This is a genomic window from Sphingobium sp. PAMC28499 (genome assembly GCF_004795815.1).
Taxonomy (GTDB): Bacteria; Pseudomonadota; Alphaproteobacteria; order Sphingomonadales; family Sphingomonadaceae; genus Sphingobium; species Sphingobium yanoikuyae.
Genome location: NZ_CP039248.1, coordinates 334,847 through 392,517 on the forward strand (window position 1 = coordinate 334,847; position 57,671 = coordinate 392,517).

Sequence of the window (57,671 nt, forward strand, 5' to 3'; positions counted from 1 at the left end):
GCGCATCAAAACGGCGCTCGAGACGCTGCCGGAAGGTGCGAGAAGGGCATTCGAACTGCACAAGCTTCGAGGGCTGACACATGGCGAGGTGGCCGCGCAGTTGGGCATCAGCAAGAGCGGGGTCGAGAAACATATGGCCGTCGCCATGAAATATCTTCGCCGCGCGCTCACGGACTGAGGTAATGCCGTCACGATATCGTCACACAGTGATCAAACAGGTGGAAGGGCAATCGCCATGACGGCGCGTGCGGATTTTGACGAAGCGATGCTTGACCAGGCGATTGCCTGGCAGGCGGCGCTCGAGCACGACGATGCGGATTGGGACGGCTATCTCGCGTGGCTGGAGGCAAACCCCCGCCACCGGGAAGCCTTTGATTCGATTGCCCTGGTCGATGCTGTCGTCCGCGAACATCGGGACGTTCTGATCCATGAGCCTTCTCCTCCTGTCGCCGAAATCGATCCAAGACACCGTTGGAAGCCGCGACTGGTGATGGGCGGTGCTCTTGCCGCGTGCCTGACGCTTGCCGTTGCGCTCCCGACATTCTGGCAGACATCCAGACCCATTGCCTACAACAACGAAGGCTCGGCGCCGCGCATGATCACTCTGGCCAGCGGCACCAGCGTCACACTGTCGCCGGGAAGCGCCATTCTGGTATCGGCAAAGAATGACGGGCAAATCGAGCTTGCGAAGGGGGAGGCCTATTTTGACGTCCGCCACGATCCCTCGCGCGTCCTGACCGTATCGGCCGGCAACTATCGCGTTACCGATATTGGCACCCGCTTTTCGGTCAATCTTGCAAACTCTGCCTTGCGGGTCGGTGTCGCACAGGGAGCGGTTTCCGTCGCCGGCGCGCAGACCGCTTCGGCAGTCAGGGTCGATGCCGGCCATCAGTTGGTCGGCAAGGATGGTCTATTGACACTCAGCACGGTAGAGCCCTCCCAAGTGGGAAGCTGGCGCAGTGGCCGGCTGACCTATACGAATGCGCCGCTTGCAATGGTGGCTGGCGACATCGAACGATATTCGGGCAAGAAGATTTCTGTCGATTCCGCGCTGGAGAACAAGCATTTTTCGGGCATTCTTGTCATCGGTGACGGATCGAAACTCGCCAGCGACCTGGCGGCCGTCATGGGGCTCGAAGTGCGTCAGCAAGGCGATCTTGTGCATATTGCTGCTGGCCGGTGAGATTGGCCCGGAAACGGTTCTTGCGCGCACACCGTTAGTCAGTCTCGATATCGCACCCGGGCCGCTCATGGCCGCGATGGACAAATTTTCCGCCTCGACGGGTATCTCCATCGGCTTCAAGGGCAATGTCGCACAACTGAAAACGCGTGGTGTGAAAGGGCGCTTGTCGCCCGAGGAAGCCCTGGCGCGGTTGCTCGAAGGAACCGGACTTCAAGCGCTCAGGATCGGCGATCGCCTCTATCGTATCGAGCCCAAGCCGGCGGTAATCGCAGTCCGGCAATCCCCCCGCGCGCCTGCCCCCACAGTGGCGCCTGCGGCAAGTGAAATCATCGTGACCGCGCAGAAGCGGCCACAGCCGCTCGCGAATATCCCCTTATCAGTATCCGTTCTGTCGCTTGATCCGCTGGGGGGAGCGAGAAGTCCGACGTCCCGCGACATCAGCCTCGACATGGAAGGTCTGGCCATGACCAACATGGGACCAGGGCGTAACCGACAGTTTATCCGCGGGGTTGCCGACAGCCCATTCAACGGCCTGAGCCAATCGACGGTTGCAGTCCAGGTCGATGAGGCAAGGGTGACATTCAATGCGCCGGACCCCGATCTCCGGCTCATCGATGTCGATCGGATCGAAGTCCTCAAAGGGCCGCAAGGGCCGCTCTATGGTTCGGGCGCGCTAGGTGGCATCTATCACATCGTCACCAGGAAGGCCGAACTGGATGACAGCTATGCCCTGGCGCGACTGTCAGCTCAGGCCGTTCAGCATGGCGAATTGGGTACGGGTGCCGAGGGCATCATGAACCTGCCGATCGTCGATGGCCGCCTGGCACTACGCGCCGTGGGCTATCGTCTTCTGGAAGGCGGCTGGATATCCAATAATGGTTCCGACAAGGCGACCAATTCAACGGAGACCGTCGGCGCGCGGATAGCGCTGCGATGGCAGCCCTCAGAGCGATGGACGGTCGATGCAGGCTTCATGCTGCAGGACATCAATGCGCGCGACAGCCAATATGTGCTTCAGTCCGACGAAATGCTGTCGCGTGATCATCCCATTGCCGAGCCCACCGACAATGATTTCAAGCTGTGGCATGGCACCGTCAAAGGCAATATCGGTACGCTGGAGCTGACGTCTGCGACCAGCTATGTCGAGCATGGTTTCGACTATGTTCTCGATGCCAGCAGCGCTGCCGACCAGTTCGGATTGACGGGCCAGGTCCGGTTCGACGATGATCGTCGATATACGGTGCTGAACCAGGAACTGCGCATTGCACCTCAAGGCGAGCAGCATTGGCTCGCCGGCCTTTCCTACCTTCGGGCGACCACGCGAGGGGAGGCTTCCGTCACCCCGGAAGGGGGCGATTCCGCCATAGTGGAAATCTATGATCGGCAGGTTGTCGAATATGCGATATTCGGTGAAGCGACCTTGCCGCTCTTCAATCGTCTGGATGCGACGATCGGCGCGCGCCTGTTTCAGAGCATCACACGCGACGGAACCGGTGATGAACCCAAAATCACACCCGTTCGTGCGCGCAAGACCATCCTGTCTCCCAGCGCCGCAATCTCCTATCGATTGAACGGATCGGGTATTGTCTATCTCCGCTATGCAAGGGCGATGCGCCCTGGAGGTCTGGCGCCGGCGGAAACCACGTCGGCGCGCCAATTCGATGCGGACGAATTGAGCACCTTCGATCTTGGCTTTCGCAAGGCTGCTCTCGACGGTCGCTGGTCCCTTTCGGCTAGCGCCTATTACACGCTCTGGAACGACATCCAGTCGGACTATCTGCTCGAAGATGGGCTGGTCTCTACCCGCAATGCAGGCAAGGGACGGATCATAGGAGCCGAGATCGCTCTGGATTGGAATCTGGGCAATGGCTTTACCATTTCCGCCGGTGGCAGTGCGCAATCTGCGTTGCTCACGCGTGCGGCCGATGGCGTCAAGCTGGATGATCGCAGCCTTCCCATAGCACCGGCCTTCGCTGGCCGTGCATCTCTTGGCAAGTCCTTCGCCTTGGCCGGTGGCTGGCAGGCCAGGACCGGGCTGCAGGCCAATTATATCGGCAAAGCAAGATTGTCCTTCGACGATGATCTGGACAGAAGCATGGGCAATTATGCGACCGCGTCGGCCCATGCAGAGGCCATGCGAGGCCATTGGACCCTCAGCATCAATATGGACAATCTGTTCGATATTCGGGGTGACAGCTTCTCCTTCGGCAATCCTTTCGCGATTCGAAAGGAAGCGCAATATACGCCAATCCGTCCTCGCACCCTTACACTCGCCCTGGCGCGATCCTGGTAAGAGGCTGGCGATTGCGCAACTGATAGGTCGCAGAATAGCCCACATGGTCAGACAGCATGGTTCCGTCCGGTTCATGGCCGAACGGGACATCGATGCTGCTCAGTTCGAGGTCGGTACGTCGGCCGGGTGTGAAAAACTGCCAGTCGCGGGCGCGCTTCTTTGAAAAACGCGCATCGGCCGAAAGAGCAATGCCACGACGGGCCGCTTCTCCATAGGCGTCGTCAATATCGCCGTCCTGACACCATCTGGCCTGAGCATTTGAGATCAGGGCCTGCTTGCGCGCTGCAACGCTGCCGACATTGAAGTCCCCTGCAACGATCAGGGGCCGCGATGGATCATGCGCGCTCGTAATGAAGTTGGTGAGATAATCGACCTGCAATCGGTAGGCGGCCAGCGATCGGTCGTCCTGGACCCGTGACGCACGCCTGCTGTTCAGATGCGTCGTGACGATATCGACCCTGTCCCATTGCCCGGGAAGCGCGACGCTGACGAGCAGCGCCCCCTTATTTGCGAGGCAGTCAAATCCTGCACAGGCAAAAGCCGGGAAGGCCATTTTCCGGACGCCCGCGATCGGATAGTCAGACAGGATCTGAAGCCCGCTTCCGACATATTTGCCGAGCGTTTCGCCATGATACCATGCGGCGCCGTCTGCCAGAGCATGCGAGCCGCGCGGAAGATTTCCCTGTCCTGGCATCTGCGCGGCCGGACCTTCCACGGCGTATCGATAGCCCGCTGCCCGGCCGATCGCCTGAGCGTCAGCTGTAAAGGCTTCCTGCAGGACGATGATGTGGGGTTGCGTTCCATCCTCGCGCATGGTCCGCAAATGCTGCACAATTTGCGCGAATGCCTGTGCCCGACCTCTTGCGACGGGCCAGGGCAGACCATGGATATTATAGGTCAGCACGGACAGATGCCCGTCGAAAGGCAGTGGGAGCCTGGGCGTCAGATCCGGCGATGACGGGGTCGGTGCCGCAGCGCCGAGCATGCCCAGGAGCGAAGCTGCGATCAGAACTGCCTTTGAGGTACGCAAATTGTGTCTCCCGTATTCGCCGCCTGCGACGGTGCGAAGGCACGGGCACCTCAGTTTCCATCACGGAAAAAATTGCTGGGCTTGAAGCTGAGGTCTCCATCTCACCACGCCGTCGAGGCACGGAACGGGGAGATGTGAGCCGATGATTATATCTGCGCATCATGCGTTCGGGATCGTAATGCTGGTCTTATTTGGAGCTTTGGAAGCCATGCCGGCGCGGGCCGCCAATGAAGATCCACGCTATGCTCCCCTTCTGGTAGCGAGCAATGCCCGGCTCTTGCACGGGGTACCGGTTGCGCATGCCCCCAAGACCTACGCGCTCGCCGTCGCGACGCCCACCGATCATTTCGATCTGGCACGGGTCAGATCTCGTTCGCTCAATCTGCTGCTTGGCACTTCCAGTCTTCGCCTGTCCGCCAACCGTGCCGCATCCTTTGTCCATCAGGATGGAAGCGCTGATCAGGATCGCTGGTCCTTGAGAAGCATATCCTTCACTGCGGCCATACCGTTGATGGATATGCTGAACCTGTCTCTGAACGGGGATTACGCGCATATGGGGCGACGCCTCCATGTCGTGGAGATCAATCCCCGCCGGTTATCGACCAATATTGCCAGTATCGGGCTTGCCGTCGACGATGCGCAGGGCTCTCGCCTTTCCTTGGACTATCGGTCCATTTCTCGCCCGTCACGGCATGATGCCCTCACTCGCCTGGCGGAGACGCTGGGGGGCGCCCCATTGACCGGTTCTGGCCCTGAGCTTGCCCTTGCCAGTCCGGCACCGGGCGTCTCCGGATCGATCGATTGGCGCCTTTGCGTCAGCGACATGCGTCGCCCCGCAATGGACCTTACCGGCCTGGAGGGATCAGCCATTGTCAACGATGCGCGCGCCCTAGCCAGCTTTCGCTATCATCTATGAGAGAGAAGCGGCTCCTATTCTCGATCCACGATGTCGGCCCCGCCTCTGAGGGGCCGGTAGATCGCCTCATCGATCATGTCGCCCCCTATGTGCGGCTTGATCGAACCGCGATGCTGGTGGTCCCCAACCATTGGGGCGATCATCCTATTTCGGCGGGTTCGCCATTTGCTGGCCGGGTTCGCCGATGGGCGGAAAGCGGCGCGGAGATTTTTCTCCATGGCTGGTTCCATCGTGACGGAGCCAGCCACGGCGGCCCTGGCGCCCGGTTCAAGGCTCGGCACATGACGGCTGGCGAGGGAGAATTTCTCGGACTGGATCTCGCCACGGCCCGTCAGAGGCTTGCAGACGGGCGGGCCCTGATCGAGGAGATTACCGGTCAACCGATTGCCGGCTTTGTTGCGCCGGCCTGGCTGTATGGAGAACCCGCCCTGACAGCGCTTGAGGAACTCGGATTCCCAATTGCGGAAGATCATATGAAGATCTGGTCACCCATGACTGGGCAAATTCTGGCGCGTGGACCGGTCATGACATGGGCCAGCCGGAGCAAACTCCGCATGGCATCATCCCTGGCGGTCGCACATATTCTGCCGCCGCTATTGCATCGAGCAGAGAATTTCAGGGTCGCCGTCCATCCCGGTGACACGACCCAGCCGGCTATCATGCTCAGCATCAATGATGTTCTGCAGCGGGCGGTCCTGACCCGCCGGCCGAGCCGCTATGGGCATTTGCTGGACGATTGAACCGAATATGCGCGTGCTGACATTTCTTCACAGCTTCGAAGCCGGCGGCGTGGAACGTGTAGCGCTGCGTCTTGTCCGCGCCTGGCGGGGCGCCGGTATTGAAGCCCCTCTCTTCATGGGCCGGTCCGATGGCCCGATGCAGAATGAACTCGCACGCGCGCTCGAATTCCATCAGCCACGCCAACCGCCCTTTTCCACCAGGCGCTTCGAGACGTTGTGGATGATGATGACCCTGCCGGCCGTCATTCGGCGGCTCCAGCCTGATCTGCTATTTTGTGCTGGCAACAGCTACACTGTCGTTGCACTCGCGATGAAATTGCTGCTGGGCAGGCGCTGTCCCCCTATTGTCGCCAAGATCAGCAATGATCTCGAGCGCAAGGATCTGCCCGGGCCGATCCGCACGCTGTATCGGCTATGGGTGCGCCTCCATGCCCGTTTCATCGATCATTTCGTGGGTATGGAACATGCGATGGAAAGGGAGATATCCTCCGCCATCCACATCCCATCGAGATGCATCTCCATCATAGCCGACCCTGCGATCGACCAGCGCCAACTCGAGACTTTACGAGCCGGTGCCATTGGCCGTCGACGGCAGGAAAATGAGGGGCTTCAATTCGTGGCGGTGGGAAGGCTGGTCCCGCAGAAGAATTTCGGGCTCATGCTTCGCGCCTTCGCCGTCGCTGCAACAATGCGCGATTGCCTGACGATATATGGAGACGGGCCGGAGCGCGCACGCCTTGCTGCGCTGGCCCTGCAACTGAACATAGGAGATCGGGTTCGGTTCAAGGGCCATGTGCCCGATCCGGCAAGCCACCTCACGGGATTCGATATTTTCCTGCTATCGTCCAATTATGAGGGCGTACCGGCGGTGATCATCGAAGCGCTCGCCGCAGGACTTCCGATCATCGCGACCAATTGCAGTTCCGCCATGTCCGAACTCACGCGACATGGACGTCTGGCGACGCTCGTGCCTGTCGGCAATCTCTATGATCTGGCTGCTGCGATCGCTGCAGCCCGTCGCATGCACCAGTGTAAGGATGCCAGTTTTTCCCAGGCGAGACGTTTCACGATCGAACAGGCATGCGGCGATTATATCGCTTGTTTTAAACATGTTACATACCGCTCCATCCCGAAAAATAATTGCCATCCGCAAGCTGAGGTTCGGTCCTGAGTGCGCCGTCCCATGGATGACGCAACTATCAAGAGACGATCATGACGGACCCGAATTCAGGTGGTTCAGTCCTTTCCTCAAATCTCGTTTTCCAGCCCACGGTGCCAGCCATTGGCGCCATGATTGCACCAGAGCCGCTGATACGGACAGGACGCAACTGGACGATATGGGCAGGGCCGATCATCTCGCTGCTCATCCTGCTGGCGGTCCTGCAGCAGTTCAGGGGCCTGGACACGGCGCACCTCCTGCAACTTCTGCCGACGACACCCTTATTCTGGACCGCGTTCGCCGCCTATTATCTTGCCGGCCCGATCTCGGAATGGGTCATTTTTCGGCGACTCTGGCATATCCCGGCGGCGGGCTTCGGCGCGCTTCTGCGCAAGCTGGTGAGCAACGAGATCCTGCTCGGATATCTTGGCGAGGTCTATTTCTACGCATGGGCCAGGCGTAGCGCCAACATCAGGTCCGCCCCCTTTGCGGCGCTCAAGGACGTCACCATCCTGTCTGCGCTCGCCGGCAACGTCGTGACGCTGATCATGATGATCTTCGCCTTCCCGCTTCTGGGCAGCGGCGTCGCGGGGATTGGCAGATGGGAGATATCGGGATCCATCTTCTTCGTCCTGCTGACGTCCATGCTTGCCATGCTTTTGCGCAATCGGCTGTTCGCGCTGCCTCGGCACGAACTGTGGCTGATTTCCGCCATTCACGTGCTGCGTATCCTGGCCACGACATTGCTGGCCGCCATGATGTGGCATCTGCTGCTCCCCTCGGTGGATCTGAGCATGTGGATCATCCTTGGAACGATCAGGCAGTTGCTCTCCAGGCTGCCCCTGCTTCCCAACAAGGATGTCGTCTTTGCGGGCGTGGCCGCTTTCTTGATCGGACGGGACAGCGACATTGTTTCGGCGATGGCTTTGATGGCCACGCTGATCCTTGCCGCACATCTTGTCGTCGGTCTGCTTCTGGGAATGAACGGTCTGATCAAGGATCGGACATGATCCTGTTTGTCATGATGTCCGCTGCGCCGATCCCTTCATCGCCAGATCTGGGCAAGGCCGAGGGGCTCTGTCGTCCAAATGAAAGCGGACCAGCCTTTCTCGTGTCGGTCGAGGGACTGAAGGACCGCAGGGGACGCCTCAAGCTTGAGCTCTACCCAGCAAATGACGCCGATTTTCTCGCCGACGACAATATCCTGATCTCTCAAGGTAAGGTGTTTCGGCGGGTCGAGGAAACCGTCCCTTCCCAGGGGGCAGTGACGCTGTGCATCCGGGCACCAGGCCCCGGCGTCTACGCGATCAGCTTGATGCATGATCGCGACGCCAACCGGAAATTCTCGCTCTCGATCGACGGCGTGGGTTTTGCAGGCAATCCCAAACTCGGATTGTCGAAACCGTCAGCGGCAACGGCGTCGGCGCGCGTAGGAGCCGCTCCGGCCCATATTCCCATCAGGCTCAACTATCGGCGCGGCCTGTTTTCCTTCGGACCTTTGGAGCGCTAGCCCATGCGAATTGTCGACGTTTGCGCTTTTTATGCGCCGCAGGGCGGCGGGGTTAAGACCTATGTAGAGCGGAAACTGCATGCCGGCGCAGCGGCGGGGCATGACATAATCATCCTTGCGCCGGGCGAGAAACTGGCGCGGCGGCCTGCGCGCGGCGGGAGCGTCGTGACCATTCCAGCCAAGCGTTTTCCGCTGGATCGGCGCTATCATTATTTCGATGATGAGGCGGCGCTGCACCACATGCTGGACGGGCTTGCCCCCGACCTGGTCGAAGCATCGTCGCCATGGTCGAGTGCCTCCATGGTTGCACGCTGGCGCGGCGATGTCCCGCGCGCGCTGGTCATGCATGCAGATCCTCTGTCGGCCTATGCCTATCGCTGGTTCGGCAATGTTGCGCCGCGGGCAGCCATAGACCGGGGCTTTGACTGGTACTGGCGGCATTTGCGAAGGCTCGGACAGGCTTTCGACATAGTCGTGAGCGCAAATGACAGTCTTTCCGCGCGCCTGCGCGCCGGGGGCGTCGGTTCAGTCTGCACCGTTCCCATGGGGGTAGAGCCCCATATCTTTTCCCCATTCCATCGCGACGCAACTTTGAGACGGCATCTTCTCGCGCGATGCGGCCTGGATGAGAATGGTCTGCTGCTAATGGGGGTCGGCCGACATGCACCCGAGAAGCGATGGCCCATGGTCATACAGGCTGCGACGCTCGCCGGTTACCGTCGGCCCGTCGGCCTGGTGCTCCTGGGTGATGGCCGGGACAGCGCGCGGGTGCGCCGTGCAGCCGCACACAACCCGCATATCCATTTGCTGGCGCCGACGACCGACCGGCAGCGGCTCGCGAGCCTGCTGGCGAGCGCCGATGCCCTCGTCCACGGGTGCGAGGCAGAGACCTTCTGCATGACCGCCGCAGAAGCGCGCGCCAGCGGAGTCCCCGTGATCGTGCCCGATGAAGGAGGCGCTGCAGATCACGCGCGTTCAGGAATCGGTCTCCGCTTCCGCGCAGGTGACACGGCAAGTCTGGTCGAAGCGATAGAAAATTTCGCAGCTACCGACCCGGACATATGGCGCAGCCGGGCTGCAATTGCGGCACCTTCAGTCACCACGATGGACGAGCATTTTTTCCGACTGTTCGAGGCCTATTCGTCACTGCGAGGGGCTGTGCGCCATGCGGCCTGAAACCGCTGCATCGCAAATGGCGCACTTATCCGGCCAGCCGCCCGCACATCGCGGTCGCCCCCGCCGCAGACATCTTGTGAGGTTCGACGTGGAACCCGAAAAGAAGCATCCCGTCCCATCTTCCCTCGAACCCGCCTTCCAGCGCCAATGCACCTGCCGCTGCTGGCCCCTCATGGTCCGGATCATATGGTGGGCGCTCAGAAACGATCGTTGATAGCGGAAGCCAAGGGAGAAGAACGGCGCGATCCAGATCGTTATCGGGCCAATCGATTCAAAGAGCACAACAACATTTCCAATAATTTTTCCTGCAAGGGATTTTCTCGACTGAGGCCCCCCTTGGATGACGCCGTCCTGCCGGCACGGGCATCCAGCCTGGCAGGGGATTTTCATGCGGCTTTTCATCGTGGTTGCAGTATTTTGCTGTGTCCTGTTCACCCCGCGATATGCTCAGGCGTCCGACCGGACGTGGCGCGATACCAGTAACATCGGGCGAGATGCGCTGGTACTTGCGGCGCTCGGCACGCCCCTCGTTCAGGAGGATTGGCAAGGCGCGCTTCAGGCAGGTGGAAGTGTCGGTGCCGCCACGCTGGTGTCTCTTGGACTGAAGGATATCTTCCCTGAAACCCGCCCGGATGGCAGCGACCGGCGGAGCTTTCCCTCCACCCATACCGCCACTTCCTTTGCGGCAGCTGCAACGCTCCAGAACCGCTACGGCTGGAAGGTCGGGCTTCCGGCCCATCTGGTTGCGACCATCGTCGGAATCTCTCGTGTCCAGGGCACCAAGCATCACTGGTATGATGTCGCTGCCGGCGCCCTTCTGGGCGAAGCATCAGGTCTGCTTCTCACGACCAGGCGCAACAACAATGTTCGTATGCTTCCCTGGAGCGACGGGCAGGGCGGCGGGATTGCAATGGCTTTGCGATTTTGAGGGCTGTGGCCACTTTTCCAGCAAAGATGGACAAATGGTATAGTTGGCGAGATTTGGACGCCAGACAAGTTCGATAGGGCTCGAACCGATCCATTTATCGGTGAGCAGCATGATCCGAACGACCTCTCTCCTATTCCTGCCATTGAGTGCGCTCGTTGTGCTCGGCGCCTGCAGTCAGCAGGGCAAGCAATCCTCCCCCCCTCCATCCCATGGTGAGGTTGTCGCGCATGAGACCGAACTGGTCAGGCTGACGCTGAAGCCCGAAGCTGTAAAAAGGCTCGGCATCGAGACGGCGAGGGTTGGTGCGGGAACGGCTGCGCTGGCGCGAGAAACGAGCGGCGAAATCGTCGTTCCCAATGGCACCGGTGGGGTACCCACCGGTGCTCTCAGCAATCTGGCACAAATTGGTGCCAGCCAGGCAAGCGCTGACGGCGAGGTCGAGCGGACGCGCGCGCAGGTCCGGCTCGCGCGCATTGCGCTGGAACGCGCCAGCAGGCTCGTTGCAGAAGAAGCTGGAAGCGTCAGGGCTCGGGACGAGGCTGCGGCAGCGCTCGCAACAGCCCAGGCCCAGGCCCAGGTTGCGATCGAGCAACGACGGTTGCTCGGGCCCGCAGTTGCGTCCCTGGGCAACCAGTCACGTCTCTGGGTCCGCGTTTCCGTGGCCGGTACCGATGTTGCTGCCATCAACCGCAATGCTTCCATCATCGTCGTGCCTCTGGGAGCCTCGCAGGGAGGACGCAGAGGGACACCGGTTCAAGCCCCGCCGTCGGCCAATGCAGTAGCTGGTACGGTCGACCTTTATTATGCGCTCGATAATAGCGACCAATTCTGGCGCGTGGGACAGCGCGTCGGCATTCAACTTCCCCTCGGCAAGACCCAGGAAGGGCTTTCCGTCCCAGCCAGTGCGATCGTACGGGACATTTACGGCGGAGAATGGGTCTATCTCCAGACGGCTCCGGGCAATTTCATACGGCAGCGCATCGAAGCCCTGTCGAGCGGACAGGACGGCGCTGTCGTCATCCGTGGCCTGGCGCCTGAAGCACAGGTCGTTTCGGTCGGCGCCATGGAACTGTTCGGCACCGAATTCGGAGTGGCGCACTGATGCTCGCCTGGCTCGTCCGCAGCGCACTTCAGCAGCGCGTCATCGTTCTTGTTCTTGCCGCCATCCTCGTCGTGCTCGGACTGCGTGCATCGACCGATGTACCGCTGGATGTCTTTCCAGAATTTGCGCCACCGATCGTGGAGATCCAGACCGAAGCGCCAGGGCTCTCGACGGAAGAAGTCGAAAGCCTCATTACCGTTCCGATCGAAACCAAGGTGAATGGCGTGCCTGGCATAGCCACGCTGAGGTCCAAGTCTGTCCTGGGTCTTTCGTCCGTGGTCATCCTCCTGGAGCGCGGCGCGGATGTCTTCCGCGCAAGGCAGATGGTGCAGGAGCGGGTCACCCAGGCACAGGCTCGACTGCCTGCTGCCGCACGCCCTCCGATCATGCTGGCCCCGCTCTCGTCGACCAGCCGCGCCATGAAGATCGGCATCTCCTCGAAAAAGCTCGACCAGATGAAACTGTCCGAACTGGTTCGCTGGACTATTCGACCCAGGCTCATGTCTGTGCCTGGCGTCGCCAATGTCGCCATGTGGGGCATGCGCGATCGTCAGCTTCAGGTTCTCGTCGATCCTGACAAGCTACGTGCGGCTGGGGTCACCCTCAATGAACTGCGCCTGGCAACCGGTGATGCCGTTCTGGTCGGAGGCGGCGGCTTTGTCGACAATGCCAATCAGCGCCTCGCGGTGCAGCAGCCAAGCGCAGTTCAGACAGCCGATGACCTTGCTCGAACTGTCGTCAAATTGACCGGCGATGCACCGATCCGCGTAGGCGATGTTGCCCGGGTGACCGAGAGCTATGCCGCGCCGATCGGGAACGCGATCATTGATGATGGGCCAGGCATCATGCTCATCGTCGAGAAGCAGCCGACAGGCAACACTCTCGAACTCACGCGCTCGGTCGAAGCTGCCCTGGAGGAGCTCAAGCCCGGTTTGCAGGACGTCAAGGTCGACAGCAGCATCTTCCGACTTGCGACCTTCATCGAACGCTCGATCGACAATCTCACCCGCGCACTCGCGATTGGTTGCTTCCTCGTGGCGGTCGTACTGTTTCTTTTTACCCGGGACTGGCGGCAGGCGATTATCAGTCTGGTCGCCATTCCCCTGTCGTTGCTCGGTGCCGGGCTCGTCCTGCTCTGGAGCGGGGCGACCATCAATACGATGGTCATTGCCGGTCTGGTGATCGCGCTTGGAGAAGTCGTCGATGATGCCATCATCGACGTCGAGAATATTGCCCGGCGGCTCCGCCTTAATCGCGCGGCCGATAATCCCAGGACACCATTCGACGTCGTACTGGCGGCATCGCTCGAGGTGCGCTCTGCGGTGGTTTTCGCGTCGCTGATCGTGATGTTGGTCTTTCTTCCCATCTTCTTTCTGGGCGGGGTCGCCGGCACATTCTTCCAGCCGCTCGCCATTGCCTATGTCCTGGCTATCGCAGCATCGCTGCTGGTTGCGCTCGTCGTAACCCCTGCCCTTTGCCTGTTTCTGCTGCCCAATGCTCCGGTCAAACATGAAGGTGACACGCGTTTCGTAAGAGCGCTCAAGGGGCGTTATGCAGCAATGCTGCCGCATATCATTGCCGCACCGCGTGCTGTTATGATCGTGATCGGAGCGGGCCTGCTTCTGGCGGGTGTCGGCTATGCGACTTTCAAGGATCAGTTCCTGCCGGAATTCCGCGAAACCGACTTCCTCATGCACTGGCTCGAAAAACCCGGAGCCTCCATCGAAGCCATGGATCGGATCACCATCCGGGTTTCCAAGGAGCTTCGTGCGATCCCGGGCGTCCGCAATTTCGGCGCACATATCGGGCGGGCGGAAGCGGCCGACGAGGTGGTCGGCCCGAACTTCACCGAGTTGTGGATAAGTCTGGACGAGAAGGCAGACTATGAGGGCAGCGTGGCCAGGATCAAGGAGGTGATCGAAGGCTATCCAGGGCTCTTCCGGGATGTGCTCACCTATCTGCGCGAGCGGATCAAGGAAGTTCTTTCCGGTGCAAGTGCGACGGTTGTGGTGCGGATCTTTGGTCCCGATCAGAATGAGCTTCGTGCTGCAGCGGACCGGATCAAGCAACAGGTAGCCGGAGTGGAAGGCGTAGCAGACCTCAAGGTCGAGCAGCAGGTCCTGGTCCCGCAGATCCGCATCCGTCCCCGCAGCGGTGATCTGGCGACCTTTGGCCTGACGCCGGGCGAGGTGCGTCGCCAGGCGCAATCCCTCGTTGCCGGACAGAAGCTCGGCGAGATTTACCGCGATCAGAAGGCCTTTGACGTGGCGCTCTGGGGAGAGGCAGCGACCAGAGGCGACATGCATGCCCTCGCAGATCTGATGATCCAGACACCCAACGGCGGCGCGGTACGCCTTCGTGATGTGGCGGACGTGGCAGTGGTGCCTGCTCCCAATGAGATCAAGCGCGAGGACGGGCAGCGACGCCTCGATGTGACGCTCAACGTCAGTGGCGCGGACCTGGGCACAGTCGCCCAGGCAGTAGAGTCCATCGTGGCCAGGACCCGCTTTGCTCAAGGCTATCATGCCAAGATCCTTGGCGAATATGCAGCGCTCAAGGAGTCGCGCCAGCGACTTTGGACGACCGGCCTATTCTGTCTTGTCGGGATATTGGTGCTGGTGTGGATGGAGTTCCGCTCTCACCGGATCACTGCGCTGGTTGCGGTCAGCCTTCCTTTCGCGCTGGTCGGGGGCGTTGTGGCTGTAGCGTTCACCGGCAGCCTCTTGTCGCTGGGATCACTCGTCGGGTTCGTCACCGTCATCGGCATCGCGGCACGCAACGGCATCATGCTCCTGTCGCATTATCACCATTTGCGTGTTCATGAGGGAGAGGCTTTTGGTCCATCGCTGGTTCTGCGTGGAGCAGAAGAGCGGCTGGTTCCCATCCTCATGACTGCAGCCTGCGCGGGCCTTGCGCTTGTACCGCTGATCGTGGCGGGGAACGCGCCGGGCCATGAAATCGAACATCCCATGGCGATCGTCATTCTTGGTGGACTTGTATCCTCCACGCTCCTCAATCTTTTCCTGATGCCTGCCCTCTACGCTCGGTACGGCGAGGATGCGGCTGGGCCGGCCGAGCCCTCGCCCGAAGATGCTCGCATGAAGGGAGCAGCAATATGAAAACGGCCATCCTTCACGCGTGCCTGATGACTACCGGACTCCTGGCAAGCGGCTGTGTCTCCCAGCAAGGCGCGCCACCGGCATCGGGCCTTACCCAGGCTCCGCCTCCCTTTTCGCGTGGCGAACATGTGATCGACCGACCTTTGCCGGACAATTGGTGGCAGCTTTTCAATGACAGCCAACTCGATGCGCTTGTTGCAGCGAGCCTCGCGGCTAATGCGGATCTTCGCGTAGCCTTCGCCAATCTCGAAGCAGCGCGCGCTGCGACCCGGCAGGCGGACGCAGCGCGACTTCCGCAACCGATCCTCGAAAGCAGCGCAGCGATCGACAATCCCGCGGGGCAGCCAAGCGCAGCCAATGTGTCGAGCACTGATTATGATGCCGCAGCAACCATAAGCTGGGATATCGATCTGTTCGGTCGGCTACGTGCAGGAGCGCTGGCCGCCCGCGCTGACGCGCAGGCGCAAGCGGCCGCGCTGGATGGTGTGCGCGTGGCCGTGGCGGCAGATACCGTGCTCGCTTACATCGATCTATGTGCGGCGCGTCAGAATGGAGCGGTGGCCGACAAGATTGTCGCTGCGCAGGAGCGCAACCTCAAGGCCGTTCGCGAGCAATTGTCGGCAGGGGAAGTGTCTCCCCTTGAGGTGGCGCAAGCCGCCAGCCTGCTGGAAGCATCGAGAGCTACGATCCCGGCTTTCGATGCCGCTGCCGCCAGCGCAAGATTCCGGCTCGCAACGCTTCAGGGCTTGCCGCCTACCGCGCCCCAGATGGCCAAGGTCGATTGCACGCTGCTGCCCAGAGCGAGTAGCGAAGTGCCAATCGGCGACGGTGCCGCACTGCTGGCGCGTCGGCCCGATATTCGCGAAGCAGAGCGCAAGCTTGCTTCGGCAACGGCCAAGATCGACATCGCGCGGGCCGAACTCTATCCCAGGATCACTCTGGGCGGCGCATTGGGACTTCTGTCCGGCGCTTTTTCCGCTAGTGCCTCCCCCCTTATTTCCTGGTCCTTCCCCAACCAGGCGCCGGCGCGGGCCAAGATCGCGCAGGCGCAGGCAGACGAACGCGCTGCGCTGGCTTCGTTCGACAACGCCGTTCTGCGCGCACTCAGGGAAGTCGAAACCGGACTTGCGGGCCTGCAAAGCGAAGCCATCCGGAACCAGGCGCTTGACCGGGCAAGAGAGGCAGCAGGACTTTACGCCCGTCGAACCAGTGCCCGGGCCAGGATTGGTGACGCGTCGCCATTGTTGGCGATCGATGCCGAACGAACCCTTGCAATGGCTGCTCTTCAAAAGGGACAGTCGGATCATCTGCTGGCACAATCCTATATCTCCCTGTTCCGTGCGCTGGGCGGTGGATGGCAGCGAGCACCTGAGCCGCTCGATCCGGTCAGGGTGATGGAGTAGAAGAACGCATGCATATCCTGATTATCGAAGACGATGGGGAAACACGCGAATTCCTCAGCCGGGGCCTCAAGGAAGTGGGGCATGCCGTGACCCTTGTGGAAGAAGGACGAGAGGGTCTGTTCCAGGCAACGGACGGCAATTATGACGCGATCATCGTTGATCGCATGCTGCCAGGACTGGACGGTCTATCCCTGCTCAAGATGCTGCGCGCGACCGGCGACCTCACGCCCGTTCTCATGTTGACCGCAATTGGTCGAATAGCGGATCGGGTAGAGGGGCTCGAGGCAGGCGCTGACGACTATCTGGTCAAGCCCTTCGCCTTTTCCGAGCTCCTCGCTCGCTTGAATGCCCTTGGTCGACGGCAGGCACCGCAAGTCGAACAGTCCCGGCTGACCGTCGGCGACATCGATATCGACTTTCACAGGCGCACAGTGCATCGCGGAGGCAAGAAGGTCATTTTGCAGCCGCGGGAATTCTCGCTGCTCGCCGAACTCATGCGCAATTCCCATCGCGTGGTCACCCGGACCATGCTGCTCGAACGCGTGTGGGACTTCGACTTCGAGCCCAAGACCAATATCGTGGAGACCCATCTCAGTCGGCTTCGCTCGAAGCTGAATGCGGGCTTCGATGTCGATGCGATCGAGACGGTTCGCGGCGCGGGTTACATGATCAGGAGCAATTAATGCCCCGCCCATGGAAAACGACCTTCGGCCTTACGGCGCTGGTCAGCCTGGCCTTCGTGCTGGCGACGCTTGTGATCGGGCTCTTGGCCTATGCGCTCACCCATGAGGCGATGGAGGTGCAGCTGGATCATCGAACCGCCACCGAAACAAACGCCTTGCTGGAGCGGGCGGATGCTGGCGGAACCCAGGCACTGGCCGAACTCATTCACCAGCGCGATGCCGGACACAGCACGGCAAGCCTTGGATATATTCTGGTCGATCCCCAAGGCCGACGACTGGCCGGCGCACTGGATGCGCAAATCCCGGCAAAGGCAGGATATTTCGAATTGCTGCACTATGGGAAGGAGGGCGCCATAGCGCAGGCTCTCATCACCGATCTGCCCGACGGCAGCCGCCTTCTGGTGGCGGCAGATCGCACGGTGATCGACGAGATGGACATCACGATCCTGAAGCTGTTTTCGGCTTCATTTGCCGCCATGCTTCTTCTGGCTGTCGGGGGCGCCTGGACCGTTGGCGCTGTAACGCGCAGTCGATTACGCCGATTCGACGATGCGGCTCAGGCCATTATCGGAGGCGACCTGACCCAGCGCATGCCGCTGGACGGATCTGACAACGAGTTCGACGGCGTCGCCAAATCGCTCAACCATATGCTGGACCGCAATGCTGCCCTGGTCGAGAATCTTCGACAGGTATCGAGCGATGTTGCACATGACCTTCGAACGCCATTGACGCGCCTGAACAATCGTCTGGATGAGGCACTCGCCTTCAGCGGAGACAAGCGCACGCGCGCGATCGAGGCGGCAATAGCAGAATCCCATGAACTGCTTGAGCTCTTCTCGGCCATCCTTCGCATATCCGAAATTGAGGCGGGCACGCTCAAGCGAGATTTCCAGGAACTGGCGCTTGGAGATCTGGTCGAGGATGTGGTCGAAACCTATGCGCCCGATTTCGAGCTTTCAGGTCATGCGCTGCATTCCACCATCCATATGGGACTTCGTATCCGGGGCGATGCCCGATTGTTGTCCCAACTTATCACCAACCTTCTGGATAACGCACTGCGGCATACGCCGGCTGGCACGACGGTCACGCTCAATCTGAGTGCCACCGAGGCTTTCGTTATTCTTGAAGTCTGCGATGATGGCCCTGGTGTTCCGGCAACCGAACGTGATCGGCTGTTCAGCCGTTTTACGCGGACCGAAGCCAGCCGCACCACCGACGGACATGGCCTGGGTCTGGCACTTGTCTCTGCCGTTGCGCAAATCCATGGAGGCTGTGCTACCGTTCTGGACAAGCCCGGTTTTGCTGTAGAGGTTCGTCTCGCGCGATAAGTTACCGGAACATTGGGGCGCGTATACAACATCCCAACCTTATCCCTGGGCCAGTTGCGCGTCCCGACCGAAGCGCTAATCCCCCTCGCGAATGATAACTATTCGCATTAAATGAAGGGGATCTAACCTTGCAATATTCAGCGATTTTCCGATCGGCGCTGCTTGCGTCGACTGCGCCCAGCATCCTCTTTTCGCTGGCCTCTCCTTCGCTCGCGATGGCCCAGGAACAGGTTCTTGGGTCCGTAACGGTGACAGACACCGCGATCGATGATCGGGAAGCCGAAAGCTCCTACAAGGTCAGCCGCAGCATCAGCGCGACGCGCACGGACACGCAGCTGATCGATGTACCCCAGTCGGTCAATGTGGTGTCAGTCAAGCAGATCGAGGATCAGGCGGCCAACAGCATCGGTGACGCCATACGCTATGTCCCGGGCGTGTTCTCGGCCCAAGGCGAGGGCAATCGCGAGACGCTGGTGATCCGCGGCAATTCGACCACCGGCGACTTCTTCGTTGATGGCATGCGCGACGATATCCAGACCTATCGCGACCTCTATAACATCGAGAAACTGGAAATCTTCAAAGGACCGAACGCGATGATCTTCGGCCGCGGCGGCGTAGGCGGCGTGGTCAATCGCGTTACCAAGGTTGCGGACTGGAATCTTCATCGTGCCTTCCGACTGGAAGGCGGCAGCTTCGAGCATAAGCGCGCCCAGTTTGATCTCGGCACGCCGATCACCGATTTCGCAACTGTCCGACTGACTGGTGTCTATCAGGACAGCGACAGCTATCGCGATGGCGTCAACTATAATCGCTGGGGCTTCAACCCGACCGGCTCATTCAAAATTGGTCCCGATACGACCATTTCGCTTGGATATGAGCATTTCGAGGATGAGCGCGTCGCCGACCGTGGCGTTCCCGCCCGGTTCGGCGCTTCGGCGACCAATATCGTTGGCCCGCTTCGTACGCCGCGCGGTCAGTTCTTCGGCGATCCGACCCAAAGCCCCACCGGTACGAATACGGACGCCGGTTCGCTGTTCATCGAACACAAGTTCAGCGATACGGTCTCGATCCGCAACCGCACCCGCTATGCCGATTATGACAAATATTATTCCAACGTCTTCCCCGGCGCGGTCAACGCAGCTGAAACAAGCGTGAGCATCTCGGCCTATCGTGCCACCACGCAGCGCAAGAATTTCATCAACCAGACCGATTTCAATGCGATCTTCAATACCGGCTCCATTGAGCATACCCTGCTCGTGGGCGCTGAATATGGTCACCAGAAATCCGACAATATTCGGGAAGAAGGGCGTTTTGCAGGCAATGCAAGCTCGGTGACCGTGCCGATCTCGGCGTCTAATGTTCGTTTGCCCATCAGCTGGACCATGATTTCGAGCAGCACGAACAGCAACGGCGTGGCGGAGGTCGCGGCCGGCTATGTCCAGGACCAGATCGCCATCTCGCCCATGTTCGATATCGTCGTGGGCGTGCGCTACGAGCATTTCAAGACCACGCTGCACGATCGGCGCAGCCTCGCCTTCCGGACGAGCGGCAGCACCATATCTCCCGAATATTATGACGTGACCGACAATCTCTGGTCTCCGCGCGCCGGCCTCATCTTCAAGCCGGCCGAGAATGCCTCCATCTATGCAAGCTACTCGCGCACCTACCAGCCGCGTGGTGGCGATCAGTTGACCGGCCTTTCGCTCTCCAACGCGAGCCTGGCGCCGGAGAAGTTCCAGAACTACGAAATCGGTGCAAAGTGGGACATTCTCCCCACTTTCAACCTTGCCGCCGCCATCTATCAGCTGGATCGCGACAATGTGCTTGCGCTGAGCGATCCTAATGATGCGGCTTCGCCGACGGTGCCGATCGGACGGCAGCGCACCAAGGGGATCGAACTCAGTGCCGCAGGCAGCATTACCAAGCAACTCAGCATGGTCGGCGCCTACACCTATTCCGACGGGACCTTCCTCGACAATGTCTCGGGCACTGTCCAGGCAGGGAACATCCTGCCCAACATGCCCAAGCACAGCGCCTCGCTCTGGACCCGCTTCGATCCGATCGAACAGCTGGGTGCGGCGCTGGGCGTGATCTACCAGGGCAAGCGCTACGCCTCGACCGACAATTTCGTCGCGATGCCCGGCTATACGCGGCTCGATGGCGCCGTCTATTTCGACATCGCGCCAGAGCTGAGCCTGCAGGTGAATGTCGAGAATATCCTTGGCAAGCGTTACTATCTCTATGCCCATAGCAACAACAACATCACGCCGGGTTCACCGACTGCGGTGAAGGTCGGCCTCAGCGCGAAGTTCTGACCATGTCCAGCCGCTTCCTTCCTTTGAAGCGCTTCACAAGGGAGGAGCGGCTGGCAATTTGCCTTCTGCGTGGCGGCAGCAGTGCCAAAGTCGGAGAGGCCGCTATCCGGGCATTCGCAGCACTGGGTGAACACGCCACCGAGCGAGGCTTCGTGATAGCGACATTGTCCAGCCCATTTGTGAACCAGGATGAGATCCGGCTTCTTGGGGGCATAGCAGCATTCCAGCGCCAGATACCGCCGATGGACATCGGGCTGCCGGCGCACCTGCACGCATTGCTGGACGCGTGCGCCGCAGGCCTGACCCGGCGTGGCGGCAAGCTTGATTTTCGTAATGTCGCCCGGTGCCCAGGTCCTCCTGAACATCGGGCAAAAAAGCGACAGGATCGTTCGATCCGCCTCATAAATCGCACATATGGCGCCCCCAAACAGGCAGTTGTCTTTGCGGTTCTGCGCGATCGTGACACGGCAACAATCGCCGATCTCGGCCGATTGGGCGTGTCTCGCTCGGTCGTCAGCAAGATGACCAAACGTGGCTTGATAGAGAGGGTGGGCTACGGCGTTTACGCCTCGCCGGCCTCGAAGCGCCGAGGATAGTGCATATGTCGCGCCTAGAGGAACATGCGGCCAGACATTCGTCCGACCTCACACATCAGTCTGAATAAGTGACATAATCAGGGCCAAGTTCGTCCAGCGATTTCACGCCGATTTGCGCCATGGCGAGTTCGAACTCTGCCCGGATCATGTGAAGCATATGGGCAACGCCGGCCATGCCCGCCACCGCGAGGGCATGAAGTTGCGGTCTCCCAATCATGACCGCGCTGGCACCAAGAGCAATCGCCTTCAGGGCATCCGTGCCGGTACGCACACCGCTATCGAGAAGGATCGGGCATTTTCCATCGATTATACGCGCGATCGGAGCGAGCGCTTTCATGGGCGTTATGAGGCCGTCGGTGACGCGTCCGCCGTGGTTCGACACGACAATGGCATCAACGCCATGATCGAGTGCCTTCCGAGCGTCAGCAGGAGAAAGGATGCCCTTCAATATGATCGGCAAACTGGTCTGCTTGCGCAGCCACGCGATATCGTCCCAGGTTGGTGCGGCGTCGGCAAGCGCCGTTCCAAAGACGATCTGTCCGCCCGAAGCTGCGCTGTTCTGAACGCATCGGGGCATTCCACGAAGATTGGCGGCCTCCCCCCCTTCCGGCAGCGCGAATTCGGATCGCTTTATGGCCGCATCGATCGTGACCATGAGGACGCAATAGCCAGCAGCCTCGGCGCGTCGCACCAGTTCAAGCGAATGCCCTCGGTCAGCCTGGAAATAGAGCTGGAACCAGAGCGGTGGCGTCCGGTCACGCTCCATAGCCTGGCTCGCGGCATGCGCAGCCCGAGCAATGTCCTCGAGAGGAATGCTGGAGAGCGTGCTCACCACCATGGTCGTTTCAAGGGCCGTCGCCGCTTGCATCGTCGCGATCTCGCCCTCGCGATGCGCGAGTTGATGATATGCAACCGGTGCCAGCAAAATGGGGGCAGCATGATGGTAGCCGAATAATGTTGTCGCCGCGCTACCACCGGCAAGCGACTGGAGCCGCCGGGGGACCAGCAACTGGCAATCAAACTGCTCCCGATTCTGCCGCAACGACAGTTCGGCGCCTGCGCCAGACCGGATATGCTCCCATGCGGACGGCGTCATATGTGCTGGCGCGCGACGCGCATAATCCTCGAGCGACCGGATGTCGGGCGGGATCAGCTTGAGAGGCGCAGCAGCTTCTGCCGGGTCATTGATACTATGATGCGATTCACTCATGTGACGGACCATTGGCGCAGCAGATTATGATAGACGCCAGTCAGCATCCCGACCGAGTCATGATCGGGATGATCCGCAGCCAGCCTCTGAATGGCTTCATCCATTTCAAACAAAGTTCGACGATTTAGCTGACAAGGCACGAGGCTCTGTGTCCAGAAGAATGCGGCCAGACGCACGCCTCTGGTGACCGGTTCGACTCGGTGATGGCTGGTTCCAGGATAGAGGATCATATCGCCTGCCGCGAGCTTCACCCTTTGCGTCCCGTAGCTATCCTCGATCGTGAGTTCGCCTCCATCATATTCCTCTGGGCCGCTCAGGAACAGGGTGCAGGAAATATCGCTGCGGACATAGGGGCCATTATTCGGCATGCGAAAGAGCGCATTATCGATGTGAGAGCCATAGGTGCCGCCGCCCTCATAGCGATTGAAACGAGGAGGAAGGACACGCAGCGGGAGTGCTGCGGCAATGAATGTCGGGCAGGTACCAAGCCGATCGAGCACAAGATCGCCCAGTGCCCGAGCGGTTTCGGCGGCCAGCGGAAGCTGAAGATTGGCTTTGACCTTGACCGCCAGATGGCCAGCGGTCGATCGCCCATCCTCCCAGTCCGCCCGAGCAAGCTTTTCCCTGACTGCAAGCAGATCTTCGGCAGAAAGAAGGCCGGGAATGGAGAGCATCATGATTGGCTTGTTCCTTGGGCCTGGCCGTCAGGCGAAGATAACCGGGACAGCCTTGGCAGCCCTGATCCAACGCGCTCGCAGAGATTCAGCTTTTGAGAATGAAGGGAATTTCAACGACACCCCGGATCATGACGGCTTCGCCGGAGCGCCTTGTTGGTGACCATTTCCATCGGCGAACCGCAGAGAGGGCAGCGCGATCCAGTCGGTCGAACCCACTGCTCCTGGCCACCGATATATCAGCAACGCTCCCGTCAATCGCGACCAATACGGTCAGCAGAACGGTGCCTTCCTCGTGCTTGCGACGCGACTCGTTGGGATAGCGAGGTGGATCGGCTGCAATCATCTTTGATGAAAGATCGCCAACCGATTCGATGGCGGGCGAAGGCGCCACCACGGGTGATGACGACGGCGGGCCGGGCACCGTTATCATTGGCGGCGGCGGCACGGATGTGGTCGCAATAGGCGCAGGATTGGGTGGGGTCTGTACGATAGGGACTGGCGCTACGACAGGCGTAGCGACCTTGGTTTCCTTGACGGGTTCCGCAGCTTGCTTTGCAGGAGGCGGTGGCGGCTTTGGCTGCTCCAGCATCGAAACGATGGTAGGCGCATGCAGTTGCTTGTGGACCGTCACCATGTTGAGCGCCAGAAAGGAGGAAAGCAGACCTCCGACGAGCAAGCCCGACATTAGCAACGCCCCGATATTGGGACGGCCGGAGTTGCCATATCTCGACGCATCCTCGTTCATCGCCGTTATTGCAGCGAGTGCCGGACGCGCCGACTGCACGGACACCTGTTCCCATGTTTGCACACGGCTTGTGATTGGACCGGTCAATGTGAAAACCCCTGACGGGATCCCCGAAGGGCATATTAATGCGAAGCATTTTCATAGCCAATCGGCATCGCTGCGTCGAGCCAAACTGACAGAAATACGCGGCTTTTCCTGGCTTTTTACGTCGAAATTGCCGTCAATCTGAGAGCATCGTCATTCGGGCAAATAGCTTACCTGGCTTCCCAACCAGAGCTGAACGAACTCCGTAAGTTTGCGTTTGGGTGATGCCTTCAAATCTTATCCAGGCTTGCCACACAGGACCTTCGCTAGCGGGCGGACAAGAGGCTCTGGATGATGAGCCAGCCACTGCCGCACCTTTTCGACAAACATATCTGTAGCTGTACCGGGGATTTTGGCGATCCATGCTTGGGCTTCGGCCCATCGAGCCTGAGCGATCAACATGCGCGCATGGTTGAACTCGCCGCGAAAATCGCCGGCTTCTGCCGCCTGGCGGTAAAGACTCGCCGCAATTTCCATATCTTTCTCGACGACCCAACCATCCTCGTAAAAACCACCGAGCATGTTGACGGACTTGGCGTGACCAAGCTTCGCTGCGGCCTCGAACAACCGGTACGCCTCTTTTCTGTCCACGCTCACACCCTCGCCCAGGCAATAGAGGGTGGCCAGATTATACATGCCCCAATCCAGGCCGAGGCGGGCGGCTGCATCATACCATTGCGCGGCGAGTGATTTGTCGATGGTCGTGCCCCAGCCAAATTCACAGCAGCGCCCGATCATGTTCATCGCCATGGGGTGGCCGGCCTTTGCCGCCTGCGAGAACCAGCGCAACGCTTCCGCTTCGTCCCTCTCGATCCCTTTCCCATCCAGGTTCATCTGGCCGTAGAGAGCCTGCGCGTCGGCGATCCCGGCCTCTGCCGCTACGCGCAGAATATTGGCGACATCTGTATCCGACGAAGCCAAACGCTCACGCGCTTCCTCTTCGCTCCAGCTCTTGATTTCCTCGAATGTCAGCATGGTCAGCCCTTCATGGATCAGGCCCGCCTCCTTGCGGGAAGCGGGCCTGGTCGCCATTTCACATGATTGCGATCAATATTTCAGGGACAAGGTCGCAAATGCCGAACGACCCGGCGCAATGTTCACAAAGTGCGTCGTGTAAGTCCGGTCATAATAACGCTTATTGGCCAGATTCTGGATATTGACCCGAACCGAGACATTGTCCGTGATCGTGACCGAACCGGTTGCGTCGAAGCGCCAGTAGCCAGGGATCGAGCGAACGATGGTACCCGTGGTGCCATCATCCAGAACGACGGTGCCGAAGCTGCCATATTGCTTGCTGTTGTAGATGGCGCCGCCACCGATCTGGAAGCGATCTGCGATATCGAAGGTCGTCCAGGCCGTGAAGCTGTGCTTGGGCGTGTTGGGGAAGGGCTTGCCATCGTTGACGCTGCCTGCTCCCGCATTCTTAATTTCGGAATCCATATAGGTGTAGCCGCCGAAGATGCTCCAGAAGGGAAGCGGCTTGCCGTTGAACCCGATCTCGAAACCGTCGATGCGACGCTCGCCCACATATTCAGGAAGGCCATTTGCGCCGGTGGTCCGGGCATTGCTCGTCTCCGTGCGGAAGAGCGCGAGATTGATGCCCATCGCTGCGTCGAACAGTTCCCACTTGGTGCCGACCTCGTAGCTGTCGGTTTTCTCGGCCTTCAGGTCGTTGATGGTCGTTAGGGCAATGGTGTTGCCGTCCTGGCCTTCGCCGAGCAGGCTTCCTGGCGGAGTGGTCGATTTGGCGTAGGAAACATAGACGCTGCCATTGCTCGCCGGCTTGTACGTCAGGCCTGCCTGATAGTTGAAGAAATTATCCTTCAGTTCGAGGCGCGGCGCCGCGGCAGTCGCCGGGATCGTCTGCGAGCTGGTCTTGTACCAGTCGTGGCGCAGGCCAAGGCTGAGCAGCAGCGAATCGGTGAAGGAGATCGTGTCGAACGCATAGAGCGCGTAGGTCGTCGCTTCGGTGATGCCCGAAACCCCGCTCTTGGTGATCGGCACGCCGCTGGTGCCGCCGGCCGGAATATTGGCCCAAGCGTCATAAGGGTTGGGATCAAAGAGGCTGGTGCAGTTATAGGCTGCGATATTGGCGGCGGAGCAGCGCTGCGCTGCAGGCGCGCCATTCACCACATTGGTGTTCACGGCAAAATTGCCGCGCTTCGACTGTTCCCAGCTTGCTTCATAACCAGCCGAGAAGCTGTGCTCGATGGAGCCGGTGTTGAAGGTGCCCGAAAGATCGATCTGACCGACCAGCGAGTCGACATCGCTCCAGCGCGAATTGGCGCGACGCCAGACCAGGCCATTGGCGACATTGCCCTGGCTGTCATCGGGCTGGGTGATGATATAGGCCTGCTTGTTATTGGCATATTTCGCCGTGCTGCGCAGGTGGATGCTGTCGCTCAGATCATGCTCGAAGCGGAAGAGCAGTTCGTCGATATTCGTGGTACGGAAATCGCGATCAGCAAGGCCATAGAAATTGCTGCGATCGACCTTCCGGCCGTTCACGACCTCTGCCGGACCGATCTGAAGCTGGTCGGCGGTATTGACCTGCGTCGCGTTACCGGCGCGCTCGAACGGGATGCCCGGATCGGGAATATCATCGCTCTCGAGGTGATAATAGTTGATGAAGGCGCGCGTGGACGTGTCGAGCCCAAAGGCTACCGACGGCGAAACACCCCAGCGATGATAGGTAACGACATCGCGCTTTGCGACGTCGGCATCGTGCCACATCGCGTTCAGGCGAACAGCAGCCGTCTCGCCCAGCTGATAATTGGTATCGAGCGTCGCGCGCTTATAGTCATCCGTACCGTAGCTCAGGTCGAGCAGGGCGTCGGTGCCCAGATGAGGCATCTTGCTGACGAGATTGAGGCTGCCACCGGCGCTGCCGCGGCCGCCCATCGTGGAGTCGCCACCCTTGACGACCTCGATCTGCTCGATCGCGAAAATTTCACGAGACTGGCCGCCGACGCTGCGGATGCCGTCGATATAGGTGCTTCCCTGCGCATCGGAACCGCGAATGAAGGGACGGTCGCCCTGCGGGTTACCGCCTTCGCCGGCACCAAAGGTGATGCCCGGAACGGTCCGCAATGCCTCGACGAATGTGGTCGACCCGCTTTCACGAATCACCTGGGAAGGCAACACGATGACGGTCTTGGGCGTGTCGAGCAAAGGCGCCGTATACTTAGGGGAAGCGGCCTTATCGACCTTGTAGCCCTGCTCATCGATTGCGGTGTCGGTCACGGTGACGCCGCCGAGACGCGGTTGATTGGGCTCGTTGCTATTGTCCTGTGCCACTGCCGGTGTGGCGAAAAGCCCGACGCAGCTCAACGCCAGATAGGCTGGTGCGGCAGCGGACGGATGGCGAGTTCGAGAAGTCGACACGTTACCCCCTTGTTGCAAATGAGTTTCAAAACGCGTCGCTAATGAGAATGGATTGCTATTGCTGCAAGGTTAAATTGTATTTCCAGCCGATAAAATTTCATTGAGCAAGCATGATGTTGCAGTATTGCATCAGTAATTATTTTTTAAATGTTGTAATGATTGCACGAAAAAACCCCCCACTTATTACAAATAAGTGAGGTTGCATGATTTAGAACCGCATTAGTATTTGAAATGTTTCCTATGCGGCTTTCACACCTCCTTCGTTTGAAGAAGTTGGCAGCCGATAGAGGCCGTGACTGACGCGCTCGAGATCGCCCGATTTGCACAGAACGCCAATATATTGCCTCGAAATTCCCATGGCTCCAAAGTCGGACGTACGGACGACCCCTTCCTGCCGGACCGCAGCGAGGGCTCGCGCCTTGTGACTCGTGTGCGCAAGGCGGGTTTCCGCGCTTCGCAGGGCTTTCAGAGCAGCAGGCTTCGGCGGAAGCGCCTCTTCGGAGATAAGTTGCACCTCAAAACAGCCTCTACCGCGACGATCATATTCGTCCGGCAGGAGGGGGCGTGCAGGCAGTCGGCCAATAGAGACTTCGATCAATAGAGCGCATTCCTGCATCTTCTCCTGGAGAGGATTGATGATGTTCCAGTGCCCGCTCTTTGATGGGCGCTGAAACTGGCTCAGGCGGCTAAGGATCGTGAGTTCATCTTCGCTGAGAAAGAGTGAACTCGGTCCAAAGACGACCAGCCTTTGGAGGGCAGCCTCGTTGGCCAAAGCCGTGAACGCTCGGCGGAGGGCGCACCCGTCCTTATCGAATAGATGCTGCAGCGGCTTTGCCGGCATTTCAGCACCAGGCATCGCCTGGCGAAGCGACATGATGACCCGGCGCTCCTTGATCGTCAGAAGAGAAAGGGCGTTCCGGCTCCCGCTGGTTACCGCCTTTGGCCCTCTGAAACGATATTGCGCACGCATTTCCGGATTCGGCTTTTCCGTACTGCCCAGGCGTCCAGCATCTGAAATGCGGTGGCATTTTTCATCGCGCTGAACATAAGGCGATTGTTGATAGCGATTCCCAATAGCAAAGGAGATGCTATGCAGCCTGAATCGGGCCGTTCAGCTTCGGTTTGGTTTTGATCTCGGCAATTGGGGTGCTTGCATTGATCAGCGAAGAACCACGCACGGCTTTCCGGGGAAAGCATCACACCTTCCATGCGCACCGGTTCAGCTTCGGTTTGGGAACCTCGGCTAAGAAAGGGCATGAAACAGGTCGAGACGCCGAAGGCTGGATCGCAGCCATGAAGCTTTTTCCGCGCTCCATCCGTGGGCGGCTGCTCTTTTCGGGGCTGTTCTTTTCCGGCCTCGCACTAGCTCTTGCCTCCTTATCGATAGGCAATGTTCTCGATCGCTTCGTGCAGCGGGGCCTTGATGAACGACTTGATGCACAGATCGCCCTGCTCCTGCGCGGGATCAAGGCCGATGGTACGGTCGATATCGCGAAACTTGAGGATATCGGCCCTTTCACACAGCATCGGCGCGGTTGGGTGTGGCGCATCGAGACGCCTGACCGGATCTACCTTTCCGAAGATGTCGTCCAGTTGGACAATGTTCGCCCTGAAGGCAGGCCGGGACGCGAAGGGCATTTTCGGGATTTCCCCGAACGCCTCCAGTCGGGCCGTTCCGAATTCGTTTATGCGCGTCGCCTAGAAAAGCGGATGCCTGCAGGCACCATCGTCATCACCGCTGCCGCGCCGATTTTCGTGCTGGATCGTTTGCGCGATGCAGCTACATTTCCGGTTCTGACGGCCCTTGGAGCACTGAGCGTCGCGCTACTGGTTTCGACCATCCTGCAACTTCATCTCGGCTTGAAGCCCCTCGGACTGCTCAAGCAGCGATTGAGCGCCATTCGATCAGGTACTGCAAGCCGCATTGTAGATCCACAACCTGCCGAGCTCATGCCAATCGTTGCGGAACTCAATGGGCTACTCGACGAAAATGAAGCAGCCCTCTCTCGCTCAAGAGCCCATCTTTCGAACCTTGCGCACAGTCTCAAAACACCCTTGGCCGCCCTTAACATTCGCCTCGCCGAGAGCGGGCACGATCCGGACGGCCAACTCGGAGAATTGGTGGCCCAGATCGATGGCGCCATACGCCACCATCTCGGCCGCGCAAGAGCAGCCTCGCCTGGCGCACCGGGACAACCGCTTGTGCCGATCGATCCTGCAGTTGCCGAGTTGATTGAAGCGCTTGAGCGTATTTATGCCGAGAAGGCGCTGACATTTGGCATGGAAGTGGCCGATGGACTTGAGGTCAATTGCGACCCTCAGGACCTGGCTGAAATGCTCGGGAATCTGCTCGACAATGCTTGCAAATGGGCGAGTTCGAATGTCCGCGTTTCGGCACGGGAAGACGGACGCTGGGCGCAGATCGATATCGATGACGATGGGCCGGGTCTTAACGAGGAGGCCATCGAGCAGGCACTCGTGCCCGGCCGCCGCCTGGATGAAAGATCGGAGGGGCATGGCTTTGGCCTTCCGATTGCCCGCGAATTGGTTGAACTGCACGGAGGCGCCCTGGTGCTTGGCCGATCGCCAGCAGGTGGCCTTCGAGCGACCTTGCGTTTGCCCCGCGGCTGAAATCAGTTGTTGTTTTCGGTCAGCAGATAGCCCCGACCTCGAATGGTCTGGATCATCTCCTGCCCGATTTTCCGACGCAGGCGTCCCACGATCACTTCCAGAGAATTTGAATCCACGTCAGCATCATATTCATAAACGCGCTCCATAAGAGCGCGTCGCTCCACCACGGTCTCCTTGTGCAGGATAAGCACGGAGAGAACCCGCCATTCGAAGGCGGTCAGCCTGAGCGGCAATCCGTTGAATTCGAAATGGCCGATCTGCGCATCAAACATGAGCGGGCCACAGTTGATGCGTGACGAGGCATGACCACTGGAGCGACGGATCAGGGCGCGTAACCGCATGATCAGTTCCTGCACGCGAAATGGCTTGATCAGATAATCGTCTGCGCCGGCTTTGAAACCGGCGACTTTCTCTGCCCATCCGTCCCGAGCGGTCAGGATGAGAACCGGCAGGTCATGCCCTCCGGTCCGCCAAGACTGCAACACCGTGATTCCATCGACCTTGGGCAGACCAAGATCAAGGACGGCAGCATCATAATGCTCGGTGGCGCCCAGATGACGCCCGTCCTCGCCATTATGTGCGATATCCACGGCAAAATTCTCAAGGCGCAGCGCCTTTCCGATACCATCGGAAAGGGTCTCATCATCTTCTACCACCAATATCCGCATTTGGGACGTCTAGATCTCAGGGGCCGCCAAGGCCATTGATTTCATTCTTCACAACCTCGTCGATAGCGAAATCTTGATGCTGCGCGGCAAGCCCTGCGCGAGCAGGCTCGAACCGGTCGATGCCCAGTAGCGCTTTCCTGTGACATTCTCGCCGTAGAGGCGCAGCGTCGTCCGGCTGCCAAGAAGGTCGAAATCATAGCTCGCGCCCAGATCGAATGTCTCGTAGCCCGGCACCCAAGCCTGATTGAGAGCATTCACAGCCCTGCGCCCGACATGGAAGATACCCCCGGAAACACGCAGTCCTTCGATCATCGGAAGTCGATATTCGAGGAACAGGGAGCCGGAGAATTTCGAGACATTCTCGATCTTCTTGCCTACGACCGTTGCATTGCCGGACTTCTGCTCTGCGTCGAGCAGCATCGCACTCGCGGCAATGGATAGATTGGGAAGGATCTCGCCAACGGCACTGGCCTCGACACCTTCATAGACGGCTTCAGCATCCTGGACGAAGAAGTTCGCACTGTTGAGATAGGCCGACGGACGCTTGATGTGGAAATAGGCTGTTGTCACAAGCAGCCCGTGCATGGGCTCGATCTTGATGCCCGCTTCCTTCTGCTTGCTGATCGCAGCTGGCAGAATTTCGCCGGCATTATTGGCAATCTGCTGGGCGATCGGGCCTGGCTCCAGGCCCTCGATATAGTTGGCATAGATGCTGGCCCAGGCCGCTGGATTTACCATCACGCCATAGGACAGGGTATCGGGCGTGATCTTGTAGGACGTCGTCCGACTGACGTCCTTATAATCGGTCTTTCGATAGCCGATCGTCGCCTGCAGCCACTCGCCAAGCGACATCCTGTCGAACACATAGAAGCCAAGATCATCCACCTTGGACGGATTGGCAATGATCCTGGGTGGGGTTGGCCGTTGGGAAATGGCAACCGGATCGTAGAGATTCTGGGCATAGCTGTAACGCACTGCGGTCGGAACGTTACTGTCGCGCGTGTAATAGGAGATGCCGACCAGAATGCTGTGCTCGATCGGGCCGGTCTGGAAACTGCCCGAGACGTCGCCTCGATAGATCTCATTCTTGTAGTCATTGCCATGGGTCATCGCGACGCTCAGCGTCCCGTTGCCAGTGGCAAGATCATAGCCACCAAAAGAGGAATAGCTGCGGTCACGCGTCATGTAGGATTGCCCCACTGCTGCGGAAAAGCGCCAGCCTGGAGCAAAATCATAATTGGCCCGTGCCAGCAGGTTGGTTTCCCACCCCTTGCCCCGCATCCATTCGCCACCGAGATTCTTGGAGGCGCTTTGCAGAGGAGGCAGCGCAATCACGCCGTTTACCGCGGCTGGCAAACTGAATTCGGTGGGCTCCGTGATGCTTTTGTAGATATATTCTGCGTCGAGGAGCAGTTGAAAATTGTCGGCCGGCTGCCAATCAAAAGCCCCCGTAACGAAGCTGCGCTCGCCACTTGTCCGCTTGACCCCGGTTTCCAGCAGGGCCGTGCCGGCATTGACCCGCAATCCCATCGTCCCGAATTTGCGACTGATATCGAAGCTCGTCCCGATCGAGCCATTGCTGTCGCCCTGAATATCGACTCTGGTCACAGGAGAATTGGTTGGCCGTTCCGTGACGAGGTTGATGATGCCCGACGGGGTCGCGAAGCCGTAATAGAGACCGGCCGCGCCTTTCAGGACTTCGATCCGATCCTTGCTCTCTATAGGCTGCTCTATGAGATTGACGACCGGCAGAACGCCATTCCAGCGGACATTGGTAAAGTTGCTCAGGGTGATGCCACGAATGGCAAGGTTGCTGTAGATGGTCGAGTTGATCTGAGCCTGCGTCACCCCCGGCGTATTTCGGACCGCGTCGATGATGGATCTGGCCTGCTGGGCTTCGAGCAATTCCTTCGTCATGATCGCTACGGTCAGTGGCGTGTCCATGAGCCGGGCATCACGAAATGTGCCGGCCTGGACATAATCGGCGCCAAAGCTGTCCAGGCGATCGGCCGTGACGACAATCTCGGCCTGTGCATTGCCTGAATCCGCCGTCTGCGCGTGTCCGACAGATGCCTGACAGGCTGCCAGAATGAAGGCCGGGCCTGCCGAACTCCGGAATGCTGCCTTTACCGATCCAAAACGAGCCACTTACCGATCCCTCCCATATGATTCGGGCGGCGAGATAGTCTATTGCGAATTATTTGCAAAATTTGCCGCGGCGCATGCAGTGCGGGCCCGTCAGCAGGCAGCGTGAAAACGGCGGAAATCCGTCATCGGGAACATTGGTAAAACATTGGAGAAACATTGATTCTTCCCAATGTAACTTGCGCGAGCGCCTCCTGTTGTCCCGTCGAAATTGGCTTTTCAAGTCCGGAAAACCAGTTTCGAAGCGACATTGTTGGGCGGTCAATCGCCCACTCGACCGGAGAATTATGCCTATCTTGACCAGGCGAAGGGTCGGATCACTTATGCGGCCGTGACAGGTGGATGACAGGTTTCTCCAGCAATAGTCCTTGTTGCATATGATTCGCAAAGCCATTAGCGAGCGGGTCATTCCAAGATAATAATGCTTCGGGAGCATCCATGAATTTCGTGAACCATCGCCGCTATGCCGGCCTGATGACGCTCGCCCTCGCGAGTTGGAGCGCCACCATTGCGGGCACCGCATTTGCTGAAGATGCAGCCGAAGCGCCGCAAGATGTCTCTTCCTCGGAAATCGTGGTCATGGGCCAGCGTGGTCAGGATTATAAGGTCGACCAGCTCACGACGGCGACGCGCACCGGCACCGACATCATGGACGTTCCCCAGTCCATCCAATTCGTCCCACGCGATGTGATCGACGATCAGCAGATCACCGATCTCACCAGCGCGTTGCGCAACGTCAGCGGCATCCAGGCCGGCACTAATGCAGGCAATCGGTCCGAAAGCTTCACCATCCGCGGTTTCCGATCGTCCTATTATGCCGTCGACAGCATCATGCTCAGCCCCGCGATCGAGACGAATGACAGCTATCGCGACATGGCCAATATCGAGCGGATCGAAGTGCTCAAGGGCCCGGCATCAGTGCTCTATGGCCGTGGTGATCCGGGCGGCCTCATCAACATCGTGACCAAGCAGCCCAAGTTCCAGCCAGCCATGAACATGTCGGTCCAGCTTGGCAGCAACGATTTCCTGCGCGGTCAAGCTGACGTAACCGGCCCGATTACCGACACGCTGGCGGTCCGGGTGGTTGGCGCAGCCCAATATGGAGATACCTTCCGCGACATCTTCCAGCCTTTCCGCCGTCAGTTTCTGTCGGGATCGGTCCTGTGGACACCAGATGACAAGACCAGGATCATTGCCAGCCTGACCTTCGCGCACCAGCAAAGCCAGTCCGATCGCGGCCTCGTTGCGACAGTCGATGCAGATGGCAACCTGGGCGTCGATCTGCCCCGGCGACGGTTTCTCGGAGAAAAATGGGCGACGCTGGAATCGCAGCGCTACGAATTCAACTATCGTATCGAACGGGAGGTGACCGATTGGCTCACTTTGCGTCAGATCGGCCATTATGACGAAGGCAAGCTCGATCTCTTCGGCATCAACTATGGCAGTAGCGTTGCGGTAAATGCGACGACTGGTGCCCGGACATTGACCCGCACTGCAGTCGAGCAGCATGAACAGAACCACAATTATGATGCGCAGGCCGATATGGTTGCGCGCTTCAAGACTGCGGGCATCGGCCATACGGTCGTCATCGGCGGCGAATATGTGAAATCATATCGCTTCCGCACGTTCGCGCGAGCCACGCTGGCTCGAATCGATATCGACAATCCAGTCTACGGCGCGCTCCCTGGCACCTTCGTGCCGGCTGCAGATCGTGAGGTGAATGCCAAGTCCTGGTCTGCTTATGCACAGGACCAGATCGACATCGGCGAGCATTTCAATCTGCTGGCAGGCGTTCGCTTCGACCATGCGCAGCAGTCCGACTTCGGGACCACGCAATATGCGTCTGACGACAAGGCCTGGTCACCGCGCGTCGGGCTTGTGTGGAAACCGGTCGAGAATGTCTCGCTGTTCGCTGACTATACACGCTCATTCCAGTCCAAGCCCGAGCCGACGATCGACGGCAAGCCGATCGATCCGGAAAAGGGACGCCAATATGAAGCCGGCATCAAAGCCGAACTGTTCAAAGGCCGCCTGGCCGCGACGGCCGCAGTCTATGAGCTGACGCGCGAGAATGTCACGCAGCAGGATCCCAATAATGTCGGCTACAACATCAATGCAGGCGTCCAGCGCTCGCGCGGCGTAGAGTTCGACATTTCTGGCTCGATTTCTCCGTCAGTCAAGGTGATCGGGAATGCAGCCTACACGGACGCGATCGTTCTCGGATCCACCGACTATGCACGTGGCAATAAACTGATCGGCGTCCCCAAATGGAGCGGCAGCATCTGGGCGACCTGGGAACCGACCGGCGGCACGCTCCACAATTTTGGCCTGGGCGCTGGCGTATTCGCCGCAAGCAATCGACAAGGCGATCTTGAAAACAGCTTCTCCATCGGCGGCTATACCCGGCTCGACAGCAGCCTCTGGTACAAGATCGCGGACAAGCTGCGCCTGTCGCTCAACGTCAAGAACATCACCAACGACTATTATATGGAATCCTCCGTCTCCAGGTCGCAGATCGTCCCGGGAGAAGGTCGCAGCTTCCTTGTTGGCCTGAGCGGGAGTTTCTGATCATGCGTCGGACAATGCTCGGCCTGGCCACCATATTTGCGGCCATTCTGGCGCCGACCACTGCGTCCGCCGCTCAAGGACAGATTCTCTTTCTGATGCGCGCCAATCCTCCTGGCGGATCGGCCGATCCGGCCGTTCAGGCACATCTGGAGGAACTGGGCTATCGCGTTACCGTGACGGATGGCTTCAGCAATGCGCCCGATCCCTGCGGTTTTGACCTTGTTCTGATGTCTTCCACCGTGCGTTCCAACCAGTTTACGGCCGATCGTCCCGCCATCTCGCGCTGGCGCGACATGGGTGTGCCGCTCGTCACCTGGGAAAATGATCTGCTCGATGATCTGCGGATGACCGGCCTGCGTAGGGACAGCGATTTCGGAGAGATGGAAACGGGTCATTATATCTGGCTGGTCCGGGCCTCCCACCCCATGGCGGCGGGCCTGCCCGCTGGCCTCGGAACATGGACAGAGGCACGTACACCCGCCGGCTGGGGCAAGCCGGGCCTTGGCGCTGACATCATCATGACCTGGCCAGGGGAACCCGACAAAGCCACCCTTTTCGGTTATGAAGCAGGCGCGACGATGGATTACGACTTTCAGGCGCCTGCCCGAAGGGTCTTCATCGGCATGGAGAATAACAGCTTCTCGCGAATGACCGAAACCGGGCATAAATTGTTCGATGCAGCCATCGCGTGGGCGCGCGCGGGCAAGAAGCAGTGCGGAACGAAGAAATGAGGGTTGGCCACCTCGTCGCTCTCGTCACCACGGCTGCTTTTTCTGTTGCCGTTTCGGCCCAGGAGGGGCCGATTCCAGAACCCCGGCCGCTTCGTGCCCACTATGTGCTGCCACATGGGGTGATGATCGGTGGCGGCCCGGAAGCGCAAGCTGTGGCAGAAGCGATCGGCGCTGCACAGGCCAACATCTGCGGCGCAACTGGCGCCGTACCGCTCCTGACCCAGGGCATCATAGCGCTCGCCGTATTGCCACGAGAAATGACGCCGATCGAGCGCGCTGCGGTGCGCCGCTTCAGTGGCGGTACACCGCTTATGCTTCCCCTGCGGGAAGGGCTATTTGCCTATGTTCGGCGTGATAGGGACGGCTCTATCGACGAGCGCCTCGTGCCGGTCATCAGGCGGCTTTTGTCCGTGGAAGGGCAAGCTTCGCTTGCCGACGCACTTCCCGACTATCATGCTTTGGCTTCCAGCGCCCATGCCACCAGCATCAGCCAAATTGCCTTGATCCCGAGCGCGCCAGTTCCACAAGCTCGACCAGGATATACTGGCGCCGATGGAAGTCTCGCGATCATTGGCAGCGACACGCTGGTGACGCTCATGCCAGATCTGCTTGCCGCCTACGCCCGGCACGCGCCCAAGCAACGCTTCTCCACCGATCTGCGCGGTTCTTCGACTGCCATGCCAGCGCTGACTGCCGGGATGACGATCTTTGCCCCTATGGGACGTGAACTCTGGCAAAATGATCTGGACGCTTTCCGCCAGGTCAAAGGCTATGGTCCGACACGTTTGCGCATCGCTTATTCAAGTCATGGGCCGCGGACGAACGGCAAAACTCCGCCAGCAATCTACGTCAATGCGGCCAATCCGATCGCAGGTTTGTCGCTCCCGCAAATACGCCGGATATTTGCGGCCGGCGCAGCTGGTGGCGATATCCGCAATTGGGCGCAACTGGGCATGCGAGCCGGCGAAATCCATGTCTATGGTGCTCCAGATGACGGCGGGTTCGGCACAGCCATGCGCCTGTCGAAACTCGACGGCTTGCCATTTAGCGCACGCTATCGAGCATTGAACGGCGGCAAGGCGATATTGACTGCTGTGGCAGCCGATCCATCTGCCATCGGCTACGCGACCTGGATGGATGCAAATGCGGCGCCAGCCGGTGTTCGGGTCTTGGCGCTCAGCGAGCTTGACGGGGATTCCTACAGCCTGCCAGACGCTGGTGGCGATCGAGGTCGCTGGCCGATTTCCTATTTCTTCAACATCTATGTCGACAAAAAGTCCGGCGAAGCCTTGCCCGCTTCAACCAAGGAATTATTGCGCTTTTTCCTGTCAGACGAGGGCCAGGCGATAATTGGACGCCATTCCGATGAAGAGGACGGTTACTTGCCCCTCTCACCTCATGATCTACGTGCAGAACGAGAGTTACTAGACAATCTATAATGCGAAAATCAGACGTGCAGAAGGCTACAGCACGCCGATAGAGCACTTCAAATCCCCAAGCCCGCTGACGCCGCGAAGGTATGACGCCGAACCGTAGCTTTCCAGCTGTCGGATCAGCTCGTGGCACCTGAACGAATGAATGCTTACAGGAAATAAAATGGGTCGCCGGACGACCGCACCGGGCGCAAAGCAGCCAACACGATGCCTGTGCCCCTATCGCTCCTTCTCATCTTCCCGCGCCGAGATGATCAACCGTCGCCCGGCTTCTTTCTGCTCCATGCCCATCATGCGGGACGCCATCCATTCGGGCACATGCCAGCTCACCGGTAAAGATCGGGCGACCGCTCCGGGCAGGATCGACCAAAGCAGAATGCCGAACAGGATTCCGCCAAGACCGAACCATAGCAGCTGACGCTCCTGCTCGGCCGCACCGCGTTCGCGCGCTACCATCCCGTCCATGTGCCAGGTCAACTTCGAAAGCCGTTCCTGCGCTTGACGCAGCATCGTTCGGTCTTCCGCCCGTGCCGTCTGCGCAGATGCGATGATCCGCTCTACCAGCGCTTCAGGCGTCATCTCCATGGCCGGACGGCTCTGGATCATGTCGAGCTTGAGCGCATGCACACCGAGCGCCTTGTTGATCTGCGCCAAAGTCGCGCTGTAATCGGGGATCTTCTCCCGCGCGGCGGTGAGGCCTTCAAGCGCGTGACGGAGGAGGCTCAGTTCCCGGCGCACAGCATCAAAAGCTTCCGCAGGATCATCTTCGTGGGGGGCTGTTTGGGTCATGACTGAAGCCTAGAGCCCAAGGCCCCGGCCTAGCGAGCGGCCGAGATGACGCTGGAGATCCTGCGACAGCGATTGGCCGATTTGGGAGGATAGACCCAGTTCCTGGGTGCGATTGCGCAGCAGCGACTCCAGCTGTGGATCGCGTTCCAGGCTTTTCGCCATGCTCGCCATCGCCTCACGCACTTTCCCGCTTCCCATATGGTCGCCGCTGCGTCTAAGCGCCAGACGCTGGCTGTCGCTGCTTTGCCAATCGGCAATGAAGCGATCAGCGCGCTGCTGGCCAGCGACACGCATGTCCCGCTCCACCTGCATCTGCCTGATGGCATTGCCACTATGCCCGGCGGCCGCTTCATGGATGAGCCCGCGATCCTTGCCAAAGGCGGCGCTCAGATCCTGCGATGCCTGGGGGCGCAGCGCATCGAGCGCGTCGCGCGCCCGCTGCGCGGCCTGTTGCTGCTCGATCAGCGGCTCAAAGCCCTGGGCGCGCATGGCCTGCCCTTGCTGCAAGGCCTTGGCATAGTCCTGCACCGCCTTGTCGAACGAGGGCATGGCCGGTCGCTGATCCAGCGGCGCGGCATTGAGCTTCAGCCCGGCAAAGAGACTGCGCTTTGGCTGGAGAGGGGGCTCGGCCTTGGGTTGATGTGGTGGCTGGGCCTGATGTCGGGGCTGGGACTGAGCCTGGCTCGCCGCCTCCCGCGCGCGCCCATAGTCCGATGCCATATCCTTGCCACGCTCACGCTCGAGCGTGCGGACGAGCTTGCCCTGATTGGCAAAGTCATCCTTGCCATAATGAAGATTGACCGTTTCGCGGTGGCGCGAGAGCGCGACATAGCTGGCATGGCGATCAAGCCCGGGGGTTGCCAGCACATGCACCTTGTCCACCGTCATGCCCTGCGCCTTGTGGATGGTGGCGGCATAGCCATGATCGATATGGGCATAATGTTTGGTGTCGAAACCCACTTGGCGCCCATCATCGAGCGATACCCGCATATGCGCCTTGTCGACATGCGCGATGGTGCCGAGCGTTCCGTTCTTCACCCCCAGGCTGCGCTCATTCTTGAGGAACATGATCCTGTCCCCGTCGGCAAAGCTTCGCGCGCCGCGCTCGACGGTGAGGCTGACATCCTTGCCCAGTTCCCCTGACCGCTGCAGTTGCTCGCGCGCCGCCTCGTTGAGGCTGCGCACCTCGTCATTGGTGTGGGTAAGGATGATGCGGCTGGCTCGTGGGTCGGCGATGCGATCGCGATCCCACCGCTCGATCAGGTCACCACGCGCATCCTCGCGCGTCTCGGCAGCATGGACATGGCCATGGTCGCCATAGGCGGTGATCGCCTCATGGGTACGACCGGTCGCCAGCGCCCTGGTCGCCTCGCGCTGCCAGTCGTGCGCCTGCCGGCGGATCGAGCTGATCTCGACGCTGCCATGGCGCTCGGCAATGGCGCGGAACGAGGCGCCGGCCTCGATCGCCTGCAGCTGCTGGGGATCGCCGACCAGCACGACCTTGGCACCATGCGCCTCCGCTTCCTGGAACACCCTTTCCATCTGCCGCGTGCCGATCATCCCGGCCTCGTCGACCACCAGGATCGACCTGTCGGTCAGGCGCTCGCGATCCTGCGCCCATTGATGCTCCAGGCTTGCGATCGTGCGCGAGGCTATGCCCGACCCGCTTTCCAGATTTTCCGCAGCGATGCCCGAGAGCGCAGCGCCGCGCACATCATAGCCGGCCCGCTCCCAGGCATCGCGCGCCACGCCCAGCATCGCGCTCTTGCCGGTGCCGGCATAGCCGATGACATTGCTCAGCCCCTTGGCGCTGGTCACATGCTCGAGCGCGCCGCGCTGTTCGGCCGAGAGGTCGAGCCCGCCTGCGCTGGCCTGTGCCAGCGCCCGTTCGACATGGCGATCGGCCAGCCCATGATGGCGCCGCGCGTCGAGGGTGGCGGTGGCCTTTTCCAGCCGCTGTTCGGTCTCCAGCATCGCGCGGGAGGTGAACCGCGCCTCCCCTCGCCCATCCTTGCCCAGCGCCACCAGATCGGGCGAGGCTTTGACCGCCGCCATGACCCGATCAAATTGTTCCTTCCCCTCGCTATGGCGGTGAACGAACATGGCAAGATCACGAGTGGTGAAGGTCGCCTGATTGTGGGTGATGCCATCGAGCGCAATGCCCGGATTGGCGAGGATCTTCTCGCCATTGGACCGGGCGATCTCATGATGCTCTTCGATCCGCTCGCTGACTTGGCCCGCTTCCCCCATGCGCGCCGCGGCCGGGCCGATCTTGTGCTGGGGCTCGAGATCAATGCCCTGGGCTTCCAGGCTGCGATGATCGATGCGTGCATCGATATCTAGAGCAGCCAGGCGCTCGTTCACATGCTCCGCCCAGGCCTCGCGCCAATGGCTGAGAAGCTGCGTGCTGTTCCAGTCGCGCACCTTGGCGCCAAAGCCCTCTGGCGTCACTTCGCGCAAGGTCAGCATCACATGGGCATGGGGCTTGGCCAGTCCATCGGCGCCGATATCCCAATGGACGTTGAGATCGGCGACCATGCCGACATCGACGAACTCGCGCTGGACGAAGTCGCGCGCCAGGGCGATGCCCTCAGCCTGCGACATTTCTCGGGGGATGGCGAACTCCACTTCACGCGCCAGCTGCGCGTCCTTGCGGATCTCGGCGGCCTCGACATCATTCCACAGCTGCTCGCGATCGCGCCATTGCTCTGGCGCGCCATCGGGCAGCATCACTTCGCTGTGGACGACGCCGGCCTTGTTCGAAAAGTCATGATCGCGCCCGAACAGCATATCGAACAGCGATGAGCCTGAGCGATAGGCGGCCGAGGCGACCGCCGAGCGGCCGGCGGCGCGCGAGATGACTTTGACCGAGAGATGGTAGATCGCCATGACGGCCCACCATTTACACCTCAAGCAGCACGTCGGCACGACGTATAAGCGCGCCCTCAAAAGATTTCATCAGTTTCGGGATGACGAGATCCCAGGAAATTCCAGCGCATTGTGACTGATCGAGACGGTCGATAACGCCGGGGGTCTGACACCAACAGCGAGGCCATATTCCATGCGCAGACCACGGGACTATGACGCAGAGCTCAAGGCTCTCACCGACAAGGCACGACAACTTAAAGCCCGCAAGCAGAGCCAGCTGGGTGAACTGGTGATGGCGACCGGGGCCGATGGGCTGAGCGCAGAGGAACTGGCCGGCGCATTGCTTGCCGCTGCCAGTACAACCGAAGCCCCTAGGCGGGAGGCGTGGCGCAGGCGGGGCGCGACCTTCTTTTCAGGACAGCGGCATGATGCTGGGCCGGGCGCTGGCGACCAGCCGGGCAGCACTGCGCCGGGTGACGGTCGCGCGCCATCGCCTGCAGCTGAGCCAGGCGCGGCATGATCGGCGGGACTGGCAGATGAAGCGGCGCGAGCGCACCCGGCATCTGATCGAGCTTGGCGGTCTGGTTGTGAAGACTGAGCTGGTCACACTCACCGATGATGATCGCGCGGTGATGCTCGGGCTGCTTGGTGAAGCGGCGGCGCGATTGCGGACCGATGATCGCGAACAGTTGTTGCTGCTCTGGCGCCGACGGGGGCAGCGCATGTTCGCGACCGACGCATTGCCTGATCAGCCATGACCGCGCATAGGCGAAGTCATGAGTGAACAGATGCAAGCCGCCATTCTCGCCGTGATCGAGCGCGCGCCGCAGTGGATCAGGCAGGATCTGGCATCCAAGGATCCGGCGGCCCGCACCCGTGCGGAAGAGTCGCTGGCGATGATCATTGCCGACGCCATCAGAAAGCAAAGCGAACAGCCTGAATGATCAGGCCCAAATGATCAGGCGGGGACGCCGGCGGTGCGCTTCAATTCGGCGATGCGCTCGGCGCAGACTTCATGCACGACGCGGCCCAGTTCCTCGACCTGTTTGCCGAGCCAGCTCAGCTCCGCTTCGCTGATCTTGTAATGCTTGGAATAGCGGGCCTTCACATAGGCTTCCTTGAGCTTCTCGAACCGCGCCCGATCGATATGGCGCTCGCTTGGCCAGACATAGGCCAGCCGTCGGTCGATCCGCTCTGCCTGGGTGCGCAGGAAGGCCAGATTATGCACGTGCGGCGTGTAGAAGGTGCAGACCAGCAGGACGCAGTGATAGAGGCGTTCCGCAGATTGGTGGAGGATGAACGCCGGCTCCTTGGTTCGTCCCTGCTCAATTAAGCCGCGAGCTGTATTCAGATACACTAGCGAACTCGGATACCATTCCTCAAAATATTCCTGCGCCATGGCCAGCGCCTTGTCCGGCGTCTTGGGCTTTGGCGTGTGCAGTTCCTTGTCGTCGCTCTCGTAAAGGGCGATGCCATCCTTCGCCACGTCCATGAAGAAATAGCGGCCATGGGCAAGGCCATCATTCACTTCCTGCAGGGTGTGGACGATGAAATTGACCGGGGTCTTGAGCGTGGCGGTGATGCCATATTCGCGCATCAGCCGCTCATCGACCCCAAGCCAATATTTGACACGATCGGTCAGCCGCTGGTCGTTGACGATGATCAGGAGATCATAGTCGGATTTATAGCCCTTGGCAGTGTGCGGCTCATCGACCCAGCTGCCACGGGCATAGCTGCCATAGAGGATGATCTTCTGGATGCGGCCCTTCTTGCGCCAAGCCTGGGTGGCGAGCGCGAGCCCGTCCTCGAACTCCTCGAAGATGATCTGCACGACGCGCGCCAGTTCGCGCTGCTTGTCGGCGGGAAGATGATCGAGATCGTTACGCATGGCATAGCCACCCTGTCGGACCGATCGCCCGATGGCAAGCCATCGGGCGCGGCGGGTTGATCATAGACGATGGGAAAGCCGTCGCCACCAGGGCTCGGGCTCGTACAAGGTCCGCAGGAAGATGCGCAGCGCGGCGGCAAATTCTGCCTCGGCCTGCTCGGCGCTGATGCCGTGCCGCTGGGCAAGCTGGGCATAGCTGAGATCCTCCATGCGGATATCGAAGAAGATGGTGCGCTGAAGTGCGGTCATGCGGCGGAGCGAGCGGCGCCCGCGCCGCAAGAACATGCGCAGGGGAAGCTTGTCGGTCATGCCGCCGCTCCTTCCATGCCCAGGAGATAATCGGCCGCCTTGCTGGCCGCGCTTGCCGCCTTGAAGATCGCCCGCTCATCCTCGCGCAGGACGGCAAGCCAGGAGCCGATATAGTCGCTATGCCGGACGGTGGGCACGATCCCCAGCGACGCGCAGGTAAAAGCACTGGCCATCTCGGCGACCAGTTCCTCTTTTGCATAGAGCGCTGTGCCGAACCCGCCCGACTGATCGCGCGCCAACCGGCTGCGATGGCCCGTCCAATGACCCATCTCGTGAAGTGCCGTGCGAAACCAATTGATCGGCTCATGAAAGGCAGCCTGCGGCGGCACCGCGACATAATCACCGGACGGAGAATAATAAGCCTCGCCGCCGCCGACGCGGAAGTCCGCGCCGCTGTTACGGATCAGGCTGTCAGCTTCCGCGATCGACACCAGTGGCCCAGGCAGCTCAGGCACATGGGACAGCTCTTTGGGCAGCCCCTCGCACTGGTCGACGTTGAAGACGGTAAAGCGCTTGAGGAACGCAATCGTCCTGGCCTCGCGATCCTCTTGGCCCGCGCGCTCTTCCTCGGCCTTGGGAATGAACCGATCCGCATAGCAGATGACGCTCCCCTTCTCGCCCTTGCGGACATGGCCGCCCGCCGCCTCGGCTTGCCGATAGGTCAGCCAGCGCTGCCCGGTAAAGCCGCGCTCGATCACGGTGGCCCACAGGATCAGAATGTTGATGCCTGAATAGCGCCGCCCGGTGACGGCATTCTGTGGCATGGTGCAGGGACAGGCGCTGCTGTCCCATGGCTTCACCCAGGGAAGACGCCCCGCCTCCAGTTCCGCGATGATCCGGGAGGTGACTTCGCCATAGATGCTCTGACGTTCCGTATGAGCCATGTTCCTTACTCCTTCTTCACACCGCAACCGGCGCCGGAAGGGCGAAGGCGGGTGGCAGGAGCGGTCCATCAGCGCCGCCGGGAGCGGCGGCCTGCACCCGCAGGGCCGCAATGAATATGGAGGACCCCGGCGCAGCCGGGGTTGCAGGGCGCCGAGGCGGGGCTAGGGACAAGCGACGCCCGCCTTTGCCCGTCCGATGCCGGAGGCCAACGCCATCGCGCGAAGCGCGATGACCGCATGGCGGCACGCAGCGCCGCCCCGACCCGAATCAGATGCTATGCGCGCGGCCCGCCGCGCGCGCCGCAGCCACCAAATCAATCAGCTCAAAACGTCTCAGCCGGCAGAGCCGGCGAGGCATCGGCCAGACATCATCAAATTAATTTAATGGCTGTTTTTGCGCCTGGGTGCGCCTCAGCTTGCCAGGGTTAGACAAGGTCGGATCGGCCCATTCTCAGGCGGTTGACGCGCTGCGACCGCCCGACAATCCTCAGGATCAGGCGCGCTCATGTCACCACTCAAGAGATGGAAAACGACCATGATCTCTCAGCCACCCGATCGCATAATTCGGCTCAACACGGTCCTCGACCGGACCGGGCTTAGCCGGGCGACGCTCTACCGCAAGGTCCAGACCGGCACCTTCCCCAAGCAAGTCCGCATCGCCACGCGCTGCATGGGTTGGCGCGAATCCGCCATCAATGACTGGATGCGCAATCCCATGTTCTGGACGGTCGAGGATGCGGACAAGCGGCAGAAGGCATCGTCATTGTAAAGTCATCGATGCGCACCATATCCAGCCTGTCGCTCCCCTCCCCCCTTGGAGCGGCACCTCCCTGAACTATGGCCCCGCCGTTGAGATTTCTCCGGCGGGGTTCCTTTTGTCTGCGTGACATGGGTTTCAGTAGGGCCGGTAACTGCAAGCCATGGGACGATGGCGACTGACCGAGTTCCACCCCGCAACCTCGAAAACCTGCCCTTTGTTCAGGTACACGATCTATCGATCCTTTAGTCTTGGGTTGGATTCAGCGTCACCTTGTTCTTGTGTAAATCCCCCATTTGCTCTTGAGTAGGCGCTCAAAATTCGACAACGTTTGTAATAGACTACGGGCTCGAAAGAGAGAGTTGGTGCCGACGATATCCGATTTCGATAAGATTACTGAGTTTGCGCAAGCTGCTCTCGCTCTAACGCCAGTGATCATCCTTGGAAGTGGTGCTTCCGCAGCGCAAGGATTGCCGGGCATGTGGCCGCTGGCCGACCATTTGCGCGGCCTTGCCGTTCCGACCGAATGGCAAGCCGAAGAAAGTGCCGAATGGCAGCGGTTCGTCGATGCCCTAGCTGCCGGCACCGATCTCGAGACCGCGCTTCAAGCCGTGCGGATGACCGACCGACAGACGGCGCATGTCGCCGAAGCTACCCGTGCCCTGCTTCTTCCGCACGACGAACGCGTCTTCCTGGACGTGCTGAACGACCGCCGCGCGCTGCCGCTGACCCGGCTATTTCGTCACCTCTTCGCGAGCATCCACCACACGATCGATGTCGTTACGCCCAATTACGACCGCCTCGCCGAATATGCCGCCGACGCCGGGGATTTCCTTCACCATACCGGCTTCACCCCGGGATACCTGCAGTCGAGGCCGAAGAGCAGCCGCACAAGAGGAGCAGCGGCGCCAGGCGATCCGTCACGCGTCGTGCGGGTCTGGAAAGTACACGGCTCGCTCGACTGGTTCCACAACGGCCAGGGTCAGATCGTCGGCGTTCGCGTGGGCCGCGACACGCCCCCGGGCTTCTCGCCGCTTATGATCACACCGGGCATCGACAAGTATCGTCTCACCCATACCTAACCGTTCCGCACGATCTTCAGCTGTAGTGACGCCGCGCTCGAGACGGCGCGCTCCTACTTCTGCGTCGGCTACGGGTTCAACGATCCCCACGTGCAGGAAAAGCTCGTCGAGCGCTGCGATCGTGATGCTACTCCCATCGTCGTCATCACTAAATCCTTGTCCGATACCGCCAAGGCGTTCCTGGGCGGCGGGCGCTGCCGCAAGTATCTTGCCATCGAGGATGACGGCGCTGGCGGTGCGCGCGCCTTTACCCACGACGCGCCCGGCGGCGTGGCGCTTGCCACCAAACCCGTCTGGACGCTTCCTGACTTTCTCGATTTGACTTTGGGGGCTGCTGCGTGAGCTTTCTCGACTATGACGACACCGATGCACTGGGGCAGGTCCAGTCGGTCGACACCGCGACTGTCGTCGTGAAGGTGGCCGATATCGAATCGATGCGCGCATTGCAGGTCAATCGCCTCGTCGCCCTGCAAAGCAGTCGGGCCGGCCAGCACCTCATCGGCATCATCCAGAAGATCACCCGCACGGCCGTCGAAGCCCGCAGCCACGCGGAGGGAGAAGGTCTTGCCGAGCAGGCGTTCCCCGAGGTCAACCTCGTGCGCATCGCACTGATCGGCACAATGATCGCTCGCCTTGGCCAGCGCGACAACGTCTTTAGGCGCACCCTCGAAACAGTCCCGGAAATCGATGCCAACTGCTTCACGCTCGAAGGCGAGCGGCTGACCAAATTTATGCGTGTGATCTCCGCAGTCTCGGGTGACGGCCAGCATCTCTCGCTCGGCAACTACACACTCGACACGGCTGCCGAAGCCTACGTCAACGGCAACAAGCTTTTCCAGAGGCATGCGCTCGTGGTCGGCAGCACCGGCTCGGGCAAGTCGTGGACCACGGCGCGCCTGCTCGAGCAGATCGCCGAGCTCGATAGCGGCAATGCCATCGTCTTCGACATTCACGGTGAGTATCGCTCAATGGAGGGCGATGGCTTTGAGCATTTTCGAGTTGCCGGGCCCGCCGACATAGAAGCCGGGCGCGGCTTGGAAGAAGGCGTCCTCCATCTGCCCTACTGGCTGATGGCATACGAAGCCTTAGTCTCGATGTTCGTAGACCGATCCGACACCAATGCCCCGAACCAGGCGATGATCATGTCGCGCGCGATCACCGAGGCGAAAAGGGCGTTTCTGCGCGATGGCGGTCACGGCGCCGTTCTCGCCAATTTCACGATCGACAGCCCAGTGCCGTTCGACATTGAGCGAGTTCTCGGCAACCTCAGTGATCTCAATCAGGAAATGGTTCCGGGCGCCAAGGCCGGCACCGAGAAGATGGGCGAGTTCAATGGCAAGCTCTCCAGGCTGATCCAGCGCCTCGACAACAAACGAGGCGACCGGCGCTTGGGCTTCCTATTCCCCGCCGCCGGCGCAACCCTGGATTATGCCTGGCTCGACCGCATCGTCGCGGTCCTGCTCGGCGGCCGGTCCGCGAAAAGCGCCAAAGGCGGCGTAAAGATCATTGATTTCTCCGAAGTCCCGTCCGATGTCCTACCGCTAATCGTCGGTATGGTCGCCCGTCTCGCTTTTTCAGTGCAGCAATGGATTCCGAGCGGCAGCCGCCACCCGATTGCCCTGTTCTGCGACGAGGCGCACCTCTACATTCCCGAGCATCATGACGGCGGCGCGATGGAGAATGCCATCGCGGTCTTCGAACGGATTGCCAAGGAAGGCCGAAAATACGGCGTTGGCCTCGTAGTCATCAGCCAGCGCCCGTCTGAAGTCAGCCGCACCGTCGTCAGCCAGTGCAGCAACCTCATCGCCATGCGGCTCACCAACGGCGACGATCAGGCCGTAGTTCGCCGGCTCCTACCCGACAGCTTGGGCGGGTTCAGCGATCTGCTTCCCATCCTCGACACGGGCGAAGCCCTCGTCGTGGGCGACGCCATTCTACTGCCAACTAGGATAAGGATCGCCATGCCGCGCAACGAACCGCTGTCCGGCACGATCGATTTCTGGGACTGCTGGGCAGGCGCGACCTGTGCCAGCGATTTAACCAAGGCTATCGAGAGTTGGCGGCGCCAGACCGTGCAGCCGTGATCGGTCGAGGGCTCGGCGACAAGTCCGACCTGGTCTAGCGCCCCGGGGGGTCAGACTAGCAAACATCGAACGAATGGCGTTGTCGCTGATCCGTGTACTCGTCGGCCGACGGGCTCGGCGTTCGCGGTAGTCGCTTTCTTACTTGCCGCGCTCGAGCGACTCGTCGCGATGACGGTCGATGTCGCGACGAACACCCAGATCGGTGTAGTTTCGCTTGCGCATGTTCTCCATCAGCAATGCCGCGACTGTATTCTGACGATCGCTTCGCGCGCCTTTTGATTGACAGATTCCATCAATAAAAGACGTTCGCGGCAGGTAGATTGAATGACCTGATCTGGTCGACACCTGCCGGGATAGCTGCCGGCCCGGACCTGAGCGCCGAAATTTGGCGGCAGGACGGTAAAGATGGAGCGGCTGCGTAAGCCCGTCATCCTCCATATTTTGCAGGATTCCGTTGTTAATAGTCGGCGCCGCTTCTGGTAAGGCCGATCATTGCTCGACGTACGCCGTGCGTATGGTTTAGCTGTTCTGATGGAGTTCACTGCTAAGCAGATTGCACCGCCCAAGGATTGGAGTCGCTTTGAGGATTTGTGCCGCGCACTCTTCTCTGCAGTATGGAACGACCCCTATGCACAGAAGAACGGCCGATCTGGGCAGCCACAACATGGCGTCGATATTTGGGGCGAGAGCCACGGCGCGCGGTCCGGGACGCGTTGTGTCCAGTGCAAAGGCAAGGATATCAATTATCACGGGAAAGTAACGCAGTCCGAATTCGATACTGAACTCGCAAAGGCAGAGCGTTTCCAGCCTGCCCCGCGATTGTGGATCCTAGCCACGACCGCGCCGAACGACGCCACATTGCAGGAGCATGCCCGCCTCCGGTCGCAGGAGCGCGTGGCGGCCGGCAGATTTCCCGTTGCGGTGCTAGGATGGGAATCGCTCATTGCGTTGATGGGCGATCACCCAGCCGTCATCGAGCAGTTCTATCCGGAGCACGGTGACCATATGAGCGCGTTGCTTGCCGCAGTGCGCGCTCTCCCGCGCCGCGACGAACTCTTGCCGTTCTTGCTCGGTAAGACCCAGCAGCCGCAACACGAGGGCACCGGCGGGTGCAGCTCTTGGGCGCAAATTTCCTTTGAAACGTCGCGCGGCCTTGGCCCCGCATTGCTCGGTCGGGCCCTCGGCGCGGCCGATGTCGGCCTATGTCCACGGCTGCCCGAGGCCCGCGTACTCGAGGCTGAACTTGCCAACGGCTACTCGGCGCGGCTGGCGGGCGTGCCGGGGGCGGGCAAATCAGTGTGTGCGCTCCAGGCGGCAGAGCACTTCGCGGGCAAAGGATTCCGCGTCGTCCGTTTGCGCGATCCCCGGACCGACACGGTCACGCTCACCCAAGATGACGTGCCGACCGTCCATTTGATCGACGACGCGCATCTGACGGCCGAGCATGCGCTCGTCCTCGCCGAGCAGGCCGCAACGCCGTCAAAGTTGCTGCTCTCAGCGTTTACGACATCCCATAAGATTGGACGTTCACCCGGCACAATCCATCTCGATGCCAAGCGCGCCGTTGGTGTTATCGCCGATGACCTTCGCCGTCGCCGCGATGAAACGCTCGCCGCCGTTCGCCTCGTTGATGATTGGGTCGGCGAAGGGGTCGGGCAGGAAACGCTCGAGGCACGGCTTAACACTGCAGCAAGTGCCGACTTCCCTTGGCAATTCTGCTTCATCCTCAGTGGCGGCTGGCGCCGCGTTCATTCTGTTGTCGCCTCGGCGCGCGCAGCCAAGGCCGACCTAGTTCTGGGCGCGATCGCCATTCGCCAGCTAGCCACGCGCGATGCACGCGCCTCCGCGCAGCACCTGCGCCCGATGTTCGTAGCGGCCGGGTTCGCGGCCGACGAGGCCGAGGCCGCCATTACTTGGCTGGTCGAGCAGCGGATCGTCGTTGCCGCCACCGATTTGAGATGCCCGCACCAGCGCTTCTCAGCAAAGGTGTTCGATCCGCTGCTCGAACACCAGGATGCAGATGGTCGCCGCCAGATCGCGAGGATGATGGCCCAGACGCTTGCCGATCCGGCGATGACGCTTGCGGGGCTGGGCCTGTTGCTCAGCGAGTTTCGCATGAGCGGAAGTGGAGCGCGGTGGTCGCGCCTGATCGACGAACCTGCCCTGATGCCTTTCCTCGAACGCTGCTGGTCTGCCGAGAGCGCTGACGACATTGCGGCCGCCGCGCGCGCGGTACGTGAAATCGATTCCTACCTGCCCGATGCGATCAAGCGCCCCGGTCGGACCGCAGTCATAACCATCGCAAAGTGGTTCAGCGCGCCGCAGCCTGGCATGGCCTATGCGGTCGGCAGTTACCTCAACGGCACTTACCGCAATGTCAGATACGGTCGGGCGATCGTGCGGGCATCGGACCCTGAGGCGATTGCCGACCGGCTGAACGATGCGCTTCGCCCTGAAACGGCCGATTTCGCGAGCGAGATTGCCAAGATGATTACCCAAGCGTTCAGAGCGCTTACCCCGGAGTGGAAAGCACGATATCTGGCACGTATCGATCGCAAGAAGTGCCTAGTTCTGGCCTCGAACTGGCCAGCCGAAAGCCCGTTGTATCGATCGGCTTGGTTCTGCGAGCATCTGCTGCACCTTGAATGCACCTTTGGTCTACAACTGGTTGATGCGCTCGGGCCGGCGATCGGCGGGCGCATGCGGGCCGATCCGGTCGACACATTCGATGAGCTCGAGGATTTATTCTGGAACGGCCTGCGCATCTACGATCCGTTGCAGGTCTATAAGGGGAAATTGGCGCCCACTGCGGAGATGCGTAAAGCATGTGGCCGGCTCTGCCGCCAATGGAGACCGGGGGACCTCGCGCGTGCGCTGGAACAGGCGTCCGTACGGCAGTTCCGCGATGTGGCAGGCATACTCAACGTTGTTCACAAAGCGGCGCCGGAACTTTTCGCCGCGACGGTGGCCGCGATCAATTGGGACCAGTTCGATCGGAAATTGGGAGCCGATTGGGGCCACCTACCGCACGACGCAATCTCACTGCTCTGCCAATTTTATTGCGACCCGGTCGGTCGGGCCCGCGTGGCGGACATGATCGACCGGCATCTTGAAGAAATGGCCGAATTGGACTCAAGTCTTGCCTATATCGCGCCCGATGCCGCGTTGCGCCAGATCGAACGCGGTGCGCATATCGCGCTTGCAGGCGATTCCAACGACTGGCCGCTGCGCGCCGGCATTCTCGCGGACTTTCACAAACGGCGGCCCGAACACGTTGGGGTATTGCTGGAGCCACATCTCAGCGCGATTGCTGCGGCATTGTCGCAGGAAAGCCCGACCTATTTCGAACGGGGCCTACTGTTTTTGCGCGTGTGCCGTCAGGTGGCCCCGAGCGGGTTCGAGACGATATTGGAACAGATCGATGTCGCCGCCGCCAGCAAAGGCTGGACCGCTGCCTTGAGCGGGCGTGAGGTCAGCGGCCACAAGGCAAGACACCCCGGTGCACGCGAGGCCATCGCCTGGCTGGTCCATCACTTGCGCGATCGTAGCGACGCACTCGGCGACCTTGCGCGGTGCCTAGCCCTGGAATTTCCAAAGGGCACGACCCTTTCCGCGAAAAAACTAGAAACATTTTCGGACCTCTGACGCAGATTTGAGCAGAAGCAGCCGTTGACTGCCCGACCAGTGAATGGCGTGAAGTGGTAGTGGACTGCCAAACCGGACGATCTGCAACAAGGGAGCGAGCTTCGATCGCTGAGCGTCTCATAAGGTCGCTTCGCGCTGGGCAGCTTTTCCGCTCAGAGCAGACCGACCGCTATCGGGAACGACGAGCACCGATCGGCTCAGTGGGCGGCGATCGAGGGTGGAAAGCGGAATGTCGGCTTTTGGATCGTTTCGGTGAACAAGCGGACTATGCGCAGACGAGTGCGAACCCGTTCTCCATCTCCATCGCGTCCCCCTCATCACGGAGTTCGCTGACCAACTCTTGGGTCAAGACCGTGCCATAGACGTTGATCCGTGACCAATCTGGGTAATGCTCCTGAACGTTCCAGATGGACCGCAGTATCGCATCGCGCCCGATCTCCCCACCCTCCGGGAAGAATATGGCGCTTCCAGCATCAAGATCGGACTGCCTATCAAACCATCGGCGGTTTTCGTCGCTTTGAATGATCCAGACCGCTCCTTCCGCCTGCCCCTGAAACTCGGTGTCGAAGATGATAGAGATTTCCATGTTGGCAATCTGCTCGATGGACGGATGGTTCGCAACGGCAAGTATCAGGGTGATGGGGCGCTATTGGGAACAGCGGAAAATTGGTCGTTAGGCGTCCGACCGCTCAGCGCTTGGTATAAGGCTCGCATGCGATTCCATCGCCATCGCGGTCCAAGTGCGCGCCATAACCTGGTTGATCGCGCTGGAGCGGCGCATCCCCTGCTGCACGAGCCTCGCTGCAGTTTCGATAAGACCACGAAACCCCCTCAGACCGCGCGGTCGGTGCCGGGTCGCGGAGAACCACGCCACCGGCTGCGCCGACCACCAGGGCGCCAATGATGAGCGAGAATCTTTGCCGCATCATCCAAGGATGACGAACGAACATGAGCAATAGTTCATCGAACGCACACTGTTAATCCGATCTCCCTTCTGCCATTTAGCAAAAATAACTGGTCGCCATAGAGAAGGGATAAAAATGTCCGCTGAAGAAACGCTCATCACGCTCACCGCCGATATTGTCGCTGCCCATGTCAGCAACAACAGCGTTGGGATCAATGATCTTCCTGGCCTGATCGCCAATGTGCATGGCGCTCTCGCCAGCCTGAGCGAACCTGCGGTTGCTGAAGAAGTGAAGCCCGAGCCTGCGGTTTCGGTGCGCGCGTCGATCAAGCCGGACTATATTGTCTGCCTGGAAGACGGGAAGAAGCTCAAGATGCTCAAGCGTCACCTGATGACCCATTACCAGATGACCCCGGCGGACTATCGCGCCAAGTGGGGCTTGCCCGCGGATTATCCGATGGTCGCGCCCAACTATACCGCGCAGCGCAAGGAACTGGCTCACAAGATCGGCCTCGGCCGCAAGCCGCGCGCGGAAGCCGCAGCCAAGCCGGCCCGCACCTCGCGCAAGACGAAGGTCGCCGAACCGGCCTAAGGACAGCTATGCGTGGACCGGCAGAGCCGATCCCCGCATAACCCAGTTGTCACGCGACCAGCACCTCCTGCGGCGCCACGATCATGCCGAGCACATGGTCAGCCCACGCCTGCAGCATCCGCCGACGCGGCGTAAGGTAGAGGGCGCTGTTATAGGCCCCACGCACATCATCACGATCGGCATGGGCTAGCGCCACCTCGATCCAGTCTGGCCGATAGCATTCCGCTTCATTGGCCCAGGTCGAGGCAAGGCCTCGGAACCCATGCACCGTCTGACGGCCACGATAGCCCATGCGGTAGCAGCCATAGATCATCGTGTTCTGCGATATGGGGAGTTCAGGCTTGTCGCCAGCAAAGACATAGGGGCCCCGGCTGTAAACCCGCACACTCTCCAGCAACCCGACCGCCTGCCGCGAAAGCGGCACGATATGCTCACGCCCCATCTTCATCCGCTCGGCCGGCACCCGCCAGATGGGATCAGGGCCATCCAGCCCCTCAAACTCCTCCCATGTCGCATAGCGGGTTTCATTGGTCCGCGCCCAGGTCAGCAGCGTGAACAAGAGCGCATCGCGCGTGACCGCACGCCGCCGGGGATTCTCATCGCCGTCATAAGCGTCGATCGCCCGAACAAGCGCCGGCAACTCCCCTGCCCCAACCCGCGCCATATGCCGGACCCGAGGCTTGGGCCGCAGCAAGGTAGCAAGCCCGGCAGCAGGATCATGGGCGGCCCAGCCCTGCGGAATGGCAAAGAGATAGACCTGGCTCACATGCTGGCGCAGCCGGCGGCTGACATCGAGCGCGCCGCGCGCCTCGACCGCCCGCAACATCGTCAGCACATCGCCAGCAGTGATGTCCTTGAGATCGTGCTGCCCGAGCGACGGGAACACATCGCGCTCCAGACGCGACAATATGCGTGCCGCATGCCCCGGCTCCAGCCCGCTCGCCCGGTTCCCATGCCAGGCCCGTGCAGCCGCCTCAAAGCTCGTCACAGGAGATGCAGCCTTGGGGCCGGGATCATCGCCCCGCGCAAGAGCAAGTTTGGCCTCAGCGCGGCGCAGCCGCGCCTCAGCAAGCGTAACCTCCGGGTAGCGACCGAAGGAGAGCAGCTTCTCCTTGCCGTCAAACCGATATTTCATGCGCCAGAGGCGTGAGCCAGTCGGGCGGACAAGCAGATAGAGACCACCGCCATCGCCAAGCTTGTAATCCTTCGATCGCCGGCTGGCGTAGCGAACCTCGAGTTCCTTGAGCGGCATAGGGGGTATCTCCTGCTGGGCACAGGCATTACCGTAAGCGCTGTGCTCAGGCCACGGCGGTCCAAGGCATGAGTTCACCGACGGCATTGGCGGGATGACCTGCGGCGAGCCTGGAGAGGGTCTCGGCGAGCCAGGCATGCGGGTTGATGCCTGAGATCTTGCAGTTCTCGATCAGCGTGGCGATGACCGCCCAGTTGTCGCCGCCTTCGTCAGAGCCTGCGAAGAGGGCGTTCTTGCGATTGAGGGCCAGCGGACGGATTGATCGCTCGACGGTGTTGGAATCCAGCTCGATGAGGCCGTCGTCGAGGAACAGCGACAGCCCGGACCAGCGAGTGAGCGCGTAGCGGATGGCATCGGCGAGCTTGCTCTTGGCGCTAACCTGACGAAGTCGTGCCTCGAGGTAGATGTGCAGGTCATCCACGATGACGCGCCCCTGTTCGGCGCGCACGGTGCGGCGCTGCTCCGCCGAGGTGCCGCGAACCTCTTCCTCGATCGCGTAGAGCATTGCGATCCGGCGCAGCACCTCGGTCGCGACCGGCGAACTGTCGGCCAGTTCGTAGAACTTGCGCCGCACGTGCGCCCAGCAGAAGGCCAAGCTCACTTGCTGCCGGCGTTTGGCCAGAGCAGCGTAGCCGCCAAAGCCATCGACCTGCAGGATGCCGACGAAGTCACCGAGATGGGCTTCGGCCCGCTCACCCTTGCGGTCAGCGGCATAGACGTAGGCCATCATCGGCGGATCTTCGCCGCCCCATGGTCGATCGTCGCGAGCATAGGCCCAGAGCTGGCCCGTCTTGGTCCGACCACGCCCTGGATCGAGCACCGGCGCCGTGGTTTCATCGGCGAACAGCCGCCCGGATCGTCGCAATCGCTCGAGAATGTGATCGCGCAAGGGACGCAGATACCAGGCTGCCCGGCCGACCCAGTCCGCCAGGGTCGAGCGGTCGAGTTGGACACCTTGCCGGGCGTAGATCTGGGCCTGCCGGTATAGCGGAAGGTGATCGGCGTACTTGGCGACAAGCACCTGCGCGATCAGCGCCTCGGTGGGGATGCCGCCCTCGACGATCCGCGCCGGAGCCGGTGCCTGGACGATCGCGCCCTCGCATGACCGGCAGCCATAGCGCGGACGGCGCGTGACCAGGACGCGGAAGGTGGTGGGCACCACGTCAAGACGCTCAGCCACGTCTTCACCGATCTGGTGGAGCGCGCCGCCGCAGCAGGGGCAGGCCTTGTCCTCGACATCGACGACCTGCTCGATCCGCTCGAGATGGGCCGGCAACGAGCCGCGGTTGACCTTGCGCGGGCGATCCGCCGATGCCCGGCTCGCCTTGTCCACGGCGTGCTGGGCTTGGGCCAAGGCCATCTCGACCTCTTCCAGGGCAAGCTCGAACTGATCGGGATCGAGTTGCTCGGAACGGCGGCCAAACCGGTGCCGCTGCAGGGCCTCGATGATCGCCTTCAGGCGTTCAACCTCGGCCTGGAAAACCTTCAGAACATCAAGCTCGCGGGCCTGCTCGAGGACGAGCGCGCGGAGCGCTTCGACGTCGGTGGGGAGGTCCGCTTCCATGAGCATGGAAGGAGTGAATCAGTAGGAGGGGCCATCGTCAACCGGCAATCTGCGGGGCGATCGGGCGGCGTCCGCCATGCACACGGCGCCAGTCCAGACCCTCGAGCAAGGCGCCCAACTGCGCCGCCGTCAGGCGTATCACGCCGTCCTGGATGGCCGGCCACTTGAACCCGCTGGATTCCAGCCTCTTGGCCATCAGACACAGCCCTGTGCCATCCCACCAGACGAGCTTGATCCGATCACTGCGCTTGGCCCGGAACACGTAGATTACGCCAGAATAAGGATCACCGCCGTACTCGACACCGACCAGCGCGGCCAACGCGTCGGGTCCCTTGCGGAAATCGACCGGGCGTGTGGCCACCATGACCTTGGCACCTGCGCCGGGTCCGATCATCGGGTAACCCGGAGCGCTTCGATCACCGCGGCAATCACCCCGGCATCGGCGCCGCGGCTGATCTTCACCGCAACGCCGTCGATCTCCAGTTCCACTGCGCTCGCCTTCGAGCGCCGTCGCTTCTTTGGCCGCTGGATCGCAGGCGGGAACTCCTCCGCGGCAACGGCATCGACGACGGCGGGAACAAAAGCCGGCACGGCCGCGCCCTGGCTCTCCAACTGCTTGCGGAGCTGTCGGCGCCAGGTGAACAGCTGGGACGGGCTCATGCCATGCCGCCGCGCAACCGAGCAGACCGTCTCCTGTCCGGAAAAGCTCTCGGCCAGGATCGAAGCCTTGACCTCCGGCGGCCAATCCCGCCGCCGCCCCGCACCAGTGAACACTTCGAAGCGGGTTACCCGGCTAGTGCCACCATCATCACATGGCATCGTCATAGCACCAGCGCCCTCCATCCGATCAGGGCGCTGAGACTCGGCGCTGTACTTCAGCCCCGCAAGGTGGGGTCGCGGCCCCGCTTACGCATTACCCTCCAAAACACCCCCAAAAGCAAATCGACGTCCTGGCATCAGGCGCGATCCGATGGGAGGCGCTGCATCCCCAAGAAACGGCGCAAATCCGCCAGAAAAGACATAAAAAAACCGCCGCGGAATGCTCCGAGACGGTTTGGTCTTTTAGTATGTGGTTGCGGGAGTAGGATTTGAACCTACGACCTTCAGGTTATGAGCCTGACGAGCTACCGGGCTGCTCCATCCCGCGACACTGGGCTTTTGTGTGGCCCTGACATGCAAAAAGGGCGGCTTTGCGGGCCGCCCTGTTTTGTAACATTGTGATGGGTTTTTGATCCGTTGCTATGCGCGTGCTTCAATGCCTGGCGACGCCCTACTCTTCCAGTGCTTGAGCAATAG

At 60.6% G+C, this 57,671-nt stretch carries 51 protein-coding genes, 1 tRNA gene and 1 rRNA gene (2 of these 53 running past the window's edge); 30 read left to right on the top strand and 23 right to left on the bottom strand.

Annotated features, from left to right (window positions below):
- The 3 genes in view from E5554_RS01680 to E5554_RS01690 are tightly spaced (at most 57 nt apart) and all read left to right on the top strand, a layout consistent with a single transcriptional unit that may run on beyond the window.
- A protein-coding gene (locus tag E5554_RS01680; protein WP_136185773.1) for a sigma-70 family RNA polymerase sigma factor crosses the window boundary here: on the top strand, window positions 1–178 show its final stretch. It extends 350 nt beyond the left edge of the window; only the last 178 of its 528 coding nucleotides appear in the window; its start codon lies beyond the left edge, outside the window; the stop codon is at window positions 176–178.
- Window positions 179–235: 57 nt separating this feature from the next.
- Window positions 236–1,183, top strand: coding sequence for a FecR domain-containing protein (locus tag E5554_RS01685; RefSeq protein WP_136185774.1), 948 nt, complete (start codon window positions 236–238; stop codon window positions 1,181–1,183).
- Window positions 1,167–3,476 carry a TonB-dependent receptor gene (locus tag E5554_RS01690; protein ID WP_136185775.1) on the top strand — a complete coding sequence of 770 codons (2,310 nt, stop codon included), beginning with the start codon at window positions 1,167–1,169 and terminating at the stop codon, window positions 3,474–3,476. Before E5554_RS01685 ends, E5554_RS01690 begins: the two co-directional genes overlap by 17 nt.
- On the opposite strand, the gene E5554_RS01695 is transcribed toward E5554_RS01690, so the two are convergent.
- Window positions 3,448–4,506, bottom strand: a complete 1,059-nt coding sequence (locus tag E5554_RS01695) for an endonuclease/exonuclease/phosphatase family protein (RefSeq protein ID WP_136185776.1) — start codon at window positions 4,504–4,506, stop codon at window positions 3,448–3,450. The genes E5554_RS01690 and E5554_RS01695 overlap by 29 nt on opposite strands.
- A gap of 178 nt (window positions 4,507–4,684) precedes the next feature.
- Between E5554_RS01695 and E5554_RS01700 the strand changes: the two genes are divergently transcribed.
- The 14 genes from E5554_RS01700 to E5554_RS01765 all read left to right on the top strand — a co-directional run bounded on the left by E5554_RS01700 (window position 4,685) and on the right by E5554_RS01765 (window position 21,481).
- Window positions 4,685–5,422 (top strand): hypothetical protein, encoded by a 738-nt coding sequence (locus E5554_RS01700; protein WP_136185777.1) that lies wholly within the window; start codon window positions 4,685–4,687, stop codon window positions 5,420–5,422.
- The gene (locus E5554_RS01705) at window positions 5,419–6,162 is read left to right on the top strand and encodes a polysaccharide deacetylase family protein (protein ID WP_136185778.1); all 744 of its coding nucleotides are present in this window, start codon (window positions 5,419–5,421) and stop codon (window positions 6,160–6,162) included. The genes E5554_RS01700 and E5554_RS01705 overlap by 4 nt, the downstream gene beginning before the upstream one ends.
- A 7-nt stretch (window positions 6,163–6,169) precedes the next feature.
- A complete protein-coding gene (locus E5554_RS01710) occupies window positions 6,170–7,333 on the top strand; it encodes a glycosyltransferase (protein WP_168708661.1) in 1,164 nt (387 codons plus the stop codon).
- Window positions 7,334–7,374: 41 nt separating this feature from the next.
- The gene (locus tag E5554_RS01715) at window positions 7,375–8,331 is read left to right on the top strand and encodes a hypothetical protein (RefSeq protein WP_247594348.1); all 957 of its coding nucleotides are present in this window, start codon (window positions 7,375–7,377) and stop codon (window positions 8,329–8,331) included.
- Entirely contained in the window at window positions 8,328–8,831 is a 504-nt protein-coding gene (locus E5554_RS01720; protein ID WP_136185780.1) for a DUF2141 domain-containing protein, read from the top strand. Before E5554_RS01715 ends, E5554_RS01720 begins: the two co-directional genes overlap by 4 nt.
- A gap of 3 nt (window positions 8,832–8,834) precedes the next feature.
- The gene (locus tag E5554_RS01725) at window positions 8,835–10,007 is read left to right on the top strand and encodes a glycosyltransferase (RefSeq protein ID WP_136185781.1); all 1,173 of its coding nucleotides are present in this window, start codon (window positions 8,835–8,837) and stop codon (window positions 10,005–10,007) included.
- 388 nt (window positions 10,008–10,395) lie between these two features.
- Complete coding sequence (locus E5554_RS01730) at window positions 10,396–10,935, top strand: phosphatase PAP2 family protein (protein ID WP_136185782.1); 540 nt, start codon at window positions 10,396–10,398, stop codon at window positions 10,933–10,935.
- A gap of 109 nt (window positions 10,936–11,044) precedes the next feature.
- A complete protein-coding gene (locus tag E5554_RS01735; RefSeq protein ID WP_136185783.1) occupies window positions 11,045–12,037 on the top strand; it encodes an efflux RND transporter periplasmic adaptor subunit in 993 nt (330 codons plus the stop codon).
- Window positions 12,037–15,156 carry an efflux RND transporter permease subunit gene (locus tag E5554_RS01740; protein WP_136185784.1) on the top strand — a complete coding sequence of 1,040 codons (3,120 nt, stop codon included), beginning with the start codon at window positions 12,037–12,039 and terminating at the stop codon, window positions 15,154–15,156. Before E5554_RS01735 ends, E5554_RS01740 begins: the two co-directional genes overlap by 1 nt.
- Complete coding sequence (locus E5554_RS01745; protein ID WP_247594349.1) at window positions 15,153–16,559, top strand: TolC family protein; 1,407 nt, start codon at window positions 15,153–15,155, stop codon at window positions 16,557–16,559. The genes E5554_RS01740 and E5554_RS01745 overlap by 4 nt, the downstream gene beginning before the upstream one ends.
- An 8-nt stretch (window positions 16,560–16,567) precedes the next feature.
- A complete protein-coding gene (locus E5554_RS01750; protein WP_136185785.1) occupies window positions 16,568–17,242 on the top strand; it encodes a response regulator transcription factor in 675 nt (224 codons plus the stop codon).
- Entirely contained in the window at window positions 17,242–18,570 is a 1,329-nt protein-coding gene (locus tag E5554_RS01755; RefSeq protein WP_136185786.1) for an ATP-binding protein, read from the top strand. Before E5554_RS01750 ends, E5554_RS01755 begins: the two co-directional genes overlap by 1 nt.
- Before the next feature lie 248 nt (window positions 18,571–18,818).
- Window positions 18,819–20,885, top strand: a complete 2,067-nt coding sequence (locus E5554_RS01760) for a TonB-dependent siderophore receptor (RefSeq protein WP_247594350.1) — start codon at window positions 18,819–18,821, stop codon at window positions 20,883–20,885.
- Window positions 20,886–20,887: 2 nt separating this feature from the next.
- A complete protein-coding gene (locus E5554_RS01765) occupies window positions 20,888–21,481 on the top strand; it encodes a type IV toxin-antitoxin system AbiEi family antitoxin domain-containing protein (RefSeq protein ID WP_136185788.1) in 594 nt (197 codons plus the stop codon).
- Between the two features lie 55 nt (window positions 21,482–21,536).
- Here the strand turns inward: E5554_RS01765 and E5554_RS01770 are convergent, their stop codons facing one another.
- The 6 genes from E5554_RS01770 to E5554_RS01795 all read right to left on the bottom strand — a co-directional run bounded on the left by E5554_RS01770 (window position 21,537) and on the right by E5554_RS01795 (window position 28,455).
- Window positions 21,537–22,691, bottom strand: a complete 1,155-nt coding sequence (locus E5554_RS01770) for an alpha-hydroxy acid oxidase (protein ID WP_247594351.1) — start codon at window positions 22,689–22,691, stop codon at window positions 21,537–21,539.
- On the bottom strand, window positions 22,688–23,368 hold the full coding sequence (locus tag E5554_RS01775) for a Fe2+-dependent dioxygenase (RefSeq protein WP_136185789.1): 681 nt from the start codon (window positions 23,366–23,368) through the stop codon (window positions 22,688–22,690). The genes E5554_RS01770 and E5554_RS01775 overlap by 4 nt, the downstream gene beginning before the upstream one ends.
- Before the next feature lie 85 nt (window positions 23,369–23,453).
- The gene (locus tag E5554_RS01780; RefSeq protein ID WP_168708662.1) at window positions 23,454–24,200 is read right to left on the bottom strand and encodes an energy transducer TonB; all 747 of its coding nucleotides are present in this window, start codon (window positions 24,198–24,200) and stop codon (window positions 23,454–23,456) included.
- A 234-nt stretch (window positions 24,201–24,434) separates the two neighbouring features.
- Window positions 24,435–25,229, bottom strand: coding sequence for a tetratricopeptide repeat protein (locus tag E5554_RS01785; RefSeq protein WP_247594352.1), 795 nt, complete (start codon window positions 25,227–25,229; stop codon window positions 24,435–24,437).
- A 15-nt stretch (window positions 25,230–25,244) separates the two neighbouring features.
- Window positions 25,245–27,581 (bottom strand): TonB-dependent siderophore receptor, encoded by a 2,337-nt coding sequence (locus tag E5554_RS01790; protein ID WP_136185791.1) that lies wholly within the window; start codon window positions 27,579–27,581, stop codon window positions 25,245–25,247.
- Between the two features lie 238 nt (window positions 27,582–27,819).
- The gene (locus tag E5554_RS01795; protein WP_168708663.1) at window positions 27,820–28,455 is read right to left on the bottom strand and encodes a type IV toxin-antitoxin system AbiEi family antitoxin domain-containing protein; all 636 of its coding nucleotides are present in this window, start codon (window positions 28,453–28,455) and stop codon (window positions 27,820–27,822) included.
- Window positions 28,456–28,736: 281 nt separating this feature from the next.
- Between E5554_RS01795 and E5554_RS01800 the strand changes: the two genes are divergently transcribed.
- Window positions 28,737–30,212: a HAMP domain-containing sensor histidine kinase gene (locus E5554_RS01800; protein WP_136185793.1), complete on the top strand. Its 1,476-nt coding sequence runs from the start codon at window positions 28,737–28,739 to the stop codon at window positions 30,210–30,212.
- Window positions 30,213–30,214: 2 nt separating this feature from the next.
- On the opposite strand, the gene E5554_RS01805 is transcribed toward E5554_RS01800, so the two are convergent.
- Together E5554_RS01805 and E5554_RS01810 are read right to left on the bottom strand one after the other, a co-directional pair.
- Entirely contained in the window at window positions 30,215–30,880 is a 666-nt protein-coding gene (locus E5554_RS01805) for a response regulator transcription factor (RefSeq protein WP_136185794.1), read from the bottom strand.
- Between the two features lie 48 nt (window positions 30,881–30,928).
- Window positions 30,929–33,028, bottom strand: coding sequence for a TonB-dependent receptor (locus E5554_RS01810; RefSeq protein ID WP_136185795.1), 2,100 nt, complete (start codon window positions 33,026–33,028; stop codon window positions 30,929–30,931).
- A gap of 435 nt (window positions 33,029–33,463) precedes the next feature.
- Between E5554_RS01810 and E5554_RS01815 the strand changes: the two genes are divergently transcribed.
- From E5554_RS01815 to E5554_RS01825, 3 genes are read left to right on the top strand one after another with little or no spacing between them, the layout of a single operon-like run.
- Complete coding sequence (locus tag E5554_RS01815) at window positions 33,464–35,593, top strand: TonB-dependent siderophore receptor (protein WP_136185796.1); 2,130 nt, start codon at window positions 33,464–33,466, stop codon at window positions 35,591–35,593.
- A gap of 14 nt (window positions 35,594–35,607) precedes the next feature.
- Complete coding sequence (locus tag E5554_RS01820) at window positions 35,608–36,324, top strand: hypothetical protein (protein WP_136185797.1); 717 nt, start codon at window positions 35,608–35,610, stop codon at window positions 36,322–36,324.
- Window positions 36,306–37,763 carry a substrate-binding domain-containing protein gene (locus tag E5554_RS01825; protein WP_168708664.1) on the top strand — a complete coding sequence of 486 codons (1,458 nt, stop codon included), beginning with the start codon at window positions 36,306–36,308 and terminating at the stop codon, window positions 37,761–37,763. Before E5554_RS01820 ends, E5554_RS01825 begins: the two co-directional genes overlap by 19 nt.
- A 213-nt stretch (window positions 37,764–37,976) precedes the next feature.
- On the opposite strand, the gene E5554_RS01830 is transcribed toward E5554_RS01825, so the two are convergent.
- Together E5554_RS01830 and traA are read right to left on the bottom strand one after the other, a co-directional pair.
- On the bottom strand, window positions 37,977–38,546 hold the full coding sequence (locus E5554_RS01830; RefSeq protein WP_136185799.1) for a DUF6118 family protein: 570 nt from the start codon (window positions 38,544–38,546) through the stop codon (window positions 37,977–37,979).
- Between the two features lie 9 nt (window positions 38,547–38,555).
- The gene (traA, locus tag E5554_RS01835; protein ID WP_136185800.1) at window positions 38,556–41,435 is read right to left on the bottom strand and encodes a Ti-type conjugative transfer relaxase TraA; all 2,880 of its coding nucleotides are present in this window, start codon (window positions 41,433–41,435) and stop codon (window positions 38,556–38,558) included.
- Window positions 41,436–41,607: 172 nt separating this feature from the next.
- On the opposite strand from traA, the gene E5554_RS01840 reads away from it, so the two are divergent.
- The 3 genes from E5554_RS01840 to E5554_RS22915 are packed head-to-tail and all read left to right on the top strand — an operon-like array spanning window position 41,608 to window position 42,358.
- Entirely contained in the window at window positions 41,608–41,934 is a 327-nt protein-coding gene (locus tag E5554_RS01840; protein ID WP_136185687.1) for a conjugal transfer protein TraD, read from the top strand.
- Entirely contained in the window at window positions 41,840–42,172 is a 333-nt protein-coding gene (locus tag E5554_RS01845) for a conjugal transfer protein TraD (RefSeq protein ID WP_247594353.1), read from the top strand. The genes E5554_RS01840 and E5554_RS01845 overlap by 95 nt, the downstream gene beginning before the upstream one ends.
- A gap of 18 nt (window positions 42,173–42,190) precedes the next feature.
- A complete protein-coding gene (locus E5554_RS22915) occupies window positions 42,191–42,358 on the top strand; it encodes a DUF6771 family protein (RefSeq protein ID WP_168708665.1) in 168 nt (55 codons plus the stop codon).
- 14 nt (window positions 42,359–42,372) lie between these two features.
- Here E5554_RS22915 and E5554_RS01850 read toward each other — a convergent pair whose 3' ends face one another.
- Genes E5554_RS01850 through E5554_RS01860 form a run of 3 tightly spaced genes read right to left on the bottom strand, consistent with a single transcriptional unit; the run spans window position 42,373 to window position 44,495 of the window.
- The gene (locus E5554_RS01850) at window positions 42,373–43,302 is read right to left on the bottom strand and encodes a HEPN domain-containing protein (RefSeq protein ID WP_136185801.1); all 930 of its coding nucleotides are present in this window, start codon (window positions 43,300–43,302) and stop codon (window positions 42,373–42,375) included.
- Between the two features lie 60 nt (window positions 43,303–43,362).
- Complete coding sequence (locus E5554_RS01855) at window positions 43,363–43,611, bottom strand: hypothetical protein (RefSeq protein WP_097383642.1); 249 nt, start codon at window positions 43,609–43,611, stop codon at window positions 43,363–43,365.
- Entirely contained in the window at window positions 43,608–44,495 is an 888-nt protein-coding gene (locus E5554_RS01860) for a zincin-like metallopeptidase domain-containing protein (protein WP_136185802.1), read from the bottom strand. Before E5554_RS01860 ends, E5554_RS01855 begins: the two co-directional genes overlap by 4 nt.
- Before the next feature lie 535 nt (window positions 44,496–45,030).
- On the opposite strand from E5554_RS01860, the gene E5554_RS01865 reads away from it, so the two are divergent.
- The 4 genes from E5554_RS01865 to E5554_RS01880 all read left to right on the top strand — a co-directional run bounded on the left by E5554_RS01865 (window position 45,031) and on the right by E5554_RS01880 (window position 48,418).
- Window positions 45,031–45,264, top strand: coding sequence for an AlpA family phage regulatory protein (locus E5554_RS01865; protein WP_136185803.1), 234 nt, complete (start codon window positions 45,031–45,033; stop codon window positions 45,262–45,264).
- A 467-nt stretch (window positions 45,265–45,731) separates the two neighbouring features.
- Window positions 45,732–46,334, top strand: a complete 603-nt coding sequence (locus E5554_RS01870) for a hypothetical protein (protein ID WP_136185804.1) — start codon at window positions 45,732–45,734, stop codon at window positions 46,332–46,334.
- A 90-nt stretch (window positions 46,335–46,424) separates the two neighbouring features.
- Window positions 46,425–46,676 carry a hypothetical protein gene (locus E5554_RS01875; RefSeq protein WP_136185805.1) on the top strand — a complete coding sequence of 84 codons (252 nt, stop codon included), beginning with the start codon at window positions 46,425–46,427 and terminating at the stop codon, window positions 46,674–46,676.
- A complete protein-coding gene (locus E5554_RS01880; RefSeq protein WP_136185806.1) occupies window positions 46,673–48,418 on the top strand; it encodes a DUF87 domain-containing protein in 1,746 nt (581 codons plus the stop codon). Before E5554_RS01875 ends, E5554_RS01880 begins: the two co-directional genes overlap by 4 nt.
- Window positions 48,419–48,556: 138 nt before the next feature.
- Here the strand turns inward: E5554_RS01880 and E5554_RS01885 are convergent, their stop codons facing one another.
- A complete protein-coding gene (locus E5554_RS01885) occupies window positions 48,557–48,856 on the bottom strand; it encodes a hypothetical protein (RefSeq protein WP_136185807.1) in 300 nt (99 codons plus the stop codon).
- A 54-nt stretch (window positions 48,857–48,910) separates the two neighbouring features.
- On the opposite strand from E5554_RS01885, the gene E5554_RS01890 reads away from it, so the two are divergent.
- Window positions 48,911–52,063 carry a hypothetical protein gene (locus E5554_RS01890; RefSeq protein WP_168708666.1) on the top strand — a complete coding sequence of 1,051 codons (3,153 nt, stop codon included), beginning with the start codon at window positions 48,911–48,913 and terminating at the stop codon, window positions 52,061–52,063.
- 265 nt (window positions 52,064–52,328) lie between these two features.
- On the opposite strand, the gene E5554_RS01895 is transcribed toward E5554_RS01890, so the two are convergent.
- Both E5554_RS01895 and E5554_RS01900 read right to left on the bottom strand, forming a co-directional pair.
- Entirely contained in the window at window positions 52,329–52,649 is a 321-nt protein-coding gene (locus E5554_RS01895; RefSeq protein ID WP_136185809.1) for a hypothetical protein, read from the bottom strand.
- A 103-nt stretch (window positions 52,650–52,752) separates the two neighbouring features.
- The gene (locus E5554_RS01900) at window positions 52,753–53,013 is read right to left on the bottom strand and encodes an excalibur calcium-binding domain-containing protein (RefSeq protein WP_168708667.1); all 261 of its coding nucleotides are present in this window, start codon (window positions 53,011–53,013) and stop codon (window positions 52,753–52,755) included.
- A gap of 90 nt (window positions 53,014–53,103) precedes the next feature.
- Here E5554_RS01900 and E5554_RS01905 point away from each other — a divergent pair, with 90 nt between their 5' ends.
- Window positions 53,104–53,559: a MucR family transcriptional regulator gene (locus E5554_RS01905; protein ID WP_136185810.1), complete on the top strand. Its 456-nt coding sequence runs from the start codon at window positions 53,104–53,106 to the stop codon at window positions 53,557–53,559.
- Between the two features lie 49 nt (window positions 53,560–53,608).
- On the opposite strand, the gene E5554_RS01910 is transcribed toward E5554_RS01905, so the two are convergent.
- The 6 genes from E5554_RS01910 to rrf all read right to left on the bottom strand — a co-directional run.
- Window positions 53,609–54,811: an integrase arm-type DNA-binding domain-containing protein gene (locus E5554_RS01910; protein ID WP_136185811.1), complete on the bottom strand. Its 1,203-nt coding sequence runs from the start codon at window positions 54,809–54,811 to the stop codon at window positions 53,609–53,611.
- Between the two features lie 46 nt (window positions 54,812–54,857).
- Complete coding sequence (locus E5554_RS01915; RefSeq protein WP_136185812.1) at window positions 54,858–56,381, bottom strand: IS66 family transposase; 1,524 nt, start codon at window positions 56,379–56,381, stop codon at window positions 54,858–54,860.
- 31 nt (window positions 56,382–56,412) lie between these two features.
- Window positions 56,413–56,769 (bottom strand): IS66 family insertion sequence element accessory protein TnpB, encoded by a 357-nt coding sequence (gene tnpB / locus E5554_RS01920; protein ID WP_136185813.1) that lies wholly within the window; start codon window positions 56,767–56,769, stop codon window positions 56,413–56,415.
- Complete coding sequence (locus E5554_RS01925) at window positions 56,766–57,200, bottom strand: transposase (RefSeq protein WP_136185814.1); 435 nt, start codon at window positions 57,198–57,200, stop codon at window positions 56,766–56,768. The genes tnpB and E5554_RS01925 overlap by 4 nt, the downstream gene beginning before the upstream one ends.
- A gap of 245 nt (window positions 57,201–57,445) precedes the next feature.
- Window positions 57,446–57,522, bottom strand: a tRNA-Met gene (locus tag E5554_RS01930).
- Window positions 57,523–57,632: 110 nt separating this feature from the next.
- A 5S ribosomal RNA gene (rrf, locus tag E5554_RS01935) occupies window positions 57,633–57,671 on the bottom strand; it runs 76 nt beyond the window's last position.

Excerpts from the sequence above, each read along its gene's own strand:
- E5554_RS01755 (WP_136185786.1), top strand. The coding sequence starts at position 17,242 with ATGCCCCGCCCATGGAAAACGACCTTCGGCCTTACGGCGCTGGTCAGC.
- E5554_RS01740 (WP_136185784.1), top strand. The coding sequence starts at position 12,037 with ATGCTCGCCTGGCTCGTCCGCAGCGCACTTCAGCAGCGCGTCATCGTT.
- E5554_RS01745 (WP_247594349.1), top strand. The coding sequence starts at position 15,153 with ATGAAAACGGCCATCCTTCACGCGTGCCTGATGACTACCGGACTCCTG.
- tnpB (WP_136185813.1), bottom strand. The coding sequence starts at position 56,769 with ATGATCGGACCCGGCGCAGGTGCCAAGGTCATGGTGGCCACACGCCCG.
- E5554_RS01815 (WP_136185796.1), top strand. The coding sequence starts at position 33,464 with ATGAATTTCGTGAACCATCGCCGCTATGCCGGCCTGATGACGCTCGCC.
- E5554_RS01795 (WP_168708663.1), bottom strand. The coding sequence starts at position 28,455 with ATGTCGCTTCGCCAGGCGATGCCTGGTGCTGAAATGCCGGCAAAGCCG.
- E5554_RS01750 (WP_136185785.1), top strand. The coding sequence starts at position 16,568 with ATGCATATCCTGATTATCGAAGACGATGGGGAAACACGCGAATTCCTC.
- E5554_RS22915 (WP_168708665.1), top strand. The coding sequence starts at position 42,191 with ATGAGTGAACAGATGCAAGCCGCCATTCTCGCCGTGATCGAGCGCGCG.
- E5554_RS01725 (WP_136185781.1), top strand. The coding sequence starts at position 8,835 with ATGCGAATTGTCGACGTTTGCGCTTTTTATGCGCCGCAGGGCGGCGGG.
- E5554_RS01710 (WP_168708661.1), top strand. The coding sequence starts at position 6,170 with ATGCGCGTGCTGACATTTCTTCACAGCTTCGAAGCCGGCGGCGTGGAA.
- E5554_RS01925 (WP_136185814.1), bottom strand. The coding sequence starts at position 57,200 with ATGACGATGCCATGTGATGATGGTGGCACTAGCCGGGTAACCCGCTTC.
- E5554_RS01820 (WP_136185797.1), top strand. The coding sequence starts at position 35,608 with ATGCTCGGCCTGGCCACCATATTTGCGGCCATTCTGGCGCCGACCACT.
- E5554_RS01855 (WP_097383642.1), bottom strand. The coding sequence starts at position 43,611 with ATGACCGACAAGCTTCCCCTGCGCATGTTCTTGCGGCGCGGGCGCCGC.
- E5554_RS01765 (WP_136185788.1), top strand. The coding sequence starts at position 20,888 with ATGTCCAGCCGCTTCCTTCCTTTGAAGCGCTTCACAAGGGAGGAGCGG.
- E5554_RS01705 (WP_136185778.1), top strand. The coding sequence starts at position 5,419 with ATGAGAGAGAAGCGGCTCCTATTCTCGATCCACGATGTCGGCCCCGCC.
- E5554_RS01885 (WP_136185807.1), bottom strand. The coding sequence starts at position 48,856 with ATGGAGGATGACGGGCTTACGCAGCCGCTCCATCTTTACCGTCCTGCC.
- E5554_RS01700 (WP_136185777.1), top strand. The coding sequence starts at position 4,685 with ATGCTGGTCTTATTTGGAGCTTTGGAAGCCATGCCGGCGCGGGCCGCC.
- E5554_RS01805 (WP_136185794.1), bottom strand. The coding sequence starts at position 30,880 with ATGCGGATATTGGTGGTAGAAGATGATGAGACCCTTTCCGATGGTATC.
- E5554_RS01715 (WP_247594348.1), top strand. The coding sequence starts at position 7,375 with ATGACGGACCCGAATTCAGGTGGTTCAGTCCTTTCCTCAAATCTCGTT.
- E5554_RS01910 (WP_136185811.1), bottom strand. The coding sequence starts at position 54,811 with ATGCCGCTCAAGGAACTCGAGGTTCGCTACGCCAGCCGGCGATCGAAG.
- E5554_RS01830 (WP_136185799.1), bottom strand. The coding sequence starts at position 38,546 with ATGACCCAAACAGCCCCCCACGAAGATGATCCTGCGGAAGCTTTTGAT.
- E5554_RS01720 (WP_136185780.1), top strand. The coding sequence starts at position 8,328 with ATGATCCTGTTTGTCATGATGTCCGCTGCGCCGATCCCTTCATCGCCA.
- E5554_RS01900 (WP_168708667.1), bottom strand. The coding sequence starts at position 53,013 with ATGTTCGTTCGTCATCCTTGGATGATGCGGCAAAGATTCTCGCTCATC.
- E5554_RS01845 (WP_247594353.1), top strand. The coding sequence starts at position 41,840 with ATGATGCTGGGCCGGGCGCTGGCGACCAGCCGGGCAGCACTGCGCCGG.
- E5554_RS01775 (WP_136185789.1), bottom strand. The coding sequence starts at position 23,368 with ATGATGCTCTCCATTCCCGGCCTTCTTTCTGCCGAAGATCTGCTTGCA.
- E5554_RS01735 (WP_136185783.1), top strand. The coding sequence starts at position 11,045 with ATGATCCGAACGACCTCTCTCCTATTCCTGCCATTGAGTGCGCTCGTT.
- E5554_RS01840 (WP_136185687.1), top strand. The coding sequence starts at position 41,608 with ATGCGCAGACCACGGGACTATGACGCAGAGCTCAAGGCTCTCACCGAC.
- E5554_RS01785 (WP_247594352.1), bottom strand. The coding sequence starts at position 25,229 with ATGGCGACCAGGCCCGCTTCCCGCAAGGAGGCGGGCCTGATCCATGAA.
- traA (WP_136185800.1), bottom strand. The coding sequence starts at position 41,435 with ATGGCGATCTACCATCTCTCGGTCAAAGTCATCTCGCGCGCCGCCGGC.
- E5554_RS01895 (WP_136185809.1), bottom strand. The coding sequence starts at position 52,649 with ATGGAAATCTCTATCATCTTCGACACCGAGTTTCAGGGGCAGGCGGAA.
- E5554_RS01865 (WP_136185803.1), top strand. The coding sequence starts at position 45,031 with ATGATCTCTCAGCCACCCGATCGCATAATTCGGCTCAACACGGTCCTC.
- E5554_RS01905 (WP_136185810.1), top strand. The coding sequence starts at position 53,104 with ATGTCCGCTGAAGAAACGCTCATCACGCTCACCGCCGATATTGTCGCT.
- E5554_RS01850 (WP_136185801.1), bottom strand. The coding sequence starts at position 43,302 with ATGCGTAACGATCTCGATCATCTTCCCGCCGACAAGCAGCGCGAACTG.
- E5554_RS01870 (WP_136185804.1), top strand. The coding sequence starts at position 45,732 with ATGTGGCCGCTGGCCGACCATTTGCGCGGCCTTGCCGTTCCGACCGAA.
- E5554_RS01860 (WP_136185802.1), bottom strand. The coding sequence starts at position 44,495 with ATGGCTCATACGGAACGTCAGAGCATCTATGGCGAAGTCACCTCCCGG.
- E5554_RS01685 (WP_136185774.1), top strand. The coding sequence starts at position 236 with ATGACGGCGCGTGCGGATTTTGACGAAGCGATGCTTGACCAGGCGATT.
- E5554_RS01730 (WP_136185782.1), top strand. The coding sequence starts at position 10,396 with ATGCGGCTTTTCATCGTGGTTGCAGTATTTTGCTGTGTCCTGTTCACC.
- E5554_RS01770 (WP_247594351.1), bottom strand. The coding sequence starts at position 22,691 with ATGAGTGAATCGCATCATAGTATCAATGACCCGGCAGAAGCTGCTGCG.
- E5554_RS01915 (WP_136185812.1), bottom strand. The coding sequence starts at position 56,381 with ATGCTCATGGAAGCGGACCTCCCCACCGACGTCGAAGCGCTCCGCGCG.